Source organism: Desulfobacter latus (assembly GCF_013389365.1).
Classification (GTDB): domain Bacteria; phylum Desulfobacterota; class Desulfobacteria; order Desulfobacterales; family Desulfobacteraceae; genus Desulfobacter; species Desulfobacter latus.
In genome coordinates this window covers 1-57,377 of the sequence record NZ_JACADJ010000010.1, presented here as the reverse complement: position 1 = coordinate 57,377, position 57,377 = coordinate 1, and the positions used below count along the sequence as shown (strand labels likewise).

General features: G+C 47.1%; 60 protein-coding genes (1 of these 60 running past the window's edge). 45 read left to right on the top strand and 15 right to left on the bottom strand.

Annotated elements, in window-relative coordinates:
- On the bottom strand, nt 1-367 hold the 5' portion of the coding sequence (locus tag HXW94_RS04990) for a nitroreductase family protein (protein ID WP_178365794.1). 224 nt of this gene lie to the left of the window's left edge; only the first 367 of its 591 coding nucleotides appear in the window; the start codon lies at nt 365-367; the stop codon falls past the left edge of the window.
- Complete coding sequence (locus tag HXW94_RS04985; protein ID WP_178365793.1) at nt 360-1,028, bottom strand: XTP/dITP diphosphatase; 669 nt, start codon at nt 1,026-1,028, stop codon at nt 360-362. The genes HXW94_RS04990 and HXW94_RS04985 overlap by 8 nt, the downstream gene beginning before the upstream one ends.
- A gap of 231 nt (nt 1,029-1,259) precedes the next feature.
- Between HXW94_RS04985 and lysS the strand changes: the two genes are divergently transcribed.
- The 15 genes from lysS (at nt 1,260) to HXW94_RS04910 (ending at nt 17,453) form a co-directional block, all read left to right on the top strand.
- Nucleotides 1,260-2,738 carry a lysine--tRNA ligase gene (gene lysS / locus HXW94_RS04980; RefSeq protein ID WP_178365792.1) on the top strand — a complete coding sequence of 493 codons (1,479 nt, stop codon included), beginning with the start codon at nt 1,260-1,262 and terminating at the stop codon, nt 2,736-2,738.
- 9 nt (nt 2,739-2,747) lie between these two features.
- Nucleotides 2,748-3,971 carry a lipoprotein-releasing ABC transporter permease subunit gene (locus tag HXW94_RS04975; RefSeq protein WP_178365791.1) on the top strand — a complete coding sequence of 408 codons (1,224 nt, stop codon included), beginning with the start codon at nt 2,748-2,750 and terminating at the stop codon, nt 3,969-3,971.
- A complete protein-coding gene (locus HXW94_RS04970; protein ID WP_178365790.1) occupies nt 3,964-4,647 on the top strand; it encodes an ABC transporter ATP-binding protein in 684 nt (227 codons plus the stop codon). The genes HXW94_RS04975 and HXW94_RS04970 overlap by 8 nt, the downstream gene beginning before the upstream one ends.
- Before the next feature lie 23 nt (nt 4,648-4,670).
- Nucleotides 4,671-7,307, top strand: a complete 2,637-nt coding sequence (gene bamA / locus HXW94_RS04965) for an outer membrane protein assembly factor BamA (RefSeq protein ID WP_178365789.1) — start codon at nt 4,671-4,673, stop codon at nt 7,305-7,307.
- 37 nt (nt 7,308-7,344) lie between these two features.
- Entirely contained in the window at nt 7,345-7,878 is a 534-nt protein-coding gene (locus HXW94_RS04960) for an OmpH/Skp family outer membrane protein (RefSeq protein WP_178365788.1), read from the top strand.
- Between the two features lie 3 nt (nt 7,879-7,881).
- Nucleotides 7,882-8,919 carry a UDP-3-O-(3-hydroxymyristoyl)glucosamine N-acyltransferase gene (gene lpxD, locus HXW94_RS04955; RefSeq protein ID WP_178365787.1) on the top strand — a complete coding sequence of 346 codons (1,038 nt, stop codon included), beginning with the start codon at nt 7,882-7,884 and terminating at the stop codon, nt 8,917-8,919.
- Nucleotides 8,916-9,695 (top strand): acyl-ACP--UDP-N-acetylglucosamine O-acyltransferase, encoded by a 780-nt coding sequence (gene lpxA, locus HXW94_RS04950; RefSeq protein ID WP_178365786.1) that lies wholly within the window; start codon nt 8,916-8,918, stop codon nt 9,693-9,695. The genes lpxD and lpxA overlap by 4 nt, the downstream gene beginning before the upstream one ends.
- Before the next feature lie 5 nt (nt 9,696-9,700).
- Nucleotides 9,701-10,552, top strand: coding sequence for an LpxI family protein (locus tag HXW94_RS04945; RefSeq protein WP_178365785.1), 852 nt, complete (start codon nt 9,701-9,703; stop codon nt 10,550-10,552).
- The gene (gene lpxB / locus HXW94_RS04940) at nt 10,545-11,705 is read left to right on the top strand and encodes a lipid-A-disaccharide synthase (protein WP_178365784.1); all 1,161 of its coding nucleotides are present in this window, start codon (nt 10,545-10,547) and stop codon (nt 11,703-11,705) included. The genes HXW94_RS04945 and lpxB overlap by 8 nt, the downstream gene beginning before the upstream one ends.
- Nucleotides 11,706-11,759: 54 nt before the next feature.
- The gene (locus HXW94_RS04935) at nt 11,760-13,007 is read left to right on the top strand and encodes a hemolysin family protein (RefSeq protein ID WP_178365783.1); all 1,248 of its coding nucleotides are present in this window, start codon (nt 11,760-11,762) and stop codon (nt 13,005-13,007) included.
- Nucleotides 13,008-13,289: 282 nt separating this feature from the next.
- Nucleotides 13,290-14,435, top strand: a complete 1,146-nt coding sequence (pheA, locus tag HXW94_RS04930) for a prephenate dehydratase (protein ID WP_178365782.1) — start codon at nt 13,290-13,292, stop codon at nt 14,433-14,435.
- Complete coding sequence (aroE, locus tag HXW94_RS04925) at nt 14,428-15,243, top strand: shikimate dehydrogenase (RefSeq protein ID WP_178365781.1); 816 nt, start codon at nt 14,428-14,430, stop codon at nt 15,241-15,243. The genes pheA and aroE overlap by 8 nt, the downstream gene beginning before the upstream one ends.
- Nucleotides 15,240-16,496 (top strand): 3-phosphoshikimate 1-carboxyvinyltransferase, encoded by a 1,257-nt coding sequence (aroA, locus tag HXW94_RS04920; protein WP_178365780.1) that lies wholly within the window; start codon nt 15,240-15,242, stop codon nt 16,494-16,496. The genes aroE and aroA overlap by 4 nt, the downstream gene beginning before the upstream one ends.
- Before the next feature lie 12 nt (nt 16,497-16,508).
- Nucleotides 16,509-17,048 carry a shikimate kinase gene (locus tag HXW94_RS04915; RefSeq protein WP_178365779.1) on the top strand — a complete coding sequence of 180 codons (540 nt, stop codon included), beginning with the start codon at nt 16,509-16,511 and terminating at the stop codon, nt 17,046-17,048.
- Nucleotides 17,049-17,069: 21 nt separating this feature from the next.
- Complete coding sequence (locus HXW94_RS04910) at nt 17,070-17,453, top strand: thioesterase, FlK family (protein WP_178365778.1); 384 nt, start codon at nt 17,070-17,072, stop codon at nt 17,451-17,453.
- A gap of 71 nt (nt 17,454-17,524) precedes the next feature.
- Here the strand turns inward: HXW94_RS04910 and HXW94_RS04905 are convergent, their stop codons facing one another.
- The 3 genes from HXW94_RS04905 to HXW94_RS04895 all read right to left on the bottom strand — a co-directional run bounded on the left by HXW94_RS04905 (nt 17,525) and on the right by HXW94_RS04895 (nt 21,162).
- The gene (locus tag HXW94_RS04905; protein WP_246293751.1) at nt 17,525-18,838 is read right to left on the bottom strand and encodes a TolC family protein; all 1,314 of its coding nucleotides are present in this window, start codon (nt 18,836-18,838) and stop codon (nt 17,525-17,527) included.
- A gap of 74 nt (nt 18,839-18,912) precedes the next feature.
- Entirely contained in the window at nt 18,913-20,205 is a 1,293-nt protein-coding gene (iscB, locus tag HXW94_RS04900) for an RNA-guided endonuclease IscB (RefSeq protein ID WP_178365777.1), read from the bottom strand.
- A gap of 294 nt (nt 20,206-20,499) precedes the next feature.
- On the bottom strand, nt 20,500-21,162 hold the full coding sequence (locus tag HXW94_RS04895) for a TIGR04211 family SH3 domain-containing protein (protein WP_178365776.1): 663 nt from the start codon (nt 21,160-21,162) through the stop codon (nt 20,500-20,502).
- Nucleotides 21,163-21,276: 114 nt separating this feature from the next.
- Between HXW94_RS04895 and nagZ the strand changes: the two genes are divergently transcribed.
- Nucleotides 21,277-22,275: a beta-N-acetylhexosaminidase gene (gene nagZ, locus HXW94_RS04890; RefSeq protein WP_178365775.1), complete on the top strand. Its 999-nt coding sequence runs from the start codon at nt 21,277-21,279 to the stop codon at nt 22,273-22,275.
- Nucleotides 22,276-22,306: 31 nt separating this feature from the next.
- Here nagZ and tsaD read toward each other — a convergent pair whose 3' ends face one another.
- Together tsaD and purM are read right to left on the bottom strand one after the other, a co-directional pair.
- Nucleotides 22,307-23,335: a tRNA (adenosine(37)-N6)-threonylcarbamoyltransferase complex transferase subunit TsaD gene (gene tsaD, locus HXW94_RS04885; protein WP_178365774.1), complete on the bottom strand. Its 1,029-nt coding sequence runs from the start codon at nt 23,333-23,335 to the stop codon at nt 22,307-22,309.
- A gap of 23 nt (nt 23,336-23,358) precedes the next feature.
- Complete coding sequence (gene purM / locus HXW94_RS04880; RefSeq protein WP_178365773.1) at nt 23,359-24,402, bottom strand: phosphoribosylformylglycinamidine cyclo-ligase; 1,044 nt, start codon at nt 24,400-24,402, stop codon at nt 23,359-23,361.
- A 167-nt stretch (nt 24,403-24,569) separates the two neighbouring features.
- Here purM and HXW94_RS04875 point away from each other — a divergent pair, with 167 nt between their 5' ends.
- The 10 genes from HXW94_RS04875 (at nt 24,570) to HXW94_RS04830 (ending at nt 36,080) form a co-directional block, all read left to right on the top strand.
- Nucleotides 24,570-25,883, top strand: coding sequence for a homoserine dehydrogenase (locus tag HXW94_RS04875; RefSeq protein WP_178365772.1), 1,314 nt, complete (start codon nt 24,570-24,572; stop codon nt 25,881-25,883).
- A 66-nt stretch (nt 25,884-25,949) separates the two neighbouring features.
- On the top strand, nt 25,950-26,555 hold the full coding sequence (thrH, locus tag HXW94_RS04870) for a bifunctional phosphoserine phosphatase/homoserine phosphotransferase ThrH (RefSeq protein WP_178365771.1): 606 nt from the start codon (nt 25,950-25,952) through the stop codon (nt 26,553-26,555).
- Between the two features lie 3 nt (nt 26,556-26,558).
- Nucleotides 26,559-27,539, top strand: a complete 981-nt coding sequence (gene rfaE1, locus HXW94_RS04865) for a D-glycero-beta-D-manno-heptose-7-phosphate kinase (RefSeq protein ID WP_178365770.1) — start codon at nt 26,559-26,561, stop codon at nt 27,537-27,539.
- Nucleotides 27,540-27,642: 103 nt separating this feature from the next.
- On the top strand, nt 27,643-28,386 hold the full coding sequence (locus tag HXW94_RS04860) for a tyrosine-protein phosphatase (protein ID WP_178365769.1): 744 nt from the start codon (nt 27,643-27,645) through the stop codon (nt 28,384-28,386).
- A gap of 82 nt (nt 28,387-28,468) precedes the next feature.
- Nucleotides 28,469-29,350, top strand: coding sequence for a hypothetical protein (locus HXW94_RS04855; RefSeq protein ID WP_178365768.1), 882 nt, complete (start codon nt 28,469-28,471; stop codon nt 29,348-29,350).
- A 61-nt stretch (nt 29,351-29,411) separates the two neighbouring features.
- On the top strand, nt 29,412-30,620 hold the full coding sequence (locus HXW94_RS04850; RefSeq protein ID WP_178365767.1) for an outer membrane beta-barrel protein: 1,209 nt from the start codon (nt 29,412-29,414) through the stop codon (nt 30,618-30,620).
- 184 nt (nt 30,621-30,804) lie between these two features.
- Complete coding sequence (locus HXW94_RS04845) at nt 30,805-31,740, top strand: SLBB domain-containing protein (protein WP_178365766.1); 936 nt, start codon at nt 30,805-30,807, stop codon at nt 31,738-31,740.
- 14 nt (nt 31,741-31,754) lie between these two features.
- Nucleotides 31,755-33,272 (top strand): GumC family protein, encoded by a 1,518-nt coding sequence (locus HXW94_RS04840; protein WP_178365765.1) that lies wholly within the window; start codon nt 31,755-31,757, stop codon nt 33,270-33,272.
- Nucleotides 33,269-34,501 carry a polysaccharide biosynthesis tyrosine autokinase gene (locus HXW94_RS04835; RefSeq protein WP_178365764.1) on the top strand — a complete coding sequence of 411 codons (1,233 nt, stop codon included), beginning with the start codon at nt 33,269-33,271 and terminating at the stop codon, nt 34,499-34,501. The genes HXW94_RS04840 and HXW94_RS04835 overlap by 4 nt, the downstream gene beginning before the upstream one ends.
- A gap of 136 nt (nt 34,502-34,637) precedes the next feature.
- Nucleotides 34,638-36,080, top strand: a complete 1,443-nt coding sequence (locus HXW94_RS04830) for a tetratricopeptide repeat protein (protein WP_218576573.1) — start codon at nt 34,638-34,640, stop codon at nt 36,078-36,080.
- A 64-nt stretch (nt 36,081-36,144) separates the two neighbouring features.
- On the opposite strand, the gene HXW94_RS19430 is transcribed toward HXW94_RS04830, so the two are convergent.
- Entirely contained in the window at nt 36,145-38,346 is a 2,202-nt protein-coding gene (locus HXW94_RS19430) for a methyl-accepting chemotaxis protein (RefSeq protein WP_246293750.1), read from the bottom strand.
- Nucleotides 38,347-38,694: 348 nt separating this feature from the next.
- Between HXW94_RS19430 and HXW94_RS04820 the strand changes: the two genes are divergently transcribed.
- The 13 genes from HXW94_RS04820 (at nt 38,695) to HXW94_RS04760 (ending at nt 48,172) form a co-directional block, all read left to right on the top strand.
- The gene (locus HXW94_RS04820; RefSeq protein WP_178365762.1) at nt 38,695-40,041 is read left to right on the top strand and encodes a class II 3-deoxy-7-phosphoheptulonate synthase; all 1,347 of its coding nucleotides are present in this window, start codon (nt 38,695-38,697) and stop codon (nt 40,039-40,041) included.
- 13 nt (nt 40,042-40,054) lie between these two features.
- Nucleotides 40,055-40,849, top strand: a complete 795-nt coding sequence (locus HXW94_RS04815) for a carbon-nitrogen family hydrolase (RefSeq protein WP_178365761.1) — start codon at nt 40,055-40,057, stop codon at nt 40,847-40,849.
- Between the two features lies 1 nt (nt 40,850).
- Nucleotides 40,851-41,339 carry a D-glycero-beta-D-manno-heptose 1-phosphate adenylyltransferase gene (gene rfaE2, locus HXW94_RS04810; RefSeq protein WP_218576572.1) on the top strand — a complete coding sequence of 163 codons (489 nt, stop codon included), beginning with the start codon at nt 40,851-40,853 and terminating at the stop codon, nt 41,337-41,339.
- Entirely contained in the window at nt 41,326-42,108 is a 783-nt protein-coding gene (pgeF, locus tag HXW94_RS04805; RefSeq protein ID WP_178365760.1) for a peptidoglycan editing factor PgeF, read from the top strand. Before rfaE2 ends, pgeF begins: the two co-directional genes overlap by 14 nt.
- A gap of 12 nt (nt 42,109-42,120) precedes the next feature.
- A complete protein-coding gene (gene selD / locus HXW94_RS04800) occupies nt 42,121-43,170 on the top strand; it encodes a selenide, water dikinase SelD (RefSeq protein WP_178365759.1) in 1,050 nt (349 codons plus the stop codon).
- Nucleotides 43,171-43,283: 113 nt separating this feature from the next.
- Nucleotides 43,284-43,505 (top strand): AtpZ/AtpI family protein, encoded by a 222-nt coding sequence (locus tag HXW94_RS04795; protein WP_178365823.1) that lies wholly within the window; start codon nt 43,284-43,286, stop codon nt 43,503-43,505.
- The gene (locus HXW94_RS04790; RefSeq protein ID WP_178365758.1) at nt 43,505-43,906 is read left to right on the top strand and encodes an ATP synthase subunit I; all 402 of its coding nucleotides are present in this window, start codon (nt 43,505-43,507) and stop codon (nt 43,904-43,906) included. Before HXW94_RS04795 ends, HXW94_RS04790 begins: the two co-directional genes overlap by 1 nt.
- A 1-nt stretch (nt 43,907) precedes the next feature.
- Nucleotides 43,908-44,597 (top strand): F0F1 ATP synthase subunit A, encoded by a 690-nt coding sequence (atpB, locus tag HXW94_RS04785; RefSeq protein ID WP_178365757.1) that lies wholly within the window; start codon nt 43,908-43,910, stop codon nt 44,595-44,597.
- Between the two features lie 88 nt (nt 44,598-44,685).
- Complete coding sequence (gene atpE, locus HXW94_RS04780) at nt 44,686-44,955, top strand: ATP synthase F0 subunit C (RefSeq protein ID WP_178365756.1); 270 nt, start codon at nt 44,686-44,688, stop codon at nt 44,953-44,955.
- 163 nt (nt 44,956-45,118) lie between these two features.
- On the top strand, nt 45,119-45,523 hold the full coding sequence (locus tag HXW94_RS04775) for a PilZ domain-containing protein (RefSeq protein ID WP_178365755.1): 405 nt from the start codon (nt 45,119-45,121) through the stop codon (nt 45,521-45,523).
- Between the two features lie 34 nt (nt 45,524-45,557).
- Complete coding sequence (locus HXW94_RS04770; RefSeq protein WP_246293748.1) at nt 45,558-45,761, top strand: hypothetical protein; 204 nt, start codon at nt 45,558-45,560, stop codon at nt 45,759-45,761.
- A 36-nt stretch (nt 45,762-45,797) separates the two neighbouring features.
- Nucleotides 45,798-46,769, top strand: a complete 972-nt coding sequence (locus HXW94_RS04765; RefSeq protein WP_178365754.1) for an AAA family ATPase — start codon at nt 45,798-45,800, stop codon at nt 46,767-46,769.
- 53 nt (nt 46,770-46,822) lie between these two features.
- A complete protein-coding gene (locus tag HXW94_RS04760; RefSeq protein WP_178365753.1) occupies nt 46,823-48,172 on the top strand; it encodes a CBS domain-containing protein in 1,350 nt (449 codons plus the stop codon).
- A gap of 89 nt (nt 48,173-48,261) precedes the next feature.
- Here HXW94_RS04760 and HXW94_RS19815 read toward each other — a convergent pair whose 3' ends face one another.
- Entirely contained in the window at nt 48,262-48,390 is a 129-nt protein-coding gene (locus HXW94_RS19815) for a hypothetical protein (RefSeq protein ID WP_281357801.1), read from the bottom strand.
- Between the two features lie 79 nt (nt 48,391-48,469).
- Here HXW94_RS19815 and HXW94_RS04755 point away from each other — a divergent pair, with 79 nt between their 5' ends.
- The 6 genes from HXW94_RS04755 to HXW94_RS04730 all read left to right on the top strand — a co-directional run bounded on the left by HXW94_RS04755 (nt 48,470) and on the right by HXW94_RS04730 (nt 51,729).
- Nucleotides 48,470-48,949 carry a chemotaxis protein CheD gene (locus HXW94_RS04755; RefSeq protein ID WP_178365752.1) on the top strand — a complete coding sequence of 160 codons (480 nt, stop codon included), beginning with the start codon at nt 48,470-48,472 and terminating at the stop codon, nt 48,947-48,949.
- Between the two features lie 75 nt (nt 48,950-49,024).
- Nucleotides 49,025-49,450, top strand: a complete 426-nt coding sequence (locus HXW94_RS04750; protein WP_178365751.1) for a response regulator — start codon at nt 49,025-49,027, stop codon at nt 49,448-49,450.
- Nucleotides 49,404-49,859 carry a chemotaxis protein CheX gene (locus tag HXW94_RS04745; RefSeq protein ID WP_178365750.1) on the top strand — a complete coding sequence of 152 codons (456 nt, stop codon included), beginning with the start codon at nt 49,404-49,406 and terminating at the stop codon, nt 49,857-49,859. The genes HXW94_RS04750 and HXW94_RS04745 overlap by 47 nt, the downstream gene beginning before the upstream one ends.
- 67 nt (nt 49,860-49,926) lie before the next feature.
- Entirely contained in the window at nt 49,927-50,721 is a 795-nt protein-coding gene (locus HXW94_RS04740; protein ID WP_178365749.1) for a CheR family methyltransferase, read from the top strand.
- A gap of 39 nt (nt 50,722-50,760) precedes the next feature.
- Complete coding sequence (locus tag HXW94_RS04735) at nt 50,761-51,249, top strand: chemotaxis protein CheD (RefSeq protein ID WP_178365748.1); 489 nt, start codon at nt 50,761-50,763, stop codon at nt 51,247-51,249.
- 93 nt (nt 51,250-51,342) lie between these two features.
- Nucleotides 51,343-51,729 (top strand): response regulator, encoded by a 387-nt coding sequence (locus tag HXW94_RS04730; RefSeq protein WP_178365747.1) that lies wholly within the window; start codon nt 51,343-51,345, stop codon nt 51,727-51,729.
- A gap of 16 nt (nt 51,730-51,745) precedes the next feature.
- On the opposite strand, the gene HXW94_RS04725 is transcribed toward HXW94_RS04730, so the two are convergent.
- From HXW94_RS04725 to HXW94_RS04700, 6 genes are all read right to left on the bottom strand, one after another.
- Nucleotides 51,746-52,471: a UPF0280 family protein gene (locus HXW94_RS04725; protein WP_178365746.1), complete on the bottom strand. Its 726-nt coding sequence runs from the start codon at nt 52,469-52,471 to the stop codon at nt 51,746-51,748.
- A 22-nt stretch (nt 52,472-52,493) separates the two neighbouring features.
- On the bottom strand, nt 52,494-52,652 hold the full coding sequence (locus tag HXW94_RS04720; protein ID WP_218576571.1) for a hypothetical protein: 159 nt from the start codon (nt 52,650-52,652) through the stop codon (nt 52,494-52,496).
- A 72-nt stretch (nt 52,653-52,724) separates the two neighbouring features.
- On the bottom strand, nt 52,725-53,591 hold the full coding sequence (locus tag HXW94_RS04715; RefSeq protein ID WP_178365744.1) for an Mrp/NBP35 family ATP-binding protein: 867 nt from the start codon (nt 53,589-53,591) through the stop codon (nt 52,725-52,727).
- 61 nt (nt 53,592-53,652) lie between these two features.
- Nucleotides 53,653-54,417, bottom strand: a complete 765-nt coding sequence (locus HXW94_RS04710) for a LolA family protein (protein ID WP_178365743.1) — start codon at nt 54,415-54,417, stop codon at nt 53,653-53,655.
- Nucleotides 54,414-56,174, bottom strand: a complete 1,761-nt coding sequence (locus HXW94_RS04705; protein WP_178365742.1) for a tetratricopeptide repeat protein — start codon at nt 56,172-56,174, stop codon at nt 54,414-54,416. The genes HXW94_RS04710 and HXW94_RS04705 overlap by 4 nt, the downstream gene beginning before the upstream one ends.
- Before the next feature lie 37 nt (nt 56,175-56,211).
- Nucleotides 56,212-57,174, bottom strand: a complete 963-nt coding sequence (locus tag HXW94_RS04700; RefSeq protein ID WP_178365741.1) for a sigma-70 family RNA polymerase sigma factor — start codon at nt 57,172-57,174, stop codon at nt 56,212-56,214.
- Between the last annotated feature and the right edge of the window lie 203 nt (nt 57,175-57,377).

Genomic DNA, 57,377 nt, shown 5'->3' with positions numbered 1-57,377 from the left:
CCAATCCCCTTGCCCGGGCGCCAAGCAGCAGGGTTTGGGCGGCAATGCCGTGGTCGCACCAGAAATTGTTTGCAATAGTGGTGTCCCCCAGGATAACGATGTATCCCGTGGGCTGTTCCCCGGGTTCCGGGCCTTTCCAATCTTTGAGATAAGCAGCCCAGGTCAGACATGAAAAAATCTGATCATTTTGTTCCCGGCTGCTGGAAATAATATATTTCAGCGGTTGGTTGTTGGCCCCGGATGCGGTATACCGGGACAGTTCCACAAGCTCGGTCAAGGTCTGGGTATCCAGGGCAAACGTATTGTCAAAGCGTCTGCAGGACCGGTTGGATTTTACCAGTTCTTTGAATTCTTTGAATTTATCCATTATTTTTCCCTTTGGGTGCAAGACAGCTGCCCGTTTGGGTGTTGATCCGGGACATTTGAATATCTATCCAGTCCAGAATTTTATCCATCTCCTGGGTGATCTCCTGCAATGCCTTTCCCCTGTGGCTGACCGTTGCTTTCTCCGCCATGGATAACTGGGCAAAGGTTTTATCCAACGCCGGGAAAAAGAACAACGGATCATAACCAAACCCGTTGTCGCCCGCAGGTTCCCGGGTGAGTACCCCTTCGCAGCGGCCTTCATAGGTCAACGCGGCACCTGTGGGCACTGCAATGGAGATCACACATTCAAAAGCGGCTTTACGGTTTTCTTCATTTTTCATGTCTTCCAGAAGTTTATCCACATTGTCCTGGTCCGTGGCATTTTCTCCGGCGTAACGGGCCGAATACACGCCGGGTGCGCCGCCCAGCGCCGCCACGCAAAGCCCTGAGTCATCCGCCAGGGCCGGGTATCCCAGAACTCTGGCCGTAAACGACGCTTTTTTATATGCATTGTCGTCAAAGGTCTCCCCGTCCTCTATTATTTCGGGAATGGGGCCGAAATCAGACAGGTTTTTTATATCAACCGGATAGCCTTGCAGCCTTTCTTGTAATTCCTTTGTTTTGCCTTTATTGGTCGAGGCCAGTACTAAAATCTGTTTCACCTGAAAGCTCCTTGTGCAGTATTAGGCTGTTTATTTATAATATAAAACTTAGTATAAGTGCAGGTCAAAGGTTTGTAAAGGTGAGCGTCATTGACAAGGCTAAACAAAAACGCTATTTTACCACGTTTTATTCATGGGGTTTACCGTGCCTTAAAGTTTTAAATCAAAACAAAGCAGCCCTTTTTTTAGTTATAAATCCGGAGCCAAAATATAAACGAAAGCAGCTATTTTATGGATAAGAAAACAAGCAAACTACTTGATCTTCGTAAAGAAAAGATAAACGAGCTAAAAACCGAAGGCATCAGCCTGTATCCCAATGATTTCAAACCCGATCACAGGGTTCATGACGTAAAAGACATTATAGAAAAGAATGTCGGTTCCCTGGGCGAAAACGGGCGCAAATTCTGCCTGGCCGGCCGTATGATGGCCGTCAATAAAATGGGGAAATCCTCATTTGTCAGATTCCAGGATGATGGTGAGCAGATGCAGGCATATATCCAGAAAAACAAAGTGGGAGATGATGTATATGCGCTGTTTAAAAAACTGGATATTGGCGATTTCATCGGTGTTGAAGGCCCTTTGTTCCAGACAAGAACCGGTGAATGGACCTTGCTTGCCGAACGTTTTAAGCTTTTATCAAAGTCTGTAAGGCCGCTGCCTGAAAAATTTCACGGCATCAAAGACCCTGAAAAAAGATACCGCCAACGGTACCTTGATCTGATCATGAATGAAAATACCCGGCAGATTTTTAAAAAAAGAAGTGCCATTGTGGCTGCCATGAGACGGTTTTTTGATGAAAACGGATTCATGGAGGTGGAAACCCCCATGATGCAGACGTTGCCCGGCGGTGCTGAAGCCACCCCGTTTAAAACCTGGCACAATGCCCTGGGCATGGAACTGTACCTGCGTATCGCACCGGAACTGTATCTGAAACGACTGGTGGTCGGCGGATTTGAAAAAGTGTTTGAAATCAACCGGAATTTTAGGAACGAAGGGGTTTCCACCCGGCATAATCCGGAATTTACCATGGTCGAATTTTATCAGGCCTATGCCACCTATGAAGATCTGATGGACTTGACCGAAGAGATGTTTTCCACTATTGTCACCCAGATTACCGGAGCCGGCAGCGTTGAATACCAGGGCTTGACCATTGATTTTTCAAAGGGCTGGAAACGCATCTCCATGATAGATTCCCTGTCGGAGATCGGGGGGATTGATCCGGCCATGATCAACGATACCCAGGCGTTACTTGCATACGCTGAAAAGGAAAATATTCAAATCGCCAAAAAAGACCGGCATGGGAAAGTGCTGACCAAACTTTTTGATGCGTTTGTGGAGCCTAAACTCATTCAGCCCACATTCATTACCGGATATCCGGTGGAAGTCTCCCCTCTGTCCAGAAAAAGCGAATCCGATGCCGAACTGACGGACCGGTTTGAATTATTCATTGCCGGCAGGGAGATCGCCAACGGATTTTCCGAAATCAATGACCCTGAAGACCAGTATAACCGCTTTCTCATGCAGGTGCGCCAGCGTGATGAGGGCAATGATGAAGCCCATATCATGGATACGGAGTATGTCGAGGCCCTGGAATACGGCATGCCGCCCACGGCAGGGCAGGGGATCGGTATTGACCGTCTTGTCATGCTGCTGACGGATGCCGCCTCCATACGCGAGGTGATTCTTTTTCCACATATGAAAAAAGCATAAAAGGTCTTTGTGGGAGCAGAACTTTTCATAGCCGGAAAATACCTGCGGGCCAAACGCAAGGAGGGATTTATCTCTCTGATCACCCTGTTGTCCGTGGCTGGTGTGATTCTCGGCGTTATGGCGCTGGTGGTGGTTATTGCCGTTATGAGCGGATCGGAAACAGAATTCAGGAATCGAATTCTTGGACTCGAGCCCCATATTCTGGCCATGAACTATTCCGGCCACTTTACCCCTGATCCGGATATGGAAGACAAGATCAGACAGACCGCGGGGGTCACCGCCGTCTCTCCCATCTTATTCGGCCAGGCCATGATACGTACGACCAACGCTTTTTCCGGGATCATTCTCCGGGGGATAGAACCGGAAAAAGAGGCCGCATTGATTAAAGGATACACACCCGAAGACCTTGAAAACGCATTGAGCGAAACAACGATCACAAAAGGCTTACCCGGTATTATTCTCGGTCAGTCCCTGGCCCATGCCGTGGGGGTGATGGAAGGCGACCGGGTGATCCTTATGTCGGCATCGGGCATTATCTCCCCCATGGGTCATATTCCGTCTATGAAGCAGTTTGTGGTCACCGGTACCTTTAAATCCGGCATGTCGGAATACGATTCCAGCCTGGCCTATGCGCGTCTGGATCAGGTCCAGGCATTGGTATCGGCCAAAGGCAAAGTGTCGGCTTTCGGCATATGGACCGATCAGATATTCAAGGTCAAAAAAATAAGTCAAAATGAACTTGGATTCATTGAGTATCCGTATTATCTTCGCAACTGGATGGATATCAACCAAAGCCTTTTTTCAGCACTTAAACTTGAGAAAACCGCCATGTTTGTCATTTTAACACTGATTATTCTTGTGGCGGCATTTAATATTGCATCGGCACTGATCATGATGGTTATGGAAAAAACCCGTGATATTGCCGTATTAAAAGCAATGGGTGCCACAAATGCCATGATCCGCCGTATTTTTATTATCAAAGGGATGATTATCGGCATCATCGGCACGGGTTTCGGGACAACGTTCGGGGTGGTGATCTGTTACATCCTTAAACGATACGAATTTATCAAGCTGCCCGAGGCATACCCGTTTACCACCCTTCCGGTTCAACTTGAATTTTCGGATGTTATTTTAACCGCGGTATCCGCCCTTTTAATTTGTTTTTTGTCCACCCTGTACCCCTCATATAAAGCGTCACGAATGAACCCGGTGGAGGCCATAAGATATGGATGACACGCCGTTGATTCAACTAAACGGGGTGTCACGCTCTTTTGTATCCAAGACAGCGGCACTGGACATTCTGCACAAGGCCGACTTATCCATACAACCGGGCGAAACCATTGCTATCCTGGGGGCTTCAGGTATCGGTAAATCCACCCTGCTGAATATTATCGGTACCCTTGACAAACCAGACACGGGAAATCTGCTGTTCAGGGGGGAACAGATCCTGGGGTATAATGATGAAAAACTTGCCGCCTTTAGAAACCAGAATATTGGTTTTGTTTTTCAATTTCACTATCTGCTGCAGGGATTTACAGCCGTTGAAAATGTCATGTTGCCCGGGCTGATCAGTGGCAAATCTAAAAAAACTATTGAAAAACATGCTGCAAATATGCTTGAAAGGGTAGAACTTGGTGCCCGAATCGAATACAGGGTGGAAGATCTGTCCGGGGGTGAGCAACAGCGGGTGGCCATCGCAAGGGCGCTTGTCATGGCGCCGGCACTGTTGCTGGCGGATGAACCCACCGGCAATCTGGATCAACAGAACAGCCAAGCGGTTCACCAACTCTTGAAAGAACTTAACCGGGAAATGGGGATGACCATTGTCGTGGTCACGCACAATTCAGATCTGGCCGGTTTAATGGACAGGAGACTGACGTTGAAAAACGGAAAAATCGTACCGGCGTAAAATTACTTGCTTAGGATTAAGCTATGAAAAATATTAAGTTCAGTGTATTGCTTGCAGCGGTTTTCTGTCTTTTGGGAACAGGCCTTTTGTTTGCCGAAGAACGGGTCGCAGTCGCCTTATTCCCCTTTCATGTTCAGGCAGCGCAGCCGGATGAAAAAATTGCACTGGCGCTATCAAAAATGTTAAAGGAAAAATTTGAAAATGACGGTGTAACGCTAGTGACTAGCGACACCTTTATTGACACAACTGACTGGGCATACGATCAATTCCGCCGGGAGGGTATCCGTTTAGGTGTGGACTGGATCATTACCGGCGACATTTTTATAGCCGGACAGGCGGTGAGTATTGATTCGCAGATGCACAATGTGTATGAAAAACAAGCACCGTTAACCTTTTTCTCACAAGCCGATAGTCTTTCAGAATTGTATGCAGGGGCAACTTCCCTGGAAAAAGATATTGTCGGCGAACTGTTTCAGCAAAAAATTATTTCAGCCATTACCATCAAAGGCAATGTGCGTGTTGATGCAGATGCCATCCAGCGAATCATTTCATCCCAAAAAGGGGATCTTTTAGATCGCACCGCGTTAAGCAATGATTTAAACAGTGTGTATAAAATGGGTTATTTTGATGATGTGGTCATCAAAAAACAAAACATGGATAAAGGGGTTGAAGTCATCTTTGAAGTTGAGGAAAAACCCAGTGTCCGTAATGTCCGCTTTGAAAACAATCATATTTATGAAGATCAGGAATTGTTTGAGGTTGTCGGGACATCGACCGGGTCCATTCTAAATGTATATAAGCTGAACAATGATGTGGATAAACTCAAACGTCTGTATTATGAAAAAAATTATCACAACTGCCGGATTTCCTATGACGTCAAACCATTGAAAAACCATCAGGCAGATATTATTTTCAGTATTGAAGAAGGTGAAAAAGTACAAATTACCGCCATTGATTTTGAGGGCAATAAATATTTTGACGATGATGATATCAAAGATGAGATGCAGACCCGGGAAAAGGGTTTCTGGTCATTTATAACATCCTCGGGCGATCTTGATGAAACCGAACTTGATAATGATGTGCTTCGCATAGAAGCCTTGTATAAAAATAACGGATTTATCAATGTCAAAGTATCTGATCCGGTCGTGAATATGGGAAAAGAAGATATTTCCATTAAGTTTAAAATTGATGAGGGAGACCAATATAAAAACGGCGAAATTCGTATCAAAGGAGACATTCTCACTACCAAAGAAGCGCTTTTAGAACTTCTGGTTTCCCAAAAATCTGAATTGTATAACAGGGAACTTGTCCGCAAAGATATGATTACCCTTAAGGATTTTTATGCCAACCAGGGCTATGCCAATGCCAGGGTAACGCCAAGAGTGGATAAAAATGACAAGGACGCAATTGTTAATATAAGCTTTGACATTTATAAAGGCCCGCTTGTCTACTTTAACCGGATCATCATTACAGGCAACGAAAAAACCAGGGACAAGGTTATCCGAAGAGAACTTGCCATTGAGGAGCAGGGGCTATACAGCATGAAAAAAATCCAACGCTCCAACAGGAACCTTGTATTCAAAGACTATTTCCAGAATATCAACATTAAACCGGTTAAAACCAAAGAAGAAAATAAGCTGGACGTTCAGATAAACGTTGAAGAAAAACCCACAGGCAACTTTTCTTTTGGCGGCGGTTTCTCCAGTGATGACGGTGCTTTTGGCCAAGTTTCCATTGAAGAGCGTAACATATTCGGCAAAGGCCAGACAGGAAAATTCACCATTCGGATGTCTGGAGAAACTGCGTTGTATAATATCGCATTCACCGAACCCTGGTTGTTTGACAGACCGATTTCAGCCGGATTTGATATCTATAAACTTGAAAATGAATACGATTATTATGAAAAAGATGCCATGGGACTCACCCTGCGCGGCGCCTCCCGGCGATTCTGGGATTACACCACCATTGGTCTGGTTTACAATATTGAGAAGTTTGATATCAAAGATGTGGAATCCGATTATACATCGGTTACTGAAGGCGATTATCTTACATCAAGTATCATGCCCTATATCAGTTATGATTCAAGAAACCATCATTTTTTACCTACAAAGGGCAAGTATCATAAACTGTCCATTGAGTATGCGGGTGAATTTCTGGGCGGTGAGATTGATTTTACCAAATACCTGGCGGAATCAGCTCTATTTTTTCCTTTGTTCTGGAAATTTTCAGCCGGTATCTACGCCAAGGGTGGGTATCTTGATGACAGGACCGACGGAGATCCGGATATAGACTGGGAACGCTTCTATCTTGGTGGTATTAATTCCATCAGAGGGTTTGACGATACTGACATCAACGGTACCAGAGATAGCGCTTCCATTGAGGTCGGTGGTGAGATGTATTGCCAGTTCAATATTGAAATGATGTTTCCCATTGCAGAAGAACAAGGCGTTTACGGTATATTTTTCTATGACAGAGGCGATGTCTATAACGACGGTGAAGATATTGACTTTGGTGATCAGTATTCCAGTTCAGGCCTTGAACTTAGATGGAATTCTCCCATGGGTCCCATCAGACTGGCCTATGGTATTGTTATAGATGGTAAAGATGTTAAGCGCACCGGTGATGGTGAGTTTGACTTTTCAATTGGTGCATTCTTCTAATTTTTAAAAAATTAAAATTTTATCTTCGGAGGCATAAATGAAAAAACGTATTATAGTTCCGGCAGTTTTGATTGTTGCCGCAATGTTCACCTGCAGCGCTTTTGCAGCTGATCCGGCTAAAGTCGGTGTGGTCAGTTTTGAAAAAATACTAAAAGAATCAAGTGCCGGCAAAGTCATGCAAAAAGACCTCAAGGCTAAACTTGATGAACTTCAGGCAAAACTCCAGGCTGAGGAAAAAAAAGTTCAAGAAATGTCAGCGGCGTTAGAGCGTGAAGAACTTGTGCTCAGTGCTGAAAAAAAGCTTGAACGTCAAAGGGAACTGCGGGACAATGCAGATGATTTAAAAAAGATGAATGCTGATTATACCCAGGAAATGAAGATTCTGCAAAGAAAACGAATAAACCAAATACAAAAAGATGTTTTTGAGATCACTAACAAATTAGGAAAATCACAAGGATATCTTTTGATCATTGAAAAAAAAGTCGCCGGTGTGATCTATGCTGCAGATACAGTGGATGTCACTGATGCGGTAATAAAAGAATATAATTCAATCTACGCTCAGAAAAAATAATTCATGCTCACAGCAGACCAAATAGCTGCTATGGTCAATGCCCGGATACATGGGAATCCGGGCACAACCATTTCCGCGGTATCCTCCTTTGACGATGCCGGGCCCAATGATCTGACTTTTGCGGTGGATCATTCCTTTTTCTCCCGACTGGATGAAACAAATGCCGGCATCATCCTTGTTCCCAATGAAGCCCCTGCAGTGGCAGGCATAACACTGCTTTACAGTGATAACCCAAAACTTGCGTTTTTTAAGGTTGTGGCGCACCTGATGCCTGCAGAACCGTTGGCGGCATTTATTCACCCTTCGGCTGTTATTGCAGACGACTGCACGATTGGCGACGGTACATGCATTGAGGCCCATGTCAGCATCGGGAAGGGCTGCACCGTTGGCAGTCATGTACACATCATGGCCAATACGGTGATCGGAAAGCAATGCCGGATCAATGATGCCTGCCGGATCAGCCCCAATGTCACACTGGCGGATAAAACACGAATCGGCAGGCAGTCCATTGTTCATCCCAATTGCGTCATTGGTTCTGATGGGTTTGGATTTGTCCAGGACGGACACGCCCATGCCAAACTGGTACATACCGGGTACGTCCATATCGGTGATTGCTGTGAAATCGGTGCCGGTAATACCATTGACAGGGGAACTTTAGGCATAACCCGCATCGGCAATGGTGTTAAAACGGACAATCAGGTCCATATTGCCCATAATGTTAAAATTGGAGACAATACACTGGTGGTGGCCCAGGTGGGGATTGCCGGGAGTACCACCATCGGCACAGATGTAATTATTGCAGGTAAAGCCGGTATCTCCGGTCACCTGAATATAGGGGACAGAGCCATTATCGGCCCCTATGCCGGCGTCTCCGGCAATGTTCGCCCGGACGATATTGTTTCAGGCATTCCCCATATGCCCCATAAAATCTGGCTGAAGGTAGCCCGCATCATACCCCGGCTGCCAAATTTAAGAAAACGACTGCTTTCCCTTGAAAAACGGTTAAAAAAACTGGAAAGCAGCCGGACGGAGCAATCATGATTCAACCGATTCATCCAACGGCGATTATTGATTCATCTGCCAGGATAGATGAGAATGTCACCATTGGGCCTTATACTATTGTTAAAGGAGATGTTACCATTGGTTCCAGGACAACCATCGGTCCTTACTGCACGATTGACGATCATGTCACCATCGGTCCGGACTGTAATATCTTTCAGTACGCCTCCATTGGCGGCGCGCCCCAGGATCTCAAATTTCACGGTGAGACCACCCACCTTACCATTGGCAGGGGCACTATTATCCGTGAGTTTGTTACTGTTAACCGGGGCACGGGGTTTGGTGGCGGTCTCACTGCGGTAGGTGAAGAAAATTATCTGATGGCCTACACGCATGTTGCCCATGACTGCAAAACCGGCAAAGGGGTCATCCTTGCCAATAACTCAACCCTTGCAGGACATATTGAAATCGGGAACTATGCCACTGTCGGCGGTTTGGTGGCCATTCATCAATTTGTCAAAATTGGAGATTATGCCTACATTGGTGGAAAGTCCGCTGTGGTAAAAGACATTCCGCCCTTTGTCATTGCCTCAGGTGACAGGGCCACCCTGCATGGACTGAATAATGTGGGCCTTAAGCGCCATAATTTTGAAACTTCCGTTATTCGTCAGCTCAAAAAAGCATACCGGATATTTTTCCGGATCGGACTGACAGTGACCCAGGCTGTGGAAAGAACCAAAGCCGAAGTTGAACAACTGCCTGAAATCGTATTTTTCAGTGAATTTATAAAAAATTCCAATCGTGGGGTGACACGTTAATTTCCATGAACACCTGCGAAGGCAATAATTGTTCTTCCCGCATCGGCCTGATTGCCGGTGGCGGCCAGTTCCCGCTGCTCTTCACCCAAAAGGCACGTGCAAACGGTTATAAAGTTATTGGGGCCGGATTCCATAGCGAAACCAACCCCCAACTTGCCCAACTGACCTACCGGTTTGAATGGCTTTATCTTGGCCAGCTCAGTAAACTGATCCGTTATTTTAAATCCCATGGTGTTACCAGGGCACTGCTCATGGGCTCCATCAGCAAGGCCAATATTTTTAAAGATATAAGACCGGATTTCAAAGCCCTTGCCTTTATTGCCAGAACTGCGGGTACGCACGATGACAATATCCTTTCATCCTTTGCGGATTTTTTGGAAAAGCAGGGTATTACCCTGGTACCGTCTACATTTCTTTTGCCGGAGCTTATCAGCCCCAAAGGATGCTGGACAAAGCGAAAACCGGACAAGTCAGAAAAAAAAGATATCCAGCAGGGATGGCAACTCGCCAAAGCCATTGGCCGTCTTGATATCGGCCAGTGCCTTGTTATTTCCAATGGGACGGTCCTTGCCGTAGAAGCCATTGACGGCACGGACGCCACCATAGAACGGGGCGGGCGGCTGAGCCGGGGCAATGGGGCCACAGTTGTAAAATTATCCAAACCCCACCAGGACTTACGCTTTGATTTGCCCGCATCCGGATGCACCACCATTGAAACCATGCACCGGTCAGGTGTAAATGTGCTTGTACTTGAAGCGGAAAAGTCAATTTCATTTGACCGTGAAAAAATGATCGCCCTTGCAGATAAATACAATATCTGCATAACCGCTCTAAGCGAGGATGAGGTTCATGAATAAACAAACCCGGCATATTATGATCCTTGCCGGCGAACCTTCAGGCGATTTCCACGGGGCATCCCTGGTGCGGTCATTAAAGCAACGTTGCCCCGGTACCCGGATCACGGGTATTGGTGGTAAAGCCATGGCAGGGCAGGGGACAGACATTTTTTTTTCCATTGACAAGCTCTCTGCCATGGGACTTGTTCAAGTGATCAAACAGCTAGGTGCCATTAAACAGGCGTTTTCCCTTGTTAAGCGACGATTAAAAACAGACCCCCCTGATGCTGTTGTACTCATTGATTATCCGGGTTTTAATTTAAAAATCGCCAGATTTATTAAACAGCATTATGATATTCCCATCTGTTATTATATTGCACCAAAGGTCTGGGCTTGGAATTCAAGACGCCTGGATACCATTGCAAGCGTTACGGATCATGTCGCCCTGATTTTTCCCTTTGAAATCCCCATTTATAAAACCCAAAAAATTTCTGCCGGCTATGTGGGAAACCCCCTGGTGGATGAATACTCCCAAAGCCTGTTGATTTCAGACCATAACAATAAAAAAGGTCTGTCAGGTGATCTGGTTATCGGCCTGCTTCCAGGTTCCAGATCTGCTGAAATTGACAAACTGCTTCCCGTCATGCTCGATTCGGCCGGTATGATTAAAAAACGCTGTCCCCATTTAAAATTCCTTATTTCCTCCGGTATTAGACAGCATGAAGAACGCATTAAGCATATTGTTTTTCACCATCCAAACCGTGATTTATGCCGGATTGTAACAGGGCGGCCAAAACAGATTTTTGACCAGGCCCACCTTTTGATTGCCGCATCGGGAACGGTCACGCTGGAAGCGGCTTTAAATCTTGTTCCCACTGTTATAATCTATAAAATGTCCGTTGTGGCCCACCGGCTTGCACAGCTACTTGTGAAAACCAAATACATCGGGCTTGCCAATCTGATTGTCGGCCGCCAGGTGATGCCGGAGTTGATCCAGGACGATGCCAATGCCGGAAGAATAAGTGAAACTGTATTATCAATGATACCTGAACTTGAGAATCATAAACAGCAGCTCCATCAGGTTCGCAGGCGATTAGGTTCTCCGGGCGCATCAAAACGAACGGCAGCCATTGTACTGAACCTGATTCACAAACATGGGGCAAAAAGGTGCTAATATTAGGGCCCTGGAATTTTTAAAATTTCAAATTATTAGGAAATATTGTCGTTTATGAGTTTCGAATTAATCCTGTTATGCGCCTGTCTTTTTTTGTCGGGTTTTTTTTCAATGTCCGAAACAGCGCTTTTCTCCATATCCAAAGTCAAAGCCTTTCATATTTCCAAAGATGGGTCAAAGTCCGGCCGGCTTATCCTGGAGATGAAAGAAGCCTCCCACACCCTTTTAACCACCATCCTCATAGGCAATAACCTGGTAAATATTGGTGCATCATCCCTTGCCACATCCCTTGCCATGGGTCATTTTCAGTCCAATGCCGTGGGAATTGCCACCGGCGCCATGACACTTTTAATTCTTGTTTTTGGGGAAATTTTTCCGAAATCCTTTGCCACGCACAACAATGTCGTGGTTTCAAGGGCAGTCATATATCCCATATATTGGTTATCAAAAATTTTATGGCCTTTGATCTTTGTGCTTAATTTCATACCTAAACTGCACGGCACCATATACAATTCCCAGGAAACCGTAACCGAAGATGAACTGATGACCATGGTGGAGGTGGTAGAAGGAGAAGGAGAAATAAAGGAGGAAGAACGGGAATATATCACCAACATTTTTGAATTTGATGATACGTATTGCTCTGAAATTATGACACCGAGAGCAGACATGTTTGTGGTGGATGCAGCCGAAGGTTTGGATATTCCAAAGGTTCTAAAAACAGGATTTTCACGCATTCCGGTAATTGAAGATAACATAGATAATATTGTAGGGATTCTGCATATTAAGGATTTATTTTCAAGATACCTGGAAGATAAAGGTTCCGATGCGCCTCTGGACAGCCTTGATGTTAAATCAATTATGAAAAAACCGTATTTTATACCGGAATCAAAAAAACTGGATTCACTGCTTAAAGCCTTTAAGGCAAAAAAAAGCCATATGGCTGTTGTGGTTGATGAATATGGTGGGGTGTCCGGTATTGTCACCCTTGAGGATGTGGTTGAAGAAATTTTTGGCGAAATTGCCGACGAGTCCGATAAAAATACACCGGACATTGTCAAGCTTAAAGGGAATAAGTGGCTTGTTTTAGGTCGGACAGACATATATCATCTCAACAAAGAGTTGCACTTGGGTATTCCCGAATCCGCAAACTACGATACGGTCTCGGGATTTTTTCTTGAGCTTGTGGAGCGTATTCCCAAACCCGGGGAATCCATCCGCATGAATAAATGGCTCTTTTCGGTCAAGGACATGGATGGCAACCGGATTCAGTCGTTTATTATTAAACCGGTAGAAGAAGCCTGATTTACGGGATAATATCAAAACTTGTGTCTGATTGCGTTTGAATCTATTGACAGAAACAAATCCAACGTATATGGTTTTTAAAAAATATAAGGAAAAAAATAGTTCAATGATCTTTAGCTTCAGCAAAAACGTTTACTTTAGCACTCGATTTTATAGAAAGGACAACCTGCCTGTGGACTACTGATTTTCCCATAAATTTAACTAAAATCACTAAAACCGCAGCAGGCAAGGCCTGAGGCGGTTTTTTTTTATTTAAAGCCGATTATAAAAAAGGAAATTAACATGACAGACCGTGAGATCAAGGAAAAAGATAATCAAGAACAAACCGGGGGCGAGACGTCCTCTCTGTCTCCGCTTCGTGGGGAAATTGACCGCATTGATGAGTGCATTCTTGAACTGATTAACCAACGCCTTGAGATCGGTAAGAAAGTCGGGGCGATTAAAAAACAAAAAGGCGGTCAGATTCTGGACCGGACCCGGGAACGCATGGTGATTGAGCGGCTTTCCCGGATGAATCCCGGCCCTGCCGATGAAAGTCTGATCCAGTATATTTTCAATGTGATCATCACGGCCACAAGGGAAATCCAGAAACCGAAAACCATTGGTTACCTGGGGCCTGTTGCCAGCCATTCTCATATAGCAGCCCTTCATTATTTCAGACACTGCGGCGAATTTGTAGAACAACCCGGTTTTTTTGATATTTTTAACAATATTAAACGAAAGGAGCTTGATTATGGTATTGTTCCCGTTGAAAATTCCATTGAAGGGGCTGTTAACTATACCCTTGATCTGTTTGCCGAATTTGATACCTATATTACGGCAGAGCACTATGAATCCGTGTCCCATGATCTGTTGTCAATTACAGGGGAACTCAAAGACGTTAAAACCGTTTACTCACATCCGCAAGCCATTGCGCAGTGCAAAAACTGGTTGAAGAAACATCTGCCCCATGCCATAGTCATGGAGACCACCTCCACATCAAATGCGGCACTTATGGCCTCAAAGGATGAACAGATTGCCGCCATTGCATCGGGCAAAGCGGCTCATTTTTATAACTTGCTGCCGGTGGCATCACAAATACAGGATCATGTCGGCAACATTACGCGGTTTCTTGTGATTGGGGGAGATCGTCCGGAAAGAACAGGACATGATAAAACCTCTGTCATGTTTGCCACAAATCATACACCAGGCGCTCTTTTCAGAGCGCTTTCGCCGGTAAACCGAGCCGGCCTGAACATGGTTAAACTTGAATCCAGGCCCACGCGCCACTATAACTGGAGCTATCATTTTTTTATGGACATTGAAGGACACATCCAGGATGAAATTGTATTTCAAACCATTGAACAGATTCGAACCCAGGCCTTGTATTTAAAGGTGCTGGGGTCATACCCGATTTTGGAAAAACAGGAAATATTACAAAATGATTGATGCTGCTACCCGGTTATATTGTGTATTCGGCAATCCTGTCAGACACTCTAAAGGTCCTTTAATTCATAATGAGGCGTTTAAAGATAAGGGCATCAATGCCGTTTATCTGGCCTTTGAGGTGCAGGATGCAGCCAAAGCGGTACAGGCTGTGCGCACGCTGGGTATCCAGGGCGCTTCCGTGACCATTCCTTTCAAAGAATCCATTATGGCACATATTGATTGGATCGACCCCCTAGCCCGGGCCATTGGTGCCGTAAACACCATCGTTAATGAAGACGGCGTGTTAAAAGGCTATAATACCGATTGTCAGGCCGCTGTTGCCCCCCTTGTTCCCTTTGGCATTTCAGGGAAAACCGTCTGCATTGTGGGTGCCGGCGGCGCCGCCCGGGCTGTGGCCCACGGTATTGCAGCCCAAAATGGGGATATCATCATTACCAATCGAACGGAACAAAAAGGGTTGGCCCTTGCTGAAAGGATTAACGCACGGTTTATTCCTGCCGACGAGATGGCAACCATCCAGGCAGATGTGGTCATCAACACCACAAGCATCGGCATGGCACCCAAAGCGGATAAAATAAGCTTTCCGCCGGACGCATTAACATCTGACATGGTGGTGATGGATGTGGTGTATACTCCGTTGAAAACCGCCTTGCTTGAAGCGGCGGAACAAAAGGGCTGCACAACCATTGACGGCCTGTCCATGTTCATTGCTCAGGCTGCGGCCCAGTTTGAATTATGGACAGGCATCATCCCTGATACGGACCTGATGCGGAACATCGTTATTAATGATAAAAGGAGAATTCCATGAAGCAGGTAATTTCCAGAAATATCCAGGACCAGGTGGTCAACATCCCGGGCTCCAAGAGCATTTCACACAGGATGCTGATTTGTGCAGCCCTGGCTGACGGCACATCTGAAATTTATAATATCCTGGACAGCGAGGATATTTCGCTTACCCGTAAAACCCTGGCGTGCATGGGGGCTCAAATTAAAACCAGACAAGACGGGGTATTGTCGGTCACAGGTTTCGGCGGACGGCCAAAACCCTGGCCGGATCCCATCCATCTTGGTAATTCAGGCACGTCCATGCGCCTTTTAGCAGGCATTGCCGCCCTTGGCAGTACCCCATATACCCTGACCGGGGATGAGCGCATGCGTCAACGCCCCATGGGAGAGCTTTTAGATGCCCTGGGTCGTATCCGGATCAGTGCCGACTCCGATAACAATGAAGGAACACCGCCGGTGCTAATTCAGGGTGGTGACAGGGCAGGGGGGCATACGCTGCTTGACTGCTCCCGGTCAAGCCAGTACCTGTCTGCCCTGCTCATGGCCGGGGCGTTTTTTGACCAGGGCCTTGTGATTGATCTGACAGGGCCTGCCGTGTCTCAACCGTATATTGATTTAACTTTGGATGTGATGAAGCAGTTCGGGGTCAATGCCTTCCGGATATCCGATACCTGCTACGAGGTTCCGGGGGGCCAGACCTACGCCGCCGGAACCCGATCCGTGGAGCCGGATCTGTCCAATGCCGGTTATTTTTGGGCGGCAGGTGCTGTGACAGGTGCGGATATCGGCGTGGATAATATCGGCACAGCCTCTTTGCAGGGCGATTTGAAACAGGCATATATATTTGAAAAGATGGGCTGTTCAGTAAATCATGACGGCCGGGTCCTGCGGGTAAAAGGCCAGGCCTTATATGGTGTGGATGTGGATATGTCCGATACCCCGGATGCCGTACCTGCTGTGGCTGTAACAGCCGCCTTTGCCCAGGGCACCACCCGGATTACCAATATCGGTCATCTTCGGATCAAGGAGTGTGACCGTATTGATGCGGTTTGTTCCCAGCTCACCAAAATGGGAATTAAGGCGGTGCAGGGACCCGATTTCATGGAAATTACAGGCGGCACACCCCACGGCGCAGTCATAGAAACGTTTAACGATCATCGCATTGCCATGGCCTTTGCCGTTACAGGCCTTCGGGTGGACGGTATTCAGATTGAAAATCCCGGGTGCGTGGAAAAATCGTTTCCCACATTCTGGCAGCTTTTTGACGCCCTGTAAAAAGGAGACCCCATGGGCCCCATTTTTCTTATCGGATACCGGTGTACCGGCAAAACCAGTACTGGAAAGTATCTTGCCGATCTTTTGAAGAAAAGGTTTCTGGATACGGATCTGGTTCTGGAATCAACTTACGGCACCACCATTGCACAGATGGTCGCCCGGTACGGCTGGTCCTATTTCAGGGCAAAAGAAACGGAAACGCTTATGCGTCTGGATTTAAGCGACGCGCCTGTTATCGCAACAGGCGGGGGGATCATCCTTGCAGAACAAAATAGAACATTTTTAACAAAGAACGGCGTTGTTGTATATCTTTATGCCACAGCATCTGTTCTGACAGACAGAATCCGCAAAGATGAAAACAGCACCGAGCAAAGACCGGATCTTACCTGTGACGGTCTTGCCCTTGAAACAGAAAAAATGCTTGAAATCAGAACGCCATTGTACCATTCTCTTGCCTGTATATCCATTAATACGGAAGAATATACCCCGAAAGCAGCTGCGCACCAAATCAAGGACGAACTATATCCAGGGAGTCCAATCGAAATTTCATAAGTTTGCAAAGGAGAATTTTTAATGAACATAATTACCCATCAATTGATAGACAATGAATTGTGCGGCACGCCGGTCATGGTGGAAAACGGCAAAAGCCGTGTGGAATATACGACGACCTCCAGAATGGCGGCAGATGATTCAGGGCTGGTGCATGGCGGATTTATTTTCGGACTTGCCGATTATGCGGCCATGCTTGCGGTGAATCACCCCAATGTTGTGCTTGGCGGGGCAGATGTTAAGTTCCTGAAACCTGTCAAAGCAGGAGAATCTGTCTATGCCGAAGCCACTGTAACATCTGCATCAGGTAAAAAGCAGATGGTCAGCGTTACGGTTAAGCGTGAAGATGACGTGGTTTTCAAAGGCGATTTTTCCTGTTTTATACTGGAGAAACATGTTCTTGATTAAAATTTTTGTATGAAAGAAAATCCCGAGCGGCATGTTTTGATAAAACATACCGCTCGGGATTTTATACTCGATTATTTGTTTAAAAAGTAGGATAGGATATCCCCTTGAGTATAAATAATTTTCAATATGGACAGATATAAGGAGGAACGGGCATTGGATATGCGCCGCTGGGCATCTACAAGCAATGTATTGGCATCCATGATATCAATACTGTCAGCCATGCCGTATTTAAACTGCATTTGAACCGCATTATAATTTTCTTCGGCTGATTTGACTTCGTCTGCAAGATTGATCAGGGTGGCTTTTGCGGTATTAAATTCCAGAAAAGACTGCTTTGCTTCAAGGATTACCGCCTTCTTTTCATCTGCCAGGACCTTGGTTGCCTGGCGTTGCCTGGCTTGGGCTTGTTGGACCTGGGCCCTTCGTAATCCGCCGTCATACAGGGTAAAAACAAGTTGGGCCTGGATATATGCCTCTTCGGTATCATATCCGCTTTGGGTGCCGGTTCCTGCATCATAGGTGATGTCCTTTTCCCGGTAGCCGCCTTCAAGCTCAATGCGGGGCCAGTATTCACCCGTCTCATAGGCAATGGTCCGTTGGGCAATTTCAACCTCTTTTGAGGCTTCCTTGATTTCATAACGGTTTTCAAGGGCGTGGGACTTTATCTCTTCAAACGTAACTGAAAATTGTTTAATGTTTTTGATATCCACTGATGCAAAGGAAAATTTGTCTTCAATGCCGGTGAGCCTGACAATATCGGCTTTGGCGCTTTGAACATTATTGCGTGCCACAATCTGATTGGTTTTAGCCTTTGATAATTCCGCCTGGGCCCGGTACAGGGCCGTTCTTGTCACACTGCCCACAGTGAGTTTTTCATTCACCGAGTCCCTGTATGTGTTCAAGCGGTCAACTTCGGCATCCGCCACCCCGACCAGTCGTTTTAAATTCACCGCCTGGATATAGACCTGGGCCACCTGGAAAATATAATCGCTTCGAATAGCCTGTTCTGAAAAATTTGCCTTTTCAATGCCTTTTTTACTCACATCATAGGCGATGAGTTCCCTGCCGTTCAGGGTAAATGACTGGGTAAGTTTGCCGCCGAACGTATTGACATCAGGGATATAATAATCGTCGTTTTTATAATTCAGGTAACTGCCGTATAGCGTAGCTGACGGAATAAGCACAGACTGGGCCCGCTTTTTCTCCTGCTTTGCAATATAGGTCTGTTCCCTGGCAATCTGGATGGTTTCCGCATTTTCATTGGCCATTCGGCACAACTGCTTCAGCGTGTATGACGGCTCGCAGATGCCTTGTGCAGAAAATTCGAAAACCAGTAACAGCAAGGTCTGAACGCAGACATGAATTTTGTTCATAAAATGCGGCAAGGAAACCCCTGAGTCTTTAGCTCAGGGGAGGGCCGTCCTCCTTATAATTAAGATAGTAGCCCAGGCACCGGACCTTAACACGTCGTATTGTAAGAATAACCGTCAGATGCATGAAGCAGCCTGCAGTATTTCCAGCTAATGCCCTGTACTGTTTTGTCCACTGTTTTAATGTTAAACGAACCGCTTTTTCTGACAGCGACGCGCCCGGTGTACGTTCCAACCTTTTTGCCGGAAGTGACAACGGCCTTGACGATGTCGCCCGTCTGAAACCCTTTGACTTTTTTCTCAGTTGACTTTGCTGTTGTCCGGGGGAATCCGAACTTGTTTACCCTGCACATCTGTCTTGAGCCATGACCGTCTGCCTTTACAATCAACACGGCCTTATCGATCTGAAAAATCTTTTCAGGTGTGCTTTTCCCGACACAGGCGGCATCGAGCCAATGCGTTTTGTGAAGTCCCCTGGTCGTCCGGTTGAATTTTGTCAAACCGCCGGAGCCTGTTTCAACCGGCAGTCCGGTTTTTTTCAAGGTACGGAACAAGTCCCATCGGGTCGTGTTGACGGCGCCCGCATCCTTGAGCGGCACTTTGGACTGCTTTTGAATTCGCTTCAACAGTCCCGGTTTCCTTGAAAGGAACTGTTCTAGGGGCTTGTTCCCCTTCTTCCTGTTGCACGCCGTACAGGCCAGTGTCAGATTACTGACTCTGTTGGACCCGCCTTTCGATCTCGGCACGATATGTTCAATCTCCAATGGGATATCTGTTTTTCCGCAGTAGGCACACGTTCTGTCCCATTTTTCCAGAAGGTATTCCCGTACCTCATAGCCCATGAGTTCCCCCTGCTGATACTCAACACCTGATATTTCGGGATTCTGTATTTTCTGCATGTCAAACCGAACCAACTCCATTGAAATTGCCTGAATATTGCAAAACCGGCACAACCGGTTGACCCAGGTTTCGATATTGTGAACCCGGCTTTTTAATGAAGGCGGCAACCATCCTTCCGCCCTGGTCCGGTTATCAAAGCGCGGCTTCCGGTATCGCGTTTTCCGGTTTCTCCGGGATCTTCTGATGGCTCGTCTTGATTCCAGATTATTTTTGATCTGTTGGCCTCGATGTCTCAGTTCCATGGCAAAAATAATCTCTCCGGAATCGTCGTTAATCACGGCAATTCCGGTCTCTCTACTGCCCGGATCAATCTTGATCCGCAATGGGTTTGATGCCACGTCCAAAACGGTCTCTTTCAAAATGATCGTGAAGGGGAACTGTCTGAAAACCGCGGCTTTCCCTTCTGTCAAAAGCAGTCTTGCCTTTGCCGGATGCACCGGATTCTGCGGCTTTTTGTTTGTATCCAGAACAAATACACTCAATTTTAAAATCCTCTTGTTTCCAAGGTAATGTTTGCCGCGTCAATGTTATGACCGGGTTTGGCGCAAGCAGCACCGGTTTAACCCCTTAGACCTGTTTAACCACTTGCCGTAGAACCTGGAGCTGGCGAGCACCCCAGGGTACCTGTTTCCGATCTAACGTAGTGTTCGAAGCACTTAGACTGGTCAACTTTGGGGCTTTTTCAAGCCCCTCGGTCTTTAGCCGAGGGGTAGTTGACTTTTAACGTCCTGTATGTTTAGAGCCTGTCTAAGGATTATTGGCGGAAAGGTGAAAAATCAATCCAGCAATGAGCCTGAACCAGTTTGTCTGGAAGATACACTCAGGCCGATAACCCAGCCGAGAAGCAGTACGCCTACACCGGCCAGAAACCATTTAATCATACCGGTTTTAAACATAAATCCGGTATCTTCCTTTTGTTGGGCAAGTGCGGTAGACAAAGATGCGTTCCGGGTTTTAAGACGTTTATTTTCCTCTAATGTATCGGCGATATCGGCAGAGGCGGTCTTAAGCGCAGCGTATTGTGATTTTAAGGTTTCAAGGCTTTGGGTCAGGGTCCGGTTCTTTTTTTTAAGCTGGTCCAGGGCAACCAGGTCTGTTTGTTCCGTTAATGTTTTTATTTTATCTTCAAGGGCCGCATTTTCTTTTTTTAAGCGGTCTATGAGTATTGATTTGGGTGGATCTGTGACAACATAGTCTTTATCCACCCATCCCTGCTCCCCGGATGAAAGTTCCACCTTAAGGTAGCCATTGCTTTCTTCGAGTATGGTTAAAGGGGTATCGCTTTTTAACGCCGAGATTACAGGGTAGCCGGGGCCAGGTCCCTTCCTGAATGTGAGAATGAGCATATCAGAGACATAAGCGGTCCGGGCATGGCATATCGCTGTGGTCCCTATCACAATTAGGATAAGGGCACAAATCCGTGGAAATAGTTTTATCATTATTACTTGGCTCCTTAACAGTTTATATTTAATTACCAGTCCTTCCCTGTTTTTACAACACCCGGCATGTAAAAAAAAACTTGCCAAACCGCATGGAACATGGGATCAGTCATTATGATTCAATTTAACTTTCAATCGATACCGGATCTGGCCGGCCAGCGTCTGATACTCGGGTTTGACGGTCAGACCCTTAATGCTGAATTAAAACATCTGATAACGGAATACAGGACCGGGGGAATAATTTTGTTCCGGCCCAATATTGACTCTGCAGACCAGTTGCGGCGTTTGTGCATGGATGCCCGAAAATATGCACTGGATCAAGGGTTGCCGGATCTGTTTGTTGCCGTGGACCAGGAAGGCGGGCAGGTGGCAAGATTGCGCAACCCCTTCACTGAATTTCCCGGCAATCCTCATATGCGAACCCTTGAAGACGCCCGGCAATTTGCCAGGATTACAGCATCAGAGCTGTCTGACATGGGCATTAACATGAATATGGCGCCGGTTATGGATGTGGCCCCGCCGGATGTGGATTCCATCATGAAAGACCGGGTGTTTACAGGGGATGCAGATCGTGTATCCCAATTGGGCACCACAGTAATCCAGGGGCTTCAAGAGGGCGGAATCATGGCTGTGGCCAAACATTTTCCCGGTATCGGCAGAACAGTCAAGGATTCTCATTTTTTTCTGCCTGAACTGGATGCGGAACTGTCCGATTTAAAACAGACAGACCTGGTTCCTTTTGACGCCGCAAAAAAAGCACAGGTCTCGGGGATTATGCTGTCCCATATTTTGTACCCCAGGCTGGATCCACACTGGCAGGCCAGCTTGTCAAAGCGCATTGCATACGATTTATTAAGAACGGATATGGGATATCAGGGCCTTGTCATGACCGACGATCTTGACATGAAGGCCATCAGTCATGATATGGATACCTGTATTTACAGGATCATGACTGCCCAAATCGACATGGCGCTTGTCTGCCACGCAGGTCCTAATATTGCTGAAGCCAGGGACGCTGCCATGCGATATCTTGAAAAGGACAGGGAACTGTATGAATCCGGCCGGATCTGTGTGAGAAGGATTTTAGCGGCCAAAGAAACGTTTCTTGTTTGATATCTTATATGGAACTTCACAATACTATTTTTTAGTTGGCGTCATCCACCGTAAATTTTATCCGGGAATACACATCATCTGCAAGTCCGCATACCTGATTGTTCCGGATCATTTCCCAGCCCCTGGCTGCGATCATGGCCGCATTATCTCCGCATAAGGACAAAGGGGGTGAAAATACGTTGATTTTATGCTGTTCAGCCCTTTCAGAGAGAATGTCAACAAAGGTGCGGTTGGCGGAGACCCCGCCTGCAATGCCGATGTCGGCACATTTTTTTTTCTTAGCTGCGGCAATCAATTTTGTGGAGAGTACATCAATGACAGCCATCTGGAATCCGGCTGCCACATGGGCAAGTCGGTCATCGTCTATATCCGGACTCATTTCCGGGGTTTCATGCAGGTGCCGGGCTACCGCGGATTTAAGTCCGCTGAAACTGAAATCAAAGCTGTCTTTCCCAAGCATGCTTCTGGGAAATTTTATTTTTTCAGGATTCCCTTTTTGGGCCAGGGCTTCAATGGCAGGCCCGCCCGGATAGCTTAACCCCATCATTTTGGCCACCTTGTCAAAGGCTTCGCCTGCCGCATCATCCCGGGTCTGCCCCATAAGGGTAAATGCACCGGGTTCTTTCACATGGTAAATATTGGTGTGCCCCCCTGATACCACAAGGCAGATGAATGGGAAACCGGGGGGATTGTCCAGAAGCTGTAACGAGCAGATATGGGCTTCAAGATGGTTGACCCCTGCCAGGGGGAGATGTCGTGCCCAGGCCAGGGCCTTTGCATAGGAAAATCCCACCAGCAGTGCACCTATCAGTCCGGGGCCCTGGGTAGCCGCAATACCGTCAATGTCATTTAAGCCGACATCGGCTTGCATCAAAGCCTGATCCACCAACGGGTCTATGGCCTCAAGGTGCATTCGTGATGCAAGTTCAGGCACGACACCGCCGTATATGGCATGGGTAGATACCTGGGAGGCCACAATGGAAGAGCGAATGCGCACACCGTCTTCCACGACGGCCACCGCAGTTTCGTCGCAGGAAGATTCGATCCCGAGAATGCGCATGGTGTTACTTTCCGGCGGGGTAATCAGACATACTGGGTCTGGTTCTCGTCATTTTTTCTTTCCAGGATTTCACCTATGAGATAAGGCCTTTCTTCCATGGCACCCAGTCTGTCCATGACGTCCTGTGCGGAACTTTCAGGAACCACGACCACCATGCCGATGCCGTTGTTAAAGGTTCTGTGCATGTCATGTTCCGGGACATTGCCTTCCCGCTGAATGATTTTGAATATGGGTGGAATCCGCCAAGACCCTTTGTGAATAATGGCTTTGCATGCCCGGGGGATAACCCGGGTGATGTTTTCATCTATCCCGCCGCCTGTGATATGAACCAGGCCCTGAACAGGCAGGTCGCGCAACAGATTTAAGATGGTGGATACATAGATGACAGTGGGTTTAAGCAGTTCTTCGCCAAGGGTGCTGCCCAATTCAGCGATCCGGGTATCGACGTCATACCCGCATTTGTCAAAAAAAATCTTGCGCACCAGGGAAAATCCATTGGAATGCACACCCGAAGAGGCGATACCGATAAGTTTGTGCCCGGGTCGAATGTAAGAACCGTCAATAATTTTATCATTGTCAACAAGACCGACGGAAAAACCTGACAGGTCATATTCGCCTTCCTGGTACATGCCGGGCATTTCAGCGGTTTCGCCGCCGATCAGTGCACACCCGGCCTGGTTACAGCCCTGGGCAACCCCTTCAATGATTTTTTCAGCCACGCCGTTGTCCAGTCTGCCCATGGCAAGATAATCCAAAAAAAATAAGGGTTTGGCACCCTGGACAATAATGTCGTTGACGCACATGGCCACAAGGTCTATGCCGATGGTGTCGTGTTTGCTCATCTGGAATGCGATTTTCAGCTTGGTACCCACGCCGTCTGTGGAACTCACCAGCACCGGGTTGGAAATATTGGCCAGATTCAAGGAAAAAAGTCCGCCGAAACCACCAATTTCACCCATTACACCGGCCCGTGGGGTCGCTTTGGCAATGTTTTTTATCCGGTCCACCAGCCGGGTGGCTTTATCAATATCAACACCGGAATCCGCATATGTCAAAGAGTCATTCATTTCATCTCACCTATGGCATATTATAAATATTTATTCGTCCCTTTAAAGGCGTCAATCATACGCCCAAAGCCTTTAAAATGTCAAAAGCTTTTTGACAAGGGATACCTGGATGAAGTATTAAGTGGAGAATTTTTAAACACGGGACTATTTTGGAGAAAATATCTTCGATGAAAACAATTCATATCGGCATACTTGGATTCGGTGTAGTAGGGGCAGGCGTGGCAAAATTGCTTAAGGAAAAAAAAGGACTGCTTGAATCCCGGATCGGCGCTTGCCTGAATCTTAAAACCATTGCTGACCTTGATATTAAAACGGATCGGGGTGTTGACCTGACGGATACCCAATTAATAACCGATGCCGCATCGGTTATTAACGACCCGGACATTGACATTATTGTGGAGCTTATCGGCGGTCAGACCGTCGCAAGGGAGTTCATTCTAAAAGTTCTTGAAAACAAAAAGCATGCGGTGACTGCAAATAAGGCACTTCTGGCACGTTTTGGCAATGAACTGGTCGGGGTTGCCGAAAAGAACCAGGTTGATCTGGCGTTTGAAGCGTCCTGTGGGGGCTGCATGCCTGTGATAAAAAGCCTGAGGGAATCTTTGGTCGCCAACGACATCCAAGCCATGTGCGGCATTCTCAACGGGACCTGCAATTATATTTTAAGCAAGATGACCCGGGACGGCTCCCAGTTTGAGGATGCCTTAAAAAAGGCTCAGAAGCTGGGGTTTGCCGAAGCGGAACCATCTCTGGATGTGGATGGATATGATACGGCCCATAAGCTTGCCATATTAAATGCCCTGGCCCATGGTATGGAGATCAACCTTGATGATATCCATGTGGAAGGCATCCGGAACATCGGTCCGGATGATATCGGGTTTGCCGGAGATTTTGGCTATACCATTAAATTGCTTGCCATCGGGAAAAAACATGAGAACCATGTTGAAGCCCGGGTACATCCGACCATGATTCCCTGTTCCAATCCATTGTCCCATGTGGATCATTCCATGAATGCCATTGCCATTGATGCAGACGCCACAGGACGCACCATGCTTTATGGTCACGGCGCAGGCATGATGCCCACCGCCTCTGCTGTTCTTTCGGATATCGTCGATATTGCCAGAAACATCATCGCCGGCACCCGGCGCAGGGTTCCTGCGTTGGGCTATCCCGAAGAAAATATTCAAAAAATACCTATACTGCCCATGGCCCGGTTATCCACCCGGTATTATCTGCGCTTTGAAGCCCAGGACTCTCCGGGCGTTCTGTCCACTATTTCAGGTATTCTGGGCGAAAACGACATCAGCATCAAATCCGTTCATCAAAAAGGACGCAATGCCAATGGTCAGGTACCCATTGTCATGCTGACTCACCTGGCAAAGGAGCGCAGCGTTCAGGCGGCCCTTGCCCGAATTATTCAAACCGACTGCGTGGTGGGACACCCCGTTGTTATCCGCATTGAAGAGGATGACACGGAGTAATGAACAGCCGTTTCATTATCACCGTTTCATTATCAACAGATTAAATAAGACAAAAGGGTTAAAAGAATGAAAATAGTTGTTGCAGATCTGGAAGGGGTCTTTTTGCCGGAAATCTGGATCAATGTGGCCAAGAAAACCGGGATTGACGAACTTAAACTGACCACCCGGGATATCAGTGATTATGATGTCCTCATGACTAAGCGTCTGTCCATACTGGATGCGCATAATCTGACACTTACGGATATCCAGGATGTCATTGCAACCCTTGATCCCCTTGACGGTGCAAAGCAGACGCTGGACTGGATCCGCAAGCAGACCCAAATCATTATTCTGTCCGATACCTTTGAAGAATTTGCAGGTCCGCTCATGGAAAAACTGGGGTTTCCCGCGCTCCTTTGTCATAACCTGACTGTGAACGCATCAAACCGGATCACCGGATACAATCTGAGAATCGATAATCAGAAAGCCCGGGCCGTCAAAGCCCTCCAGGGCTTGAACTATCATGTCATTGCATTTGGTGATTCCTACAATGATACCGGAATGATTCTGGCGGCAGACCAGGGCTTTTTCTTTAAACCCCCTGAATCCATTACCAGGGATTTTCCTGATATTCCCATCACCCGCTCCTATGATGAGCTGAAGGTGATGCTTTCTAATCTTCTGGCAAACTGATGAATGATAAATATTGATAAGTTTAAAGACCTGCGGGTACTTGTCATCGGGGACTTAATGCTTGATGAGTACCTGTGGGGCAAAGTTGACAGGATTTCCCCGGAGGCGCCTGTGCCCGTGGTGGCCGTGGAAAAGGAAAGCCATACACTGGGCGGGGCCGGTAATGTGATAAATAACCTCTCAGCCATGGGGGCGAAGGTCTTTGCCATGGGGCGCGTGGGTACGGGGCAGGCCGGCTGCAGCGTTTTAAAAAAGCTCGAAATGTTACGCGTTGATGTAACAGGGGTGATCCGTGAAGCGGATTGTCCCACAACACGCAAAACCAGAATCATTGCAGCCGGTCAGCAGATGCTTCGCATCGACAGGGAAGTCAGGCACTGTATCAGTGTCCAAACACTTGAGGCATTAACCCGGATTCTTGCCGGTTACATAGATAAAATGGATCTTGTTATAATTTCAGATTATGATAAAGGCCTGGTAACCCGTGAGCTTGTTGCCCGTATTGTTGAGCCGGCAAGGAAATCAGGGGTAATGACCCTGGCCGATCCCAAATCCATGGATTTCTCCAAATACATGGGGGTAACCGTGTTGACCCCGAATAAAAAAGAAGCGGCCATTGCCGCCGGTATGCAGATTCAAACACCTGAAGAGATGGCAGCGGCGGCAGCAAAGCTCATGGCCGTGGCCGGCCTTGAAAAACTTCTGATTACCTGCGGAAAAGCCGGTATGGTTCTCTATGAAACCGGAAAAACGGCAGTGGTCATTGCATCCAAAGCAAGACAGGTCTTTGACGTGTCCGGGGCCGGAGATACGGTTATCTCTCTTTTGGGCCTGGGACTGGCATCAGGCGCCACGTTTAAAGCGGCGGCCGGGTTGGCCAATCTTGCCGCAGGTATTGTGGTGGCTAAAGTAGGCACGGCAACCGTATCCGTTGATGAGTTAAAACAAAGCAGCGTTGGAAGATACCGCGAAAAATTTGGTTAAAATATCTTTATTGACAACACCTTTCATGTGTGGTTAAACTTTCAAACTGATAGTAGCTATTAAAAAAAATAGATTCGTATTTATTGATGAAATCAGGTAAAAAATGATTGATACCCATTCACATATTCTGCCGGAACTGGACGATGGATGTGAAACCATTGAACAGTCCATGAATTTTATTGCTCAGGCAATCAATCAGGGTGTTAGAGTCATGTTTGCAACCCCTCATTGTTGCGACGGGGTGTATGATTGCACAAAAAAAGAGATTTTGGCTGCCTGGCGATTTTTATGCGAGACAGTCGAACGGCAGGGGCTGGATATCCAAATCCTGCCGGGTGCGGAAATCCGGGTCAATCATGATCTGGTGGCCCGGTACGACGCCGGCGATTTGTTGACATTGGGGGATACCAGTCGATTTCTCCTGCTGGAGCTGCCGCCCATGTTCATTATGAACGCGTTTCTCAGAATGGTCCGACAGCTCACGGAACGGGGCATCATCCCCATCATTGCCCATGCCGAACGCAATCCCATGATTATAGCCCGGCCGGAACTGGCCGCAGAGTTGATCTCCACAGGCGCCGAGATCCAGATTACAGCGGGTAGCCTGAAAGGTGACTTTGGTCGGGCGCCCCGTAAAACTGCAAAAATACTAGTCCAAAACAATCAGGTTTTCTGTCTGGGGTCAGACATCCACCCGGGCCGGAAATATCGGATGAAGGCAGCCGAAAAATTTTTGAATAAAGCCGGCAGTATAGTACAGACTGAAAAAATTGTTCAGAAAAACCCGGAAAAAATTCTCAAGGAATGTGTTGATCAATTTATATATGATACACTGATAGTTGAATAACCTATCACCGGCCTTTTAAATATTATTTGTTAAATCATTAACAAATATTTAATATGTGTAAATGAAAACTAAGGAGGAAAACATGAAAAAAATGACCAGACAAGTTTATCTGGTAGTCCTGGCTTTGACTTTGGCCTGTATGGTTGCCGGACAAGCCTTTGCCCAGCTGACCCCGGATGAAAAGACAGAAATTGAAAATGCCGCAGCCACTGGAAACACAGAGGCAGTCAAGGCAGCCGTTAAAAGAGCGATCAAACGGGCAGTGGCGGCCGGGCAAAATCCTGAAACCGTAGCCAGCGAAGCTGCATCTGCAGCTGTTTTAGCTGCCGTTCTCGGGAATCAGGATTCTACTGCTGTGGCGCAAGCTGTCGGTTCCGGTGCCACATCCGGTGCCGTGGAAGCGGCTGTGGAAACAGGTCAGGATGTTGCGGCAGCCACCCAGGCAGCAAGTTCCGGTGCCACATCAGGCGCTGTGGAAGCGGCTGTGGAAACAGGTCAGGATGTTGCGGCAGCCACCCAGGCAGCAAGTTCCGGTGCCACATCAGGCGCTGTGGAAGCGGCTGTAAATACGGGTCAGGATGTTGCGACAACCACCCAGGCAGCAAGTTCCGGTGCCACATCAGGCGCTGTGGAAGCGGCTGTTGCAACGGGTCAGGATGTTGCGACAACCACCCAGGCAGCAAGTTCCGGTGCTACATCAGGCGCTGTGGAAGCGGCTGTTGCAACGGGTCAGGATGTTGCGACAACCACCCAGGCAGCAAGTTCCGGTGCCACATCCGGTGCTGAGGAAGCAGCTGCTGCAACAGGTCAGGATGTTGCAGCTATAAGCGAAGCCGCAAGTTCCGGTGCCACATTAGCCGAGCCCGAGCCCGAGCCCGAGCCTGAGCCTGAGCCTGAGCCTGAGCCTGAGCCTGTAGTAGAAGAGCCTATAACTCAGGATGAAACTGAAGCAAGTCCTAGATAACTGAATTTCTAAAAATAAAGTGAATCTTTACACAACCCAATAGTACTAAATGGAGATTTTTATGAAATTGAACCAACCCCACTACATTTTTGTCTGCGTCCTGGCAGCCCTCTGTCTGATGCTGACAGGCAGTCAGGCCTTTGCCCGTATGGTGATCAAGCCACACATCCAGGCGGACTGGCAGATTGATAGCAACTTTCATAAGGCGGAAAACGAAGAAAAAACCGTTCACACCTACACACTACAACCGGGCGTGGATTTTGGGTACACCACGGACAAGACCCTCATGACCCTGGACTACACCCTTAGACGGTTCATGTACGATGACAAGGATGAAAACATACCCGGTCAGATTGATGCGGATGAGTATGACTACACAGCTCACAAAGCTTTGTTGCGCGTCAAAACCATGCCCACCCAGAGGTTGGAACTGGGACTGGACAATACCTTTATGAAGACCCGTGACCCAGCCACTGCCGATGCCAACGACAACAGTATCGACAGGTTTAAGTACACCCTGAATCGGTTTGCTCCCCGGATCGTTTATAATTTCGGCGAAAAATTCGACGTTGCCCTTAAATACACCAACCTGTTAACCGATTATTCAGATGACGGCCTAAATGAGGGCGAAGATTCGGTGGAAAACCGGGGTGGTCTCACCTGGTCCTACAACCTTACCCCCAAGACCTCCTTTAACCTGGATTATCAAATTTGGGAAAGGGATTATGATAAAGATTCAATAGACTACACGTCAAACCAGGTTATGTTCAACGTCAAGCGTCAGGTCAATTATTTGACCTTCGGCGCCGGGATTGGTTACCACACCAGGGATTTTGACGAGACCGTGGCTTCCGGCGATATTGATAAATTTGTATGGAAACTGTCTGTACTGGGCCAGAACCCCCCGGATGCCAGATCTATTCCCAAACACTCGGTTTACCTTTCCCTGGGCTCCAACCTGAACGATTCAGGTACTGGGGATACATACTATGAGTCCATGCGTCTGGATGCCCGCCTTACCTATCTGGCCATGGAAAGACTCAACTGCATCCTTTCCGGATATTTACAAAATTCCGACTATGAAACCTCTGATCGTGATGATGACCGCTGGCTGATATCTCTGGGGGCGGACTATCTGATCAACCCGTTCTTTACTGTCGGGCTTTCCGGTGGACACGAGGAGCGGGACTCTAACTTTGACGGGAAGGATTTTGACAACCAATATATCATGCTTAAGGCCAAGTTCAATTATGACTTTGCCATGAAATAGATTAAAAAAACATTGTCATTACCTTAAAACGGGTCTTAAATAACTTACCCATTTGTTATATCCAGGAGCGCGGGCGTTCCCGCCCGCATGTCCGCAAGTATTGTAAAGATGCGGGCGGGACAGCCGTGTTCCCAGGCTAAGTTATTTGGGGCTCATTTTTTATTAGTTCATAAACGGAAAAATCATGCGGAAATTTGCAAAATTAAGATGGGCAGCTTTTTTAGTATTCCTGGTGTGGGCGACATGGATACCCTGTCCGGCATCGGCAGCATCTGACGATGCCGCCTACCGCCTGGGTGTCGGTGACGTGGTGAAGATTTCCATTCTGGCCGGCGGCAAAGAGCAGGTGGCCAAAGAGATGGTGGTGGGGGATACCGGGGATGTCACGGTCCCGTTTATCGGAAAGCTTACAGCGGCCGGCCTCACCATCAATGAGCTGGAAAAACAGATCGTTCCTCCTTTGGCCCGGGATTTTTTTGTGGGACCCCAGGTACACCTGCAGATCATGGAATATCACAGCCTCCAGTTTTTTATTTCAGGCGCAGTCAAAGAACCCGGTGTCTTTTCCCTGGATTTCATCCCCACCATCATGGATTTGATTGCCAAGGCAGGCGGTGTGACCCAGGAACGGGGCAACCTGGCCTATATTCTCCGGGGCATGAAAGACCCCACAATCATGGTCCAGGACAAGACACTGGAAGCGCTGGATGCGGAAGTGCCTACGCAATCCATTGCCGGTACCAAACCCATTATCGTGGACCTGAAACGGCTTCTGGATGAGGGCGACATGACGGAAAATATCCGCCTGGCTACCGGAGACACGATTTACATCCCCCCCGGTACCAAACTCGATCAGGCCGCCACCAAAATTTATGTTCAGGGTAAAGTTAAAAAACCTGGCGTATTTGAATATCAGCCCGGGATGACGGCGCTGGCCGCCTGCATCATGGCCGGCGGATTTGACAAATTCGCAGCCCCGAACCGGGCCCGGGTCATCCGTCGGACCAATACGGAAAGACGGGTTATCACCATTAATTTAAAAAACGTCCAGACCGGGGATGAGCCGGACCTGCCCCTTCAGCCCGGCGACCGAATCTACATCCCGGAATCATGGTTGTAACACAAGGAGATCCCATGCAAGACACCCCTTCGGAATCTTTTTTTGAGGAAAAGGAAATTCACCTCTCCGAATACCTGATGGTGTTCATGAAGCGCAAAGCGTTGATCATCTTGGTGTTTATTCTTACGGTTCTGGCCGCTGTATTTTACAGCTTTCTGGTGGACCCGGTATATGAATCTTCCGCAAGGCTGATCCTTGACAAGGAAGGGTCCAGTTCGCCCATTACCGGGGAACGCATCGACTATGAATCCTATCATTCCCAAACCATGAGTTTTAACACCTCCATCAAGACCATGAAGTCCAGCCCCGTGATCAGGGAAGTGATCGACGCATTGAACCTGGATGCTGAGGACAAAGACCTGGAGGTCAGTTTTTTCCGCCAGTGGCTGTCGAATCTCAAGGAGAACATAAAGCAACTCCTCGTCAAAGAAGATGCTACCGAACTTTCTTTGGAGGAGATCCGGAACCGGAAAATGCAGGCATTGATCGCAAAGGTTCAGGAAAAGATTACGGTGGAGCAGATAAGAGACACCCGCCTGCTCACCATATCGGCCAAGGATAAGGACCCGAAACTTGCCGCCGCCATTGCCAACACGCTGACGACCAAGTTCATGGAGTTTAATTTAACCAATAAAATGAACGCCTCCAAGCAGACCCTGGCCTGGTTGAACCAGGAACTTTATGATATTCGTAAAAAATTGGAGGATGACGAGCAAAAATTTTTTGAGTACAAAAAGGAAAGCCAGCTCTTTTCCATCGAGGGAAAACAGAAGCTGACGGAACAGAAAATCCAGGAGTTTAACAACCGTTACCTGGAAACACGCAACAAGCGTCTGGGGCTTGATGCCAAGATTAATGAACTGAATAAAAATCTGGGCTCTCTCAAGGGTGTTGCTAATGTGCGCTCATTGATCAACAATCCCATCATAGAAAGCATCTATGCCAAGGTCGTGGATCTTGAGATCGAACTGTCCCGGCTGTCCAAAATATACAAGGGCAAGCATCCTAACATTGTCCAGACCCAGACGGAACTGATAAAAACCAGAAACAGTCTGGCCCAGGAAATCGCCAAGGAAAAGGAAAATCTCAAATCCGAACGTAAAGTGCTGTATGCCAGGGAAAAAACATTAGAAAAAAATTTGACTGAGTTTGAGAAAGAGGCCCTGGCCACCTCGTCAAAAGAGTTAAAATACACCATTCTCCAGCGCAATGTGGATACCTCAAAGAATCTGTATGATCTGATGCTCTCCCGGATCAAGGAATCCAATATTCTCCAGACTGCCAACACCTCCAATATCCGGCTGGTGGAAACGGCCCAGGTACCCATCGGCCCCGTATCCCCCAACAAAAAGCGCAATATATTGCTGGCCATGGTTCTTGGGCTCTTTTTTGGATGCGGTCTTGCGTTTTTCTTTGAGTATATGGACCAGACCGTGCGCACGGAAGAAGATATTCATCAATATTTTGATCTGCCCGTACTATCCGTGATTCCCGAAGCGGATACATCCGTCGCCTATGGAGGACAAAATTGATTTTCAGGAATAAAAAAAAGAGATCCCGGCAAACCGACCAAGAAAGACTGCTGCCCAACTTACCGCCAAACTCCCGATTTGCCGAATCTTATCGGACGCTTCGCACCAACCTGTTTTTTTCAAACATGGACAATGAGATCAAATCCATTATGGTGACCAGTTCCGTGGAAAAAGAAGGCAAAACCACCACAACACTTAACCTGGCCCACAGCATTGCTCAAACCGACCGTAAGGTACTGGCCATAGACTGTGACCTGCGGCGCCCGCAATTGAGCTCCCTGATGACGGAAACGCCAGGGGCCGGCGTAACCGAGCTTGTCACCGAAATATTCGGCACCCATCTGACCAAAGGCAGCCTGGACAAATTCGGTGTTGATGATCTGATTCAACTGACCCGGCTTCAAAATAGATCGACCCGCCTGTACCTGGCAAACAATGAGATTCAGGCTGAAATTCTGTTTGAAAAGGGAAAAATCACCAATATTTCCTGGATAAACCGGCCGAAATCCAAACACGTGGTCACCACCTTGATCCGGGAAAACCTGATTTCCGAAGAACAGGCCCGCCTGGTCCTGAACAAACAGAAGAAATCAGGCCGCGACCTGGCCTTTGTTTTAAGCACCATGGATCTTGTTCCCAAAAAAGATTTGACCCGGGCCTTGTCCATCCATATTGTTGAAGCCATCCGGGCCGTATCTGCCATGGAAACCGGCTCTTTTGAATTTTCAACACTTCCGCGGGATTCGGGAAAGAGCGCCAAAAGCCAGACCATTGATATTGAAAAGCTGTTTGAAAATTTCAACAACAGCGAAAATGCTTTGAAATACTGCAACGCAGCCATTGATACAGCCATTGCGCCCACGAAAGAGGACAACCTGTTTGTTATATATACAGGCAAAATACCGCCCAATCCCGCCGAAGTGGTGGGCTCCAACCACATGGCATTTCTCATTGAGATACTGAAATCCCGGTTTGACTTCATTCTTATTGATACGCCGCCTGTGACCGCAGCCACTGATGCCCTGCTGTTTACCCCCATGGTGGACGGCACCTTGCTGGTGATAAAATCCGGAAACACGGACCGCAAAATCATCCAGAATGTCGTGGACCAGTTCAAGGCGGTGAACCAGCCCATTCTCGGCTTTGTTCTCAACCAGGTGGACATGAAGAAAGAGGGGTATTACAAGTATTACGAGAAATACTATTCATCCTATTATGGAAACAAGTGAGCGACCCAAGCCTAACGGCCAAAGCCGTAACCGCCAAATTCTGCCGGGCCTGAGCCTCACTGTTCTTGGGCTGTTTCTTGTTTCCTGTCTCCTTGTCATCCATCCCAGGTTTATAGCCCAAAAAGGAATCAAGGCAATGAGAACCGGGGATTATGACCTGGCCGTATCATGGTTTGAAAAAGCGGAGACGGCCCTGCCGGCCATCTTTAAAAACACCCTGTTTACCGCCGCCGACCGGTTTCACCAAAACACCTCCCACGGCCGGGCCCTGTTCCAGTGGGCCACGGAAACCTGGCGTACCACCGGCTTGACCCATGGGGTCTTTGACCGAATGATTGCGGCCCGGACCCGGCTTCAGGCGGCCAAAGCCATTGAGCCCGGGGATTACCTCACCGCGTTCTGGCTTGCCCGTACCGAACATTCCCTGGAACGCCTTCATCCCTGGCGACACCCCGGAACCCTCAACCCATATAACGCCGATCCCCTGTACCGGATTGCCGCGGCCCTCAGGCCGGCCGGCATTGCCGTGCGCCAGGCCCAGGCCAGATATTTCCATGACACAGGCCGGCTGAACCGGCTCCCGGAACTGATCGCTGAAATGACCCGGATTTACCCCCCTGTTTACCGACGTTTAAAAAAAGAATCCTTTTATACCCCGGCACTGGTCTCCTCCATGATTCAAGGCCTGGCGCAGGCAGTTGAGGAAAATATCCGGCCCAGAGAGGCCTTGACCGCACTCTCCCGAATTTACAGGGACCAAGGGAACCTCACAGCAGCCATCTCCTGGTTTAAGACCTGCCTTGCCCATGACCCCGGCGCCAACAGCGCAAATGATTTTCTCTACCTGGGATCCATGCTGGTCCAGGACAGCCGGTATGAGGAGAGTTTTTCCGTATTTGTCAAAACCCTGGAAACATCAAAATCCAAGGAAAAGAGCCTCTGGCGGATCTACAGGGTGTTCAAATCACAGGGGGCACACATGCCTTTTCTGTCTTTTTCCGACCACCTGGCCCAGTCCCATCTCTCCATCCCTGCTCTGGATCTTGTGACGGCCCAATGCTACCTGGACATGGACCAGGTCTTTTCGGCCAAAGAAAAACTCAGACAGATGATCGAAACCTCGCCCACGGCTGCGGCCTGCATGTTAAGGGCAACAATCGCCCAAAAGGAAAAAGACTGGGACACGATGGAGGTGATGGCACAACAGGCCACCCGCCTCGACCCTTACAACCATAAAACCCATTATCTCTTTGCCACAGCACTCTACACTCGAAAAAAATATGCTGCTGCCGAACTTGCCGTCACCCGGGCCATGGAAACGTATGCCGGTAAAAGCTGCTGGTATTACAGTTTTCGTGCCTCGACACGGTGGCACCAAAAGCAATTCCAAGCCGCCGCTGAAGACTGGGAAGCCGCGTTTGCTTTAAAACCCGACCGGGCCGCCTTCGCCTACCAGGCCGCCCTATCTTATGAACGCATTGCCGAGCGCGCCATCGCACTGCCCCTGGCTGCCAAGGCCCTGTCACTTGCACCGGATAAAAAAGCGTACCAGGATCTTCACTTTCGACTTAGCCTTTAGGCCCATAATCAAAATTTTGGAAGATTTTATTCCGATCATGGGCCTTGGATATGCAGTTTTATAGTTATATCTTAAATCTTCCAACCATTTCGTTCAGCTGTTCAGCAAGTTTTGATAGTTCCACCGCACTGGTTTCTATCTGCCGGCTGCCGGTATTCATTTCATTGGCGGCCTGACTTACCTCGTTAATATCTTTTGTTACTTTTTCCGCAGCAGCAGACGTTTGGTCCACATTTTGACTCACTTCTTCTATCCCTTGCGCCGCTTGAGCCACATTATTTGCTATTTCCTGAGTTGTTGTAGATTGTTCTTCAATCGCTGTGGCAACAGTTATTACAATTTCATTGATTTCATTGATGATGCTTACGATGGAATCAATTGCCGTAACAGATTCATTTGTTGTTGTCTGAACAGCGGTTATCTTGTTATCTATTTCATTTGTCGCTTCTGCTGTCTGTTGAGCAAGCGCTTTAATTTCTCCTGCAACAACGGCAAACCCCTTGCCTGCGTTACCTGCTCTTGCCGCTTCGATTGTCGCATTCAGGGCAAGCAGATTGGTTTGCTCTGAAATATCGGCAATGGTTTCCGTAACCTTACTGATTTCAGATGCGCTTTTCCCAAGCTCACCGACTTTTTGGGAAACCTCTTTTGCCGCTTCAACGGCTGCGTTTGTTGTTTCACTGCCCTTAGCTGTGTTATTTGCAATTTCATTTATAGTAGAAGACATTTCTTCGGCAGCAGAAACAATCATCTGGATATTGGCAGTCGTTTCTCCAGTGCTATTCGCCACACTATTCATATTTGCAGTCATTTCTTCTGCGGATTCAGATACGCTGTGTGCTTTTTCTGCGGATTGTTCGGCATTTGTGGAAATCTGCTTTGAAATAGATGAAAGCCCTTCGGCAGAAGATGTCAACGCCTGAGTCGTTTGGAAAATATTCCGGATCATCTCTTGCAGATTGGCTGACATCGTGTTTAAAGAGGTGGACAGGTTCCCAACTTCATCATGCCCGCCGGCATCAAGAGATTGCGTGAAATCTCCTGCTGCCATAGTTTTTGCAAACGAGACTCCTTTAATCAGTGGCGCCGTGATGCTTTTGCTGACAAAATACCAGATCAGTGTTACGAGAATCAGAACAATAACAATGATTGAAAATTGGAACGTTGTCTTTTGTGCGCCAATGGTTTCTATCTTATGATTGGTCGCATTAAATTCACGAATCGGTAATCCTGCGGCAATAATCCAGTCCCAGGGTTTAAAATACATCATTCTGATTACTTTTTCGATTTCGCCGTTGCCATCTTTGGCATCGAATTTGTATATCATTGAACCGACACGGTTTTCAGTCAGGCTTTGGGCGGTTTTAATCAGCTTCTTGATTGGAAAGGAACCGTCTTTGGATTGAAAGGCAAATATATTTTCTCCGTCCTTTTTGCCTTGATGTGAAATCACATAATCCCCTTTGGAATCAATGATATACACATATCCGGTTTTACCGACTCTTGTATTCATTACTGCGTTTCTGAGACTGGTAACGCTTTCCTGGGGAATACCCACGTAAAGAACGCCTACAACATACTGATTTTTATCATATATTGGTTCGTAAGCCGTGATGTACCATCTGTCAACGACAAACGCCCGGCCCCTGAATGTTTTTCCGTTAAGTACTTCTTTGATGACCGGATTGGGTTTTCCGTCGGGATTGATTGCAGGGATATAGGTGCCTATCGCTCGTGTTCCATCTTTTTTTACGACGTTCGTTGCAACCCGCAACATGCTGCCCGCTTCGTTCAGACGTTGGAATATCGTACATGTTCCGCCAACCAGCGATTGGACTTTGTCTACAATTGAGGACCTTTCCGACATATCATTTGTTTTTCCGATCCATTCGCCACCGACGAGAATCTTGGGAAGCGGAAGCGTTTGTTTTGCTTTCGTATATTGGTTCACCGCCTGCCAGTCAATGGTCTCATTGGACAATTGTACAGCGCCCTGCTGCGTCATGATATCCCGGGCAACATTTAAAGATCGGTTGACTGCCCCTTGAACTTGTTCCTGGCTGGTCTTGCAGGTCAAATAGACGCCTTTAACCAGATTCTCGAAATTTTCAATGGCCAAATTTGACGTTTCATGCGCCACAATTTTTTCAGTCTGGGTATCCTGGAGAAAAGAAATTAAAGAAATTAAAATAAGCGGAATAACACTAAGCAAAATACCAAAAATCATCAATTTCATTTTTAGTTTCAAAGCACTTAAAATCATCATCGGGAATCTTTCTCCATTAGAAGGTCACGTTTGTTGTTCATTCAAGGCAACATATCTGGGTCATTATCGCACGCGCATCCTTTATATAAAAAAACAATGCATATGGAAAGTGCCTAATGGCATCATCATTCGATGCCGGTGTTTGTCAAAAATTTTTTACCCGATACTTTGCAATTTCAGAATAAACATTCTAAATTATATAATTATGATGTTTAGATCGATCATAAATGAAACTTGAGAGTATAGGAATTTCCATTTCCCAGTACCTAGTACCCAGTACCTAGTACCCAGCACCTAACAGCCCGCCCAAAGGGCGCTAATTTAATTAAGGATAAGACGGTAGAAAACATGACAAACCAAAATGGATGGACAAAATCAAGCTGGAAAAATTATACGGCCCTTCAGCAGCCCAACTGGCCGGATCAAAAAGCGTTGGAAAAAGTCACTAAAGATTTGGCGCTGCTGCCGCCGCTGGTTTTTGCAGGGGAAATAAGAACCTTGAAAGCGCTGCTGGCCAAGGCTTCAAAAGGGGAGGCATTTCTGATTCAGGGCGGAGACTGTTCAGAAGATTTTTCCCAGGTTACGGCACCGACCATCAGGGAAACCATGAAAGTTTTGCTGCAGATGGCTGTTGTTATGGCATATGCCGGCGGAAAACCTGCCATAAAAGTAGGTCGGATTGCCGGTCAGTTTGCCAAGCCCCGGTCGTCAGATACGGAAATTGTAGACGGCGTTGAGCTACCCTCATATCGGGGAGATATGGTCAATAAAAGCGAAGCGTCCATCAAAGCACGAACCCCGAATCCTAAATACATACTTAAAGGGTATTATCTGGCAGCATCCACCTTGAACCTTTTGCGTGCATTTACCCGGGGCGGGTTCGCAGCGCTGCACAGGGTGCAGGCCTGGAATCAGGAGTTTGTGGCCCAATCCCCCATGGGGCGGTCTTATAACCGACTTGCCGCGCAGATTGACCAGGCCATCAAGTTTATGAATACAATCGGGATTCCCACAGATATTCCCCAGGTCAATCAAACCCAGATCTTCACCTCCCATGAAGCGCTTTTATTGCCTTACGAAGAGGCGTTGACCCGGATTGATTCCACCACCGGGGACTGGTATGATTGTTCGGCGCATATGCTTTGGATTGGCGAACGGACCCGGCAGGTCGACGGCGCGCATGTCGAATTTTTACGAGGCGTACTCAATCCGATTGGTGTTAAAATCGGCCCGGACCATGATATTGATAATATCAAGCAGCTAATTGAAACGCTTAACCCTGAAAACGAACCCGGAAGATTGACCCTGATTACCCGGATGGGCTGTGACAATATTGAGAAAAAGCTGCCCGCCCTGCTTCGGGAAATCAAAAAAGAGGGGGCTCACATTGTATGGAACTGCGATCCTATGCATGCCAATACATATACATCGGAATCCGGACACAAGACCCGGAATTTTAATGATATTTTAACGGAGATTACCCGGTTTTTTGAAATTCACTGGGCAGAAGGAACGATTCCGGGGGGCGTTCATCTTGAAATGACCGGTAAAAACGTAACCGAATGTGTCGGTGGCGCCAGAAATATTGTCAGTGAAGAACTTCACAATCGGTATGATACCACCTGTGATCCGCGACTCAATGCCGAACAAAGTCTGGAGGTGGCGTTTCAGATTGCTGACATGATTAAGCATTGATGAAAAGGGAAATATGATTACAAAAACAACGTTTAAAGCCGGTGCCGTGCAGTTTGATGTAAAAATCGGGAATGTCCGGGAAAATCTTTCTGTGGCCCTTTCGCATCTGGAACACCTGGCGGATCAGGGCGCATGTCTTGGGGTCTGTCCTGAGTTTTTCTTAACCGGATTTGACAATGAAAATATAACCCGGCTTATGCCGGCTGTAAAAGAGGGGATTCAACGTCTGACTGAATTTGCCCGGAACCGGTCCATGGCCGTTGCCGGAAGTCTGCCTGAACAAGGGAACGGTCAGATATTCAATACCCTTTATTTAATTGACGCAGACGGCGAGATCCGGATCCGATACCGCAAACTGCACCTGTTTCCTTTGACCGGTGAGCATCTGTATTATGCAAGGGGAGATGAGATGGTGACGGCAGACACCAGTCTGGGCCGTGTCGGGACGATGATCTGCTATGATCTGCGATTTCCCGAGCTTGCCCGCCGCCTGTTCCTTGACGGGGCGCGGCTTTTTGTGGTCAGTGCCCAGTGGCCCCTTGCCCGGGTGGCACACTGGCAGGCGCTGATCCGTGCCAGGGCCATTGAAAACCAGGCCTGGTTTATCTGCTGTAACCGTACAGGCACCGATCCTGACGGGCTTGTTTTTCCGGGCAGTTCCATGATCGTTGATCCCAACGGTTCTGTTCTTGCCCAAGGCGATGATGAGCCCGGTATTATCATGGCCGATATTGACATGGACCTGGTTGACCTGGTGCGGCAAACCATTCCCGTTGAACAGGACCGCAGGGGAGATATTTACGGTTAATATGGACAATAAAATTGTTACATTGGATGAGATGTGCCGTCTGTCCCGTGAATACACAACCCTTGGCCGGACCGTTGTGTTTACCAACGGCTGCTTTGATATCCTTCATGCCGGCCATGTGGCCTATCTTGAAAAAGCCAAGTCATTCGGGGATGTGCTGGTTCTGGGTCTGAATTCCGATGCTTCCGTCCGGCAGATCAAAGGCGATCTTCGGCCGGTGATCTGTCAGGCGCAGCGCGTCCGCGTTGTGGCGGCCCTAGGTTGTGTGGATCATGTGGTGCTGTTCGATGCGCCTGATCCGGAAAATTTGATCCGAAGCATTGTTCCCCATGTTCTGGTCAAGGGGGCGGACTGGCCCGAGGATAAAATTATTGGGGCCGAGTTTGTCAAAAGCTGCGGCGGACGCGTGGCGCGGGTGGCTTTTGAGGAAAACATTTCCACATCAAAAATTATTGAACGCATTGGACAAAGATTTTATGGCGATGCCTAAGCCTTTAACATTTGATCATCTGAATCTTTTCCCCGGACTGGTTCATGGCGTTTTTTCCAGGGCCGAAGGATACAGCAACGGTTCTTTTCAAGGATTGAATGTCGGATTGAGTACCGGAGATGACCCTGATATTGTAAACCGGAACAGGGCGTTGATGCTCTCATCCATAGGCCTGACCCGGGTTCTGTTTTTAAATCAGGTGCATGGCACTGACATTGCTGTGATCAAATCAGAAAAAGACGTGGCAGGGGCTGTCTGGAAAGGGCAGGGGGCGGCACTTTCTAAAATATTTAACGCAGATGCCGCGGTTACAAACCTCAAAGGCTTAGGGCTTGTGATTCAGGTGGCAGACTGTCAGGCCGTAGTTCTGTATGATCCGCAAAAAAAGGTGATTGCCAATGTCCATTCCGGCTGGCGGGGCAGTGTGGCAAATATTATAGGCCGTTGCATCGATACCATGGTCACACGGTTCGGGTGTAACCCTGAACGCATCCGGGCGGGCATTTCTCCATCCCTTGGCCCCTGCTGCGCACAATTTATTAATTATAAGCAGGAAATTCCCAAATCATTGTGGCACTATAAGGAAAAAGACCGTCCCTATTTTGATTTCCGGCAAATTTCCCGGGATCAGCTTGGGGCACAGGGAGTGTTGGATGAACATATTGAAACCATGGGGCTGTGTACCCGGTGCCGTACGGATCTGTTTTACTCTTTCAGGGCAAACAAGACCACCGGGCGCTTTGCTGCAGTGATTGCACTTACAATTTAAGGACAACAAATAATGGATAAACCGGAACAAATTTTTTTAACGCGTACGGTAAAAGCAGCGGGTTGAGCTGCTAAACTGGATCCAGGGGCCCTGGATAAAATCGTATCAACACTTGAACTGCCGTCTCACCCGGATTTGATCATCGGGCTTGACCCCCCGGATGATGCCGGTGTATTCCGCCTGTCCGAAGAGACTGCCATTGTCCAGACCCTTGATTTTCTGACGCCGGTGGCTGATGACCCCTATGAGTTCGGTCAGATTGCTGCGGCCAATTCATTGTCCGATGTTTATGCCATGGGTGGTACGCCCATGACAGTGATGAATATTGTCTGTTTTCCCTCATGCGACCTTGAAACAGACATTCTTCCCCGAATCCTTGAAGGCGGGCTTGATAAAATTAAAGAGTCGGGCGCAACGCTTGTGGGCGGCCATTCCGTGGATGACCCTGAAATCAAGTACGGGTTGTCGGTGACCGGCATCGTGCATCCGGACCGGGTCTGGACCAACAGCCGCGCAAAGGCGGGGGATGCCGTCATTTTGACTAAACCCATTGGTACCGGCATTATCTCTACAGCGGTTAAAGGCGGACTTGCATCCGAGAACCAGGTTAAGCAGGCTGTAAAAACCATGTCAACCCTGAACAAACATGCGGCCTTGATTGCTCAGGATTTTAATGTACATGCCTGTACTGATGTCACAGGCTTTGGGCTTGGCGGACACCTGATTGAAGCGGCCAAAGGCGCAGGGCTGCGTATTGAAATTGATACGGAAAAGATCGGGGTGCTGGACGGCGTAATGGATTTTGCCGCCATGGGCCTGATTCCGGCCGGTGCCCATAAAAACAAACGTTTTTTTGCCCCGCATATCTGTGTGGCCAAAGGAATGGATCGGGTGCGAAGTGATTTGATGTTCGATCCCCAGACATCCGGCGGGCTTTTGTTTTTTATGGCCCAGGATCAGGCGGTGCAATGTGCGGATATTATGGAAAAAAACGGCATACCGGCAAGGTTGATCGGACGGGTTAGAGGGCCGTACACCAATGGATTCCTTGATATTATGTAAAATTTTTTTTCACGTTGACTTCATCCGGATCATATGATATTTGCTCTCAAGATAATTTGAAAATCAACGTTGCCGGGATCGGCAAACAAGTTGCCGGTGAAAGGTTGATAAAAATGGCAGAGGAAGATAAGGGAAAAACCTTTCGTGAGCTGGGATATTTTGCAAGTCTTGGTATATCCGTGGCTCTGGCCATTGTCATCGGACTGGCACTGGGATACTGGCTGGATACTGTTTTTGGTACAAAACCCGTTCTGTTGCTGGTGGGGCTTGGATTCGGCATCGCAGCCGGGTTCAGCAACATTATCAGGGCCGGAAAAAAAGCGGAAAAATTTTAATGGAAGACCTTGAAAAAATAGTAAACTTTATCACACGAACAAACTGGGTTCTGTTTTTGGGGTCAAGCCTTGCGGCATTGGTTCTGGCTCCGCCGAAAGTGTATCTCGGCATTTTTCTGGGCGGGTTTATTGTAACAATTAACTTTCATGTTCTTAAAAAAACAGTGACCAAAAATATCAATCAGAAGCGGGTGCTTGAAAAGGGAAAATCCCTGATCGGTGCGCTTCTGGTCAAATATTATTTGCGTTTTGCGTTGACGGCAGTGATTATATTCCTGCTGATTGCAAACCGTAGCGTACATCCGGCAGGCCTTCTGGTAGGCCTTTCCGTAGTCGTGGCAAGCACGTTTGTAGCAGCTGCAATTGAATTAACCAAGATTATATTCAGGGAGGCGGTTTAAGGTGGAACACCCATATCTATTTCTTACTTCGTTATTTGGTTTGTTTGGTCTGGAAGATTGGGCAGGTGCCCATCCGCATGTCACTTATATGTGGCTTGCAATGATTGTTCTTGTTCTTTTCGGTTGGATTGGCGGCAAAAGTGTCACCTTTGTTCCTAAGACCGTTCAGAATATTTTTGAGGTAATCCTCTCCGGGCTTGAAGAGTTTATGGTTGGTATCACAGGTGAAGAGGGAAGAGATTCTGCGCCGCTGCTGCTGACTGTTTTCCTGTTTGTTTTTTTAGGCAACCTGTTCGGCCTGGTTCCCGGATTTTATCCGCCCACAGCCTCTATTAACACCACTGTTGCCCTGGCCATCATTGTTGTGGCCTGGAGTCATGTGATTGGTATCCAGAAACACGGTGCAAAATATATTAAACACTTTTTAGGACCTGTACCTGCTCTTATGCCGCTTTTCTTTGTTATTGAAGTCATCGGTCACCTGGCGCGAGTACTGTCCCTGACGTTGCGTCTTTTCGGCAACATGATGGGCCATGAACTGGTGGTAGGCATTCTTTTAATGTTGGCCGGGCCTTTCCTGGTACCCCTTCCCATCATGGCAATGGGAATTCTTGTATCTTTGATTCAGGCCATCGTATTCTTCCTGCTGCCGACCATGTACATCGCAGGTGCCATTGAAGAAGCGCATTAAACTTGATGAATACAATAAAATAAGCCTTTGTACGGGATTTTGGAAGAAGCCCGTTTGTTTATAATACTTTATTAAAGGAGTAAATCTCATGGAATTTCTCGTTGGTAGTGTATGGGCAGCAGCTTTTGCCATTGGTGTCGCTGCATTTGGTTGCGGCATTGCTCAGGGTCTTGGTTTGAATGGTGCCATGGCTGGTATTGCAAGAAACCCTGAAGCAGCTGGTAAAATCCAGGTGAACATGCTGATTGGTCTTGCTCTGATCGAATCTCTGTGTATCTATGCGCTAGTTGTTGCGATGATCCTGCTGTTCGTTCATCCTGCAATCGGTCCTGCAGTTGCTGCACTCGCCGGACATTAATACACAGCTGTTTAACGATATATTCGTTTAGAAAAGGGGGATCTCTTTATGGAGATGCCCCTTTTGTTTTTTCTTGCATGGATACGGGCATCCTGATATACATTTATTATAACGCATTAAATTTCTTAAATAACATTTACATCAATTCGCGGGATAAAAGCTAATGACTGAAGATTCCATAGATTTCCAGCCGATACCCGAAGAAAATGGCCAGGTTCGCCATTTATTCCGGGTGCCGGTTTCCTTAAAAGATGATATTTGGATAAACGTTAGCGAAAACGAATATTTAGTAAATAATTTATCCGCAGGTGGTGTTGCCGTAATTGTCAATTCTTGTATTGAATTTTATTTCGGCCAGATTATTAATGATGCCCGGTTAAGGATTGAGGATCTCTATATTACAGGGATATGCGTCAAGGCAATCCACTGCTCCGTGAATGATTCTGGTCGTTTTCAGTTTGGATTTCAATGGCTGGATATGAGTACTGAAAATAAAAAAATGTTGGAGCAGGTCCTTGAGCAGCTCAAAGTAAATGCCTTGAAAGTTAAAGACCTGTTTGGAGAGTGATTGTAATGCCCATAAATAGAATGGTAACATTGGAATGAGTGAAAAAAGAAATATCATGGACAGTCTTTTAGGCACTGACGGTTCAACAAGAGAGCTGGACGGCCTTATCTACAGAAGCAGCGCTGATGAAGGTGAATATAGGTTGTCGGAAGCGGTTTCAGAGCTTCCATGGACATCAATCCAAGGAAAATATGTCAGTCCATGTTTTCATGCGCAAAATGGCAAGTATTGCTGTTGATGCTATTATGGCCGAGTTATAAAAGGAGAAGGACCAGTGATCATTACCTGTCCCAAATGTGCCAAAACTCATAAAGTAAATCCTGATAGGTTGAAACCTTTTGCAGAAGCCGGCAAAAAAACGATTATGGCGAACTGCAAATCATGCAAATTTAAATTCCCCATAGAACTCTCCTCTCTCATGACACCGGAAGAAAAACCTGCCGGTAAACAACGCCAAGTCGGATCTGTGGCCAGAAAGATCTGCATCACCCTGAGCAAGGGTGGTGTCGGCAAAACCACGACCAGTGTAAATCTTGGTGCAGGACTTGCTTTAGCCGGATATAAAGTTCTTCTAGTGGATACCGATACCCAGGGACAGTCCTCTTATGTTCTTGGAAAAAAACCCGGTGCCGGATTGACCGAACTTTTAACCCGGGAATTGCCGATTTCCGACTGCCTGACCGAGGCACGGAATAATCTATGGCTGCTTTCAGGCGGAAAATCCCTGGCAGGCGTTAAACGTATTATTGACAAAAAAAGTTTTGGTGCTGAATTTACGTTGTCCGAAGCCCTAAGTCCTTTGGACAATCAGTTTGACTTTATTTTGATTGATACATCTCCGGGATGGGACCAGTTGATTGTTAATGTCCTTTTTTATTCAACCGAAGTGCTGGTGCCTGTTGCCTTGGAAGTTATGTCTTTGCATGGGATGTCCGAGTTCATAAAAAGCCTTGGTGCCATTCAAAAGTACAGAAATGAAGTTCACTTAAAATACATTTTACCCACATTCCTTGATTTGCGAATTAAGGGGCCAAAGATGCTGTACGATCAACTTAAAAAATTGTATCCCCAACAATTATGTAAACCTATTCGATATAATGAAAGTCTAGCCGAAGCGCCTTCCTTTGGAAAAACCATTTTTGAGTTTGCACCAGGCTCAACCGCTTCGGAAGATTATCGGATTCTGGTTCGCAAAGTATCTGAAAATGAATTCGCTCTTCGTAAGAAGAACTCATCTATAAAATAATAATAAATATATTTTTTTGAACCAGGTTTAGCCACATCAAAGAATGCGACCCTATGAAAATCATCACCACACATAAAGGTTCTGATTTTGATGCCCTGTCATGCCTTGTGGCAGCTACCATCATATATCCCGATGCAAAGCCTATCCTTCCGGCAACAATTAATGCCAATCTTAAAAATTTTTTAGCTATTCACAAAGATCTTTTTGATTTGTGGGCACCCAAAGAAGTGGATTTGGATACTGTAGATACGCTTATCTGTGTAGACACCCATTCGTGGTCTCGTTTAGATCCGCAATTAAGCGGTTTATCAAAAAAATCAGACCTTGATATTATTGTCTGGGACCACCACAAAGAAGGAGATATTGAAGCCGGAGAGTCACATCTTTCCCAGACCGGCGCGGCAGTTACCCTGTTTGTCCAACAGATTGAAAAAGAACGTAAAACGATCACCCCGATTCAGGCCACTTTATTCTTAATCGGCATTTATGAAGATACAGGGCATCTATCCTACCCAACCACCCGTCCTGAAGACGCTTATGCTGCAGGATTTCTGCTGGACCGCAATGCAGATCTCAATATTCTGGGCACCTTTTTGCAACCGGCTTACGGTAAAAAACAAAAAGAGATCCTTTTTAATATGATACAGCAGGCAGAACGAAGTGAAGTTAACGGCTTTTCACTGAGTGTCTGCCAAATGGAAATCCACGGCCGGGTTGAAAATCTGGCCATGGTGATGCAGATGTACCGGGAACTGATGAACGTGGACGTGGCCATTGGCATATTCAGAGACGTGGAAAAAAATAAATGTATGGTAATCGGTAGAAGCGGGGTGGATGAAATCAACATTGGCGTGCTTATGCGCTCGCTTGGCGGTGGCGGCCATCCCGGCGCAGGGTCTGCTCTGGTCAAGGGCGCGAATCCGGATGCATTATTAGAAACCATTTTGGAATTGCTCAAAGGCAACCGGTATTCCTCGGTTATGCTTTCCGATATTATGTCATACCCTGTGGTAACGGTAAACGCACGCAGCTCAGTAGGGGAGGTGGCCATGATGTTGCGGGAGATGGGATGTTCAGGCATGCCTGTTATGGACGATGATGATAATCTTGTGGGCGTTGTTTCAAGACGTGATTTCAGAAAAGTCAAAAAGCCAAAACAGATGCAATCCCCGATTAAAGCCATTATGAGCCGGAATATCGTCACCATTGAATATGATAAAAGTGCTTTTGAAGCGGCCCGCCTCATGATTAGGCATGATATCGGAAGAATTCCCGTTATGAAAGAGGGGAAAATTATCGGTATCATCACCCGGTCTGATATCATGATGTATTTCTATGATATATTACCTGAGTCAACGCCCCCTGCTGAATCAGAGATTCAGAAGGAACTTGTAAAAACCTAGGTTGACCATCCCTGATTCTCTTAACTACCGTGTGGCTTACTTAAGATCGATTCCTATCTGAGAGTCCACACAACAAAAAAATACTACGCCTAACCCGCCAGATTCAGCAGAGCCGACCGGTTGCCGGGGCCATTGGCCATGGCAAGCGGCAGCCAGGCAAAAGATTCCAGATTGACGATGATAAATTTGAAGATTTCCAACAACCTGAAATCGGGCATGCATGATTGACCAGAGGAAAATCAGATGGCAGATGATCGGTAAACACAACAGTGCCAAACAAGGTGGAGATGTGAACGGATGAAACGGATCGTTGGTGTGGCAGATATGATAGTGAGCAATAACGTTCAGGAAAGCATCGTGACCTATTCCCTTGGCTCCTGCATCGGCCTGGTGATCTACGATCCCGCTGTCCAGGTGGGCGGTCTGCTTCACTACATGCTGCCGGATTCCAAGATTGACAGAGACAAGGCGGTTATAAGGCCCTTTATGTTTGCCGATACAGGCATCCCACGGCTGTTTAAGTCGGCGTATAAACTGGGAGCCAAGAAGCAGCGGATCAAGATATTTGTTGCCGGAGGAGCGGAAATTCTGGACCAGAAAGGCTTTTTTAATATCGGAAAACGCAATTACATGGCCCTGAGGAAAATTTTTATGAAAAATAAAGTACTCATTGACAAAGAACAGGTGGGCGGCAATGTAAACCGTACTGTGCGTCTGGACATCGGAACCGGTGATATCTTCATCAAAACATCCGGATCAAAGGAGGAGAAGGTATGATTTCCCTTGAACGGTTCATCAATCAGGGATAAAGAGGGGGGTAATTGAAATGAATAAAAAAGGACAGGCTACACAATGGTGTATTCAATATTGATCGTGGACGATTCCCTGCCCATGCGGTCGGTAATTAAAAAGACGCTGGGAGCGGCAGGGTATGGCGGATCAGAGATCCTGGAGGCCGAGAACGGGCAGGCAGCCCTGGAAATGATGCGCCACAACTGGGTGGATGTGGTGCTGACCGACTATAATATGCCGGTAATGAACGGTCTGGATTTTATTTTAAAAGCCAAAAAAGAGGAGATGCTCAGAGACATTCCGTTTATCGTGGTTTCCACTGAGGGCAATAAGGACAGGATTGCACAGTTCATGGAAAGCGGGGCTGCCGGATATGTAACCAAACCCTTTACAGCAGAATCAATTCGGGATGTAATGGTACCCATAATAGGAGAAGTCGATGATGAAGACACAATTGATGAAAGCGATGATGACCTCGATTTCTGAAGTGGTGGAAACCATGTTTTTTCTGCCTGCAGAGCAGGAAAAAGAGGGTATGCTTCTGGACGCCGGCTTGCTGGATCAAGCGGATACCCCTTCGGCAGCCCTGGCGTTTACCGGCGACATGTCGGGCCGTCTGGTGATGATGGTCCCGGGAAATTTACTGTCGGAAATGACGGAAAATTTCATGGGAGAGCCGGGTGACAAATTGACCCGGGAGTTGAAATACGGCACCTTGAAGGAACTGCTCAATATGGTGTGCGGCAATGCCCTTCGAAAACTGGATTCCGGTCATGGCTTTGATCTTGGAATACCGGAAATTGTGGACGGGGAAACAGTTCCTTCCGAACTTCCGGCAGCCGTGATCAACGTGGCGGATGCTAAAATCGTAGCGGTTCTGGACCTCCAAGCCTGAAACGGATGGACGATATTATTTTTGCCCAACGCCTCAAAAAGTGGGTTAAAATCCAGGTCCCGAAATCATGATTCAGAATACAAAACTTACCGATTCACAGTATCGAAAATTGTCCAAGATCGTATATGACACGTCGGGCGTTGTGCTGAATGAAAAAAAATACCGCCTGCTTGTGGCCCGGTTGAGCAAGCGCATGCGCATCACCCGAATCACCAATGCTTCGGATTACATTGATCGGTTGGGCCGGGATGAGGTCGAATTTGCAGAATTTATTGATGCCACCACCACCAATCACACCTTTTTTTTCAGGGAGAACCGGCATTGCGAATACTTGGTCAAAACACTGGATGCCGCGCTCCCCCTCAGGATCTGGAGTGCGGCGTCAAGCAGCGGAGAAGAAGCCTATTCCATTGCGATTCAGCTGCTTGAGAACAACTTTTCTTTTACCATAAACGCTTCGGATATTTCCGACTCCATGCTTGATCAGGGCCGGGCCGCCGTCTATCACAAAGACAAGGTGAAAAATGTCCCCAAATTCATGCTCCACGCCTATTTCCAAAAAGGAAAAAAAGACTGGGTTGACCATGTACGCGTGAAACCTGAGGTGAGGCAATTGGTTGCATTTCAAAAATTCAATTTGCTGTCCGACACGCCCTCTGATATCTATGATGTTATTTTTTGCAGAAATGTGATGATTTATTTTGATAAAAGGACCCGGCAGAAGGTGGTTGACCGTCTGTGCCGGGCACTGAAGCCGGGCGGGCTCTTTTTTGTGGGAATGGCCGAAGGCCTTCACGGGCTTGATCACGACCTGGTATCCGTGTTGCCCAGCGGGTATCGAAAAAAAACGGGGGTGCTGTGAGCAAGGATCAGCCCCCATACCCAAAAAACTATTTACCAGATGGCTAACGAACACTATTTTTTGCAGCCGGGTTATATTGTGGTACCGGATGGGGGACGGAGCATATCAGCGGTCATCGGTTCGGGAGTGGCGCTGTGTCTGTATGATCGAAAAAATAAATTTGGAGGCATGAACCTGTTCCAGTTTCCTTTTATCAACAAAAAAGGCGAGACAACCCCTATCTACGGCAACGTGGCGTGTGTTACCCTGGTCCGGATGATGGCAGCGTGGGGCGCTTCTCCCCGGCATCTGGAGGCCCAGCTTTTTGGAGGGGCCCGATATCCGGGCAGCCTGGACCGGGATATCGGCCAAGAAAATGTCCGCACGGCCAGAAATATTCTTTCCAGATACGCCATTTCCCTGGTGTCCGAAGATGTGGGGGGAGAAAAAGGCAGAAAAATTGTATTCAACACCGATACCAATGAAACAGCCGTACTCAAGGTAGATACCCTTCGCAATGAGGATTGGTATCCGTACGACTATTATTAAATTAGCGCCCTTTGGGCGGGCTGTTAGGTAGTGGGTGCTGGGTGCTGGAGAATGAAAATTCCTATACTATTAAATTAAAAGGAGAAAATAATAATGGCCTCCCGGAAAATACTGGTGGTAGATGATGAAAGAGCTATTCTTACCCTGTTAAAACAATCCCTTTCCAGGGACGGGTATGAGGTTAAAACGGCCCAGAGTGGTCAAGAAGCGCTGAATATCCTGGAAAATGAAAGCATTCATGTGATGTTCATCGATTTGAATCTGCCCGAAATGGACGGTATTGAACTGTGCCGAAAAATAAAAAAATTGGCCCCCATGGCAGTGCTGTATGCCATCACCGGATATGCTTCCATTTTTCAGCTGGCTGAGTGCAGGGAGGCCGGGTTTGAGGATTATTTTAAAAAACCGGTCAATATTGCGACATTAAGACAGAATGCGGCATCCGCCTTTGAAAGGGTGGAAAGATGGAGAAAATACTAAATTTTTCAAACCTGCGTCACAGTTTGACCAGTTCCAGGGCGCCCCACAACCCAATCTGTTTACCTGAAATAATGACAATACCCTGGACACCCGCCATGCTCTTGCCTATGGCAATGGCTCTTTCAATGTCTTTGGGGGTCTGAATTTTATTGCAAAGGGATGTGGCTGCAGCATCGGCCAGGGCACAGCAATCTGCCAGTACAGATACGGCATCAGCTTTACCAAAACTTTTGGAATGCCCCACGGAGCCCGAGGAGGTACACATGGCAAACGACGTAGGTCGCCGGGCCACTTTAATACCGGTTTTCATGCTCAAGGGGGATGACCCGGCATAAATGGTAAATATGGTTTGGGTATTTGATTTTATGAAAATATCACCGCCATTTTCCACCAGGACATTTGAAGACCATTGAAGCAAATCTCTTCCCACGCTCTGGGCCACAGCGCCTGCCACGGCTGCCATGGGGCCGACACCGGCAGTTTTTGCCGCCATGGTCATTTCAGAAATAATTTTAGGAACAATCCCCGGGTCGGGCAACGGTGTCAGGCTGTCGGCAAACCGTGGAAAGCGAGTGATGTGATTTTCAATGTACTGGCGGTGGGCCAGGATAGCGCGTGTGGCCTGTTCGGTAAGATCCGAATCGGCCTGGATATTGAGGTTGGTTTCTTTTACGGTTACATTAAAGGCGACCAATCCTTGTTTTTGATGGCAAACACGATAAATTTTGCGATTTTCAAACATTGATATTTCCAGTATGCCGGCCTTATACCCAGTCAATGGGGGTAGGGCACAAATGATCCGGGGCCTGGCGGATAAAATAGGAGTCCGTCATCATGATAAAAATTAAGGCGATATTCGGTATCAGATCTTTTTTCCGAATACCGCCGAACAGCATTTTGGGAAAGAGAGGCCCGGGTGCCAAGGATTTGGGTTTCCCTTTGTTCAAGGCGGGCTTTTAATACCCGGGGTGTTTTTCCAAAATTCAATGAATTAATTAGCCTTCAAATTGCTTAATGATATTCTCAACTACCTTTTCAAATGCGTCTTTAAAAGGACCAGGCGCTTCATACATCATCACGGGCACCCCTTCATCTCCGGATTCTACGACACGGGTGTCAAAGGGGATGGAGCCCAGGAAATTTAAGCCCTGTGCCTTGGCGGTTCTTTCTCCGCCGCCGCTTTTAAAAAGATCAATATGTTTATTGCAGTGCGGACAGGTAAATCCGGCCATATTTTCCAGTACACCAAGGGTTTCCATTTTTACGGTTTTACAAAATGAAATGGATTTGCGGATGTCTGCAAGGGCCACTTCCTGGGGCGTGGTCACGATGATGCCTTTGGCATCCGGAATGGTCTGTACCACAGTGAGCGGTTCATCTCCGGTGCCCGGAGGGGCGTCGATGACCAGATAATCCAACGTTCCCCAGGCAACCGAACCTACAAACTGCTTGATAATGCCGGTTTTGGCAGGGCCTCTCCATATAACAGCCTGGTCCTTGTCCTGCATCAACGCCTGCACACTGACCACCGTAAGATTTTCGTTGATCTGTCTGGGCAACAGCTGCTTGCTGTCAGGGGCAATATCCAACAGCTCGGTTATGTTGAACATCTGGGCAATGGAAGGCCCATGGACATCCACATCCATCAGCCCTGTTTTATATCCTTTTTTTGCAAGGGTTGCTGCCAGGTTCGCTGATACGGAACTTTTGCCCACACCGCCTTTGCCTGACAGAACAAATATTTTGTTTTTGATTTTGGCCAGATTGTCCTTGATCATCGCGTCCATTTCGGCCTGCTGTTTTGCAGCGTCATTTTGGGGCTGCCGGGATTTTTTAGCCTCGTCAACATTTTTGTGAATCATGATTTATATTTATCTCCTTATGAGGTTTGGTAATAATAACACCGTCTAAATATGTTCATTTTCATGATCCTGTCAACCTGAATACCGATTCTTTTACAGGAATATTGGGCATAATATTTTTCAAGTAAATTTTTATGACATTTTGCGCGCCGTCTTTTATGGTTATCATCCTGGGTAGAATGAAATTATCGCGGTTGAAAAATTGGGAATACCATATTCCGAAAATTATATTTTTGTCTTTGTCCAGCACCCGATATCTGATGGTCCTCCCGCTTTCGTTTGTTACCCATTCCTGAATTTCTGAGGAAAATGACTGTGAAGCAAAAACAGTACCCGGCTGTTCAGGAAGAACCCAGGCCCGATCAAAAGGGCGTCCCGGCACCTTTCCAAGAAGCAGGCTGACCAATTCAGACAGACGCAACGGGATATTGATGTAAGGATCAAGATCCGGATCTGTAGATACGGCTGAATGGGGTTTGTGAGTACCGGTATGAGAAACAAAAGTGACCCACTGGCCGGTAGACGCAATGGTTTCAACCGGGTGACCGGACATGAGCAGGGTCATGCGCAGCCGGTTGGGCGATTGGGCAGCCCAGGCAATTTTATACTTTTGATTTCGAAAGCCCCGGGCCAACATCAGTTCAGCTGTCCCCTTGGATGTGGAGATCTGTGCATTGAACGCCTGGATGCGGTTTATAATATCTTCAGCATGGGCGTCTGTCTGTTTCCCGAATTGGTGTCCAAGCAGGGCGCAACCTGATCCTGTCAATATGACAAAAAAAAGGAATATAATACAAACGCCTGAACGCCAAAAGGCCCTTGTCATTGCCCTAAATGTTCCAATTTTTTGAGTTTTTCCTCAATTTCCCGGATCTCTTTTTTCTGATCCTCTCCGGCATTGTTAAGGGCTTTTTTATACATGGCAATCGCCTTTTCCCGCTCTCCTGTTTTAAGGTAGGCATCTGCCAGATGAATGGTGATAACGGTTTCATAATTCGATAGCGCAACGGCTTTTTCAAGATAGAAAACCGCCTTGTCATATTCCTGTTTTTTATAATACACCCACCCCAGACTGTCTGTGATATAGCCGTCTTCGGGACGGATCGCAAGGGCACGCTGTACCAGTTCCAGGGCCTGATCAAGATGAATGCCCATTTCCGCATAGGTATATCCCAGGTAATTGAGTGCCGAGGCATGTTTGGGATCTATTCTTATAATGGTATTCATGGTTTCAATGCTTTTCCGGCGGTGTCCTGCCGCATCCATGACAGTACCAAGCTTAAACAGTAACGCCGTATTTTTGGGGGTTTCTTTTAATGCACGCTCAAGCATGGTGACGGCGATATCGTAACGGTTGTTCTCCTGGTAAAATGAGGCCAGGTAAGCGGTGATATCAATGTCTGCCGGGCTTTGCCTGTGGTGTTGTTCCAGGAATTGAATTGCTTCTACTATGCGATTCATGTCCTTGTAGAGAAAAGCAATACTTAAAATTGTTTTTTTATACTGGGGGTGATCGGGCGTGACTTTAAGATAATACTCAATGGCTTTACCCGGTTTTTTTAAACCTTCATAAGCCATTCCCAGAAAAAAATCGATGTTGGCATTCCCGGGGCGTATTTTCCTGATCTGGGACAATATCGTAACGGCATCCTGGTACCGATGCTCTGGTATCAGGATCTGGACAATATTTACCAACAGGTCGGAATTTTCCATGATTTCCCGGCCAAGTGCGACAAATATATCGTCAGCCTTTTGATAATTCTTGGTATTAAAATAGAACAGGCCAAGTTCTATCAGAGCTCTTTCATTTCCAGGGTCAAAATCGAGAATCTCTTTGAGAACGGCTATAATGTCTGACTTATTTTTTTTTTCACCCATGGCTTTATATACGTCCACCAGCCGGAACCGGGGTTCTAAAAGATCGGGTTCCAGTTCAAGGGTTCTAAGGTAAGATTCTTTGGCCGCTGCAGGCTGATCAGCCATCCGCCGGCTCTCTCCCAGATAGAAATGGGCAACATAATAGTCTGGAAATTTGCTTACCATACGGGAAAACAGATTCATGGCCTTCAGGGTCATGCCCTCATCCATATACACTTTGCCCAACCGTAAAAAAGTTTCTTTATTTTCGGGAGCCAGCTGCAGTATTCGCTCCAGCAGGCTGGTCATCTCCTTTTCATCCCCTTTTTTAAGCCGGGCAAGCAGTATCAGATTTTCCACATCGTTCGGATCGTTTTCCGCCAGATCTTCGGCCAGGGTTAGAGCCTGACCTGACTTTTTTTGATTCTGCAGACCGATGATGTATTCGCGTTGGAGAAAAGAGGAGTCCGGATCCTTTGCAATGGCTATTTCCAGCGCTTTTTGTGCCTGGTGGATTTCATTTTTATTATCGTAGCGCCGCGCCAAAAGGTAGTAGTATGACGCCTGAAAATCATTGTTCCGGTTCAACGTAAGTTCCTGATCGGCAATATGTTTACTGCCGGTCTGTTCCAGGCCGGACGTTCCCGATTCTTTAATACAGCCTGAAACGGAAAAAAAACTTAAGATTAAAGCCAGAGCCAAGGTACACACTGTAAGGTGTTTCATGAACGAAATGCCTTTTTAAACGCTTGGAATGCGACCATTATTGATCATGGTCATACATGTCAAAATCCGGCATATCTTTTTTAAAGTATGCTTTCATTTTTTTTATGATGTTGTTTTCGATCTGCCGGACCCGTTCTCTTGAAATATTGTAGACTTCACCAATTTGCTGCAACGTTTCGGGAGAGTCGGAAAAAATTCTGCGTTCAAAAATATCCAGTTCGCGTGCGTTCAGATTTTTTTTAAATTCCGCCACTTTCGTGTACAGGATATCTTCGATCTCTTTCTTTGCCAGGCGATCTTCGGAGGAGTCCGAATCAACGTTAATAAATTCAATGCGCTCGGTATTGGAATCATCTTTAAGCGGTTCATCCAGGGAAAGATCCCAGTTGGCCAGGCGCTGGTCCATATCTACCACCTCCTGTTCAGACACCCCCAGACGTTCGGATAACATCTTGGGTTTGGGATCAAACCCCTGTTCAATGAGCATCTGCTTTTCTTTTTTTAATCTAAAAAACAGCTTACGCTGTCCCTGGGTGGTGCCGATTTTGACCATTCGCCAGTTGTCCATGATGAATTTAAGGATATATGCCTTGATCCAAAATGATGCATAATAGGAAAATTTGACATTTTTATACGGATCAAATTTTTTTACGGCCCGGACAAGACCGATATTGCCCTCCTGGATGAGGTCAAGAAGATTCTGCATCCAGATACGTTGAAATTCTAAAGCAATTTTTACTACCAGGCGCAGGTTGGACGTGGTCATTATATAGGCGGCTTCCTGGTCATTATCCTCCTGAATGCGCCGGCCCAACTCTATTTCCTGTTCCCGGGTTAACAGTTTATATCGATTGATTTCATTAAGGTAACTTTGAATGGGATCGGATTTAACCAGGGCTTTTGAGGTGCCGGTCCTGGTTTTGCCTGCGGGTACCAGAAAGTCCTTCTTGGTCAGTTTCTTGGTAACTGCAGGTTTTTTGGGGTCAACAATATTTTCCATGTAGGCACCTTTAAATTTAATTGAATTAAGCTTTATTAATATCATACTTTGCCTGGATGCGATATAGTTACATATTACTATAGTGGTTTGCAAATGAATTGATAAACTTATAAAACTTATGTGGTATAATAGAAGGTTGTCAAAAAAATTGGAGGATGCATGTATCATAATCTATAAGCAAGTTCCTAAGTCATAGGGAAAGC

Bases quoted from the DNA above. Each gene is read 5' to 3' on its own strand.
- HXW94_RS04775 (WP_178365755.1), top strand. From the start codon at position 45,119: ATGACTGAAGATTCCATAGATTTCCAGCCGATACCCGAAGAAAATGGC.
- HXW94_RS04795 (WP_178365823.1), top strand. From the start codon at position 43,284: ATGGCAGAGGAAGATAAGGGAAAAACCTTTCGTGAGCTGGGATATTTT.
- HXW94_RS04790 (WP_178365758.1), top strand. From the start codon at position 43,505: ATGGAAGACCTTGAAAAAATAGTAAACTTTATCACACGAACAAACTGG.
- HXW94_RS04860 (WP_178365769.1), top strand. From the start codon at position 27,643: ATGATTGATACCCATTCACATATTCTGCCGGAACTGGACGATGGATGT.
- HXW94_RS04770 (WP_246293748.1), top strand. From the start codon at position 45,558: ATGAGTGAAAAAAGAAATATCATGGACAGTCTTTTAGGCACTGACGGT.
- tsaD (WP_178365774.1), bottom strand. From the start codon at position 23,335: ATGCGCATTCTCGGGATCGAATCTTCCTGCGACGAAACTGCGGTGGCC.
- HXW94_RS19815 (WP_281357801.1), bottom strand. From the start codon at position 48,390: ATGCCCGATTTCAGGTTGTTGGAAATCTTCAAATTTATCATCGTCAAT.
- lpxD (WP_178365787.1), top strand. From the start codon at position 7,882: ATGCTCACAGCAGACCAAATAGCTGCTATGGTCAATGCCCGGATACAT.
- HXW94_RS04755 (WP_178365752.1), top strand. From the start codon at position 48,470: ATGAAACGGATCGTTGGTGTGGCAGATATGATAGTGAGCAATAACGTT.
- thrH (WP_178365771.1), top strand. From the start codon at position 25,950: ATGAAAATAGTTGTTGCAGATCTGGAAGGGGTCTTTTTGCCGGAAATC.
- HXW94_RS04945 (WP_178365785.1), top strand. From the start codon at position 9,701: ATGAACACCTGCGAAGGCAATAATTGTTCTTCCCGCATCGGCCTGATT.
- HXW94_RS04715 (WP_178365744.1), bottom strand. From the start codon at position 53,591: ATGATTCACAAAAATGTTGACGAGGCTAAAAAATCCCGGCAGCCCCAA.
- HXW94_RS04745 (WP_178365750.1), top strand. From the start codon at position 49,404: ATGATGAAGACACAATTGATGAAAGCGATGATGACCTCGATTTCTGAA.
- HXW94_RS04725 (WP_178365746.1), bottom strand. From the start codon at position 52,471: ATGTTTGAAAATCGCAAAATTTATCGTGTTTGCCATCAAAAACAAGGA.
- HXW94_RS04875 (WP_178365772.1), top strand. From the start codon at position 24,570: ATGAAAACAATTCATATCGGCATACTTGGATTCGGTGTAGTAGGGGCA.
- aroA (WP_178365780.1), top strand. From the start codon at position 15,240: ATGAAGCAGGTAATTTCCAGAAATATCCAGGACCAGGTGGTCAACATC.
- aroE (WP_178365781.1), top strand. From the start codon at position 14,428: ATGATTGATGCTGCTACCCGGTTATATTGTGTATTCGGCAATCCTGTC.
- HXW94_RS04970 (WP_178365790.1), top strand. From the start codon at position 3,964: ATGGATGACACGCCGTTGATTCAACTAAACGGGGTGTCACGCTCTTTT.
- bamA (WP_178365789.1), top strand. From the start codon at position 4,671: ATGAAAAATATTAAGTTCAGTGTATTGCTTGCAGCGGTTTTCTGTCTT.
- nagZ (WP_178365775.1), top strand. From the start codon at position 21,277: ATGATTCAATTTAACTTTCAATCGATACCGGATCTGGCCGGCCAGCGT.
- HXW94_RS04820 (WP_178365762.1), top strand. From the start codon at position 38,695: ATGACAAACCAAAATGGATGGACAAAATCAAGCTGGAAAAATTATACG.
- HXW94_RS04730 (WP_178365747.1), top strand. From the start codon at position 51,343: ATGGCCTCCCGGAAAATACTGGTGGTAGATGATGAAAGAGCTATTCTT.
- HXW94_RS04750 (WP_178365751.1), top strand. From the start codon at position 49,025: ATGGTGTATTCAATATTGATCGTGGACGATTCCCTGCCCATGCGGTCG.
- HXW94_RS04960 (WP_178365788.1), top strand. From the start codon at position 7,345: ATGAAAAAACGTATTATAGTTCCGGCAGTTTTGATTGTTGCCGCAATG.
- HXW94_RS04915 (WP_178365779.1), top strand. From the start codon at position 16,509: ATGGGCCCCATTTTTCTTATCGGATACCGGTGTACCGGCAAAACCAGT.
- HXW94_RS04910 (WP_178365778.1), top strand. From the start codon at position 17,070: ATGAACATAATTACCCATCAATTGATAGACAATGAATTGTGCGGCACG.
- HXW94_RS04895 (WP_178365776.1), bottom strand. From the start codon at position 21,162: ATGATAAAACTATTTCCACGGATTTGTGCCCTTATCCTAATTGTGATA.
- purM (WP_178365773.1), bottom strand. From the start codon at position 24,402: ATGAATGACTCTTTGACATATGCGGATTCCGGTGTTGATATTGATAAA.
- lpxB (WP_178365784.1), top strand. From the start codon at position 10,545: ATGAATAAACAAACCCGGCATATTATGATCCTTGCCGGCGAACCTTCA.
- HXW94_RS04855 (WP_178365768.1), top strand. From the start codon at position 28,469: ATGAAAAAAATGACCAGACAAGTTTATCTGGTAGTCCTGGCTTTGACT.
- atpE (WP_178365756.1), top strand. From the start codon at position 44,686: ATGGAATTTCTCGTTGGTAGTGTATGGGCAGCAGCTTTTGCCATTGGT.
- lysS (WP_178365792.1), top strand. From the start codon at position 1,260: ATGGATAAGAAAACAAGCAAACTACTTGATCTTCGTAAAGAAAAGATA.
- HXW94_RS04845 (WP_178365766.1), top strand. From the start codon at position 30,805: ATGCGGAAATTTGCAAAATTAAGATGGGCAGCTTTTTTAGTATTCCTG.
- HXW94_RS19430 (WP_246293750.1), bottom strand. From the start codon at position 38,346: ATGATGATTTTAAGTGCTTTGAAACTAAAAATGAAATTGATGATTTTT.
- HXW94_RS04935 (WP_178365783.1), top strand. From the start codon at position 11,760: ATGAGTTTCGAATTAATCCTGTTATGCGCCTGTCTTTTTTTGTCGGGT.
- HXW94_RS04815 (WP_178365761.1), top strand. From the start codon at position 40,055: ATGATTACAAAAACAACGTTTAAAGCCGGTGCCGTGCAGTTTGATGTA.
- HXW94_RS04740 (WP_178365749.1), top strand. From the start codon at position 49,927: ATGATTCAGAATACAAAACTTACCGATTCACAGTATCGAAAATTGTCC.
- HXW94_RS04705 (WP_178365742.1), bottom strand. From the start codon at position 56,174: ATGAAACACCTTACAGTGTGTACCTTGGCTCTGGCTTTAATCTTAAGT.
- HXW94_RS04760 (WP_178365753.1), top strand. From the start codon at position 46,823: ATGAAAATCATCACCACACATAAAGGTTCTGATTTTGATGCCCTGTCA.
- pgeF (WP_178365760.1), top strand. From the start codon at position 41,326: ATGGCGATGCCTAAGCCTTTAACATTTGATCATCTGAATCTTTTCCCC.
- HXW94_RS04735 (WP_178365748.1), top strand. From the start codon at position 50,761: ATGGCTAACGAACACTATTTTTTGCAGCCGGGTTATATTGTGGTACCG.
- HXW94_RS04700 (WP_178365741.1), bottom strand. From the start codon at position 57,174: ATGGAAAATATTGTTGACCCCAAAAAACCTGCAGTTACCAAGAAACTG.
- pheA (WP_178365782.1), top strand. From the start codon at position 13,290: ATGACAGACCGTGAGATCAAGGAAAAAGATAATCAAGAACAAACCGGG.
- HXW94_RS04850 (WP_178365767.1), top strand. From the start codon at position 29,412: ATGAAATTGAACCAACCCCACTACATTTTTGTCTGCGTCCTGGCAGCC.
- HXW94_RS04830 (WP_218576573.1), top strand. From the start codon at position 34,638: ATGAGAACCGGGGATTATGACCTGGCCGTATCATGGTTTGAAAAAGCG.
- rfaE2 (WP_218576572.1), top strand. From the start codon at position 40,851: ATGGACAATAAAATTGTTACATTGGATGAGATGTGCCGTCTGTCCCGT.
- HXW94_RS04710 (WP_178365743.1), bottom strand. From the start codon at position 54,417: ATGACAAGGGCCTTTTGGCGTTCAGGCGTTTGTATTATATTCCTTTTT.
- HXW94_RS04840 (WP_178365765.1), top strand. From the start codon at position 31,755: ATGCAAGACACCCCTTCGGAATCTTTTTTTGAGGAAAAGGAAATTCAC.
- rfaE1 (WP_178365770.1), top strand. From the start codon at position 26,559: ATGATAAATATTGATAAGTTTAAAGACCTGCGGGTACTTGTCATCGGG.
- lpxA (WP_178365786.1), top strand. From the start codon at position 8,916: ATGATTCAACCGATTCATCCAACGGCGATTATTGATTCATCTGCCAGG.